At 41.4% G+C, this 57,671-nt stretch carries 49 protein-coding genes, 1 tRNA gene, 1 pseudogene and 1 CRISPR repeat array (2 of these 52 only partly in view); of the genes and pseudogenes, 26 read left to right on the top strand and 25 right to left on the bottom strand.

Annotated elements, in window-relative coordinates; all coding sequences use genetic code 11:
• From WKK05_RS10285 to WKK05_RS10245, 9 genes are all read left to right on the top strand, one after another.
• Nucleotides 1–1,443: the 3' end of a beta-ketoacyl synthase N-terminal-like domain-containing protein gene (locus WKK05_RS10285; protein WP_341529633.1), read on the top strand. Its footprint begins 3,324 nt before the window's first position; only the last 1,443 of its 4,767 coding nucleotides appear in the window; the start codon falls outside the window, past its left edge; its stop codon occupies nt 1,441–1,443.
• Nucleotides 1,444–1,596: 153 nt separating this feature from the next.
• Nucleotides 1,597–4,566: an amino acid adenylation domain-containing protein gene (locus WKK05_RS10280; protein ID WP_341529632.1), complete on the top strand. Its 2,970-nt coding sequence runs from the start codon at nt 1,597–1,599 to the stop codon at nt 4,564–4,566.
• 115 nt (nt 4,567–4,681) lie between these two features.
• Nucleotides 4,682–5,848 (top strand): MFS transporter, encoded by a 1,167-nt coding sequence (locus WKK05_RS10275; protein WP_341529631.1) that lies wholly within the window; start codon nt 4,682–4,684, stop codon nt 5,846–5,848.
• 57 nt (nt 5,849–5,905) lie between these two features.
• On the top strand, nt 5,906–6,397 hold the full coding sequence (locus WKK05_RS10270) for an SRPBCC domain-containing protein (RefSeq protein WP_341529630.1): 492 nt from the start codon (nt 5,906–5,908) through the stop codon (nt 6,395–6,397).
• 132 nt (nt 6,398–6,529) lie between these two features.
• Complete coding sequence (locus WKK05_RS10265; protein ID WP_341529629.1) at nt 6,530–7,891, top strand: cytochrome P450; 1,362 nt, start codon at nt 6,530–6,532, stop codon at nt 7,889–7,891.
• Nucleotides 7,892–7,977: 86 nt separating this feature from the next.
• Nucleotides 7,978–8,715 carry a DUF4386 domain-containing protein gene (locus tag WKK05_RS10260; RefSeq protein ID WP_341529628.1) on the top strand — a complete coding sequence of 246 codons (738 nt, stop codon included), beginning with the start codon at nt 7,978–7,980 and terminating at the stop codon, nt 8,713–8,715.
• A gap of 378 nt (nt 8,716–9,093) precedes the next feature.
• Nucleotides 9,094–9,840 (top strand): PEP-CTERM sorting domain-containing protein, encoded by a 747-nt coding sequence (locus WKK05_RS10255; RefSeq protein WP_341529627.1) that lies wholly within the window; start codon nt 9,094–9,096, stop codon nt 9,838–9,840.
• Nucleotides 9,841–10,137: 297 nt separating this feature from the next.
• Nucleotides 10,138–11,124, top strand: a complete 987-nt coding sequence (locus WKK05_RS10250) for a PEP-CTERM sorting domain-containing protein (protein ID WP_341529626.1) — start codon at nt 10,138–10,140, stop codon at nt 11,122–11,124.
• Nucleotides 11,125–11,269: 145 nt separating this feature from the next.
• The gene (locus WKK05_RS10245) at nt 11,270–12,253 is read left to right on the top strand and encodes a hypothetical protein (protein ID WP_341529625.1); all 984 of its coding nucleotides are present in this window, start codon (nt 11,270–11,272) and stop codon (nt 12,251–12,253) included.
• 124 nt (nt 12,254–12,377) lie between these two features.
• Here WKK05_RS10245 and WKK05_RS10240 read toward each other — a convergent pair whose 3' ends face one another.
• The 5 genes from WKK05_RS10240 to WKK05_RS10220 form a co-directional block, all read right to left on the bottom strand.
• On the bottom strand, nt 12,378–13,115 hold the full coding sequence (locus WKK05_RS10240) for an HAD family hydrolase (RefSeq protein ID WP_341529624.1): 738 nt from the start codon (nt 13,113–13,115) through the stop codon (nt 12,378–12,380).
• Between the two features lie 178 nt (nt 13,116–13,293).
• Nucleotides 13,294–14,442 (bottom strand): S1 RNA-binding domain-containing protein, encoded by a 1,149-nt coding sequence (locus WKK05_RS10235; RefSeq protein ID WP_341529623.1) that lies wholly within the window; start codon nt 14,440–14,442, stop codon nt 13,294–13,296.
• A 260-nt stretch (nt 14,443–14,702) separates the two neighbouring features.
• Complete coding sequence (locus WKK05_RS10230) at nt 14,703–14,807, bottom strand: photosystem II reaction center protein T (protein ID WP_341529622.1); 105 nt, start codon at nt 14,805–14,807, stop codon at nt 14,703–14,705.
• A gap of 131 nt (nt 14,808–14,938) precedes the next feature.
• On the bottom strand, nt 14,939–16,468 hold the full coding sequence (gene psbB, locus WKK05_RS10225; protein ID WP_341529621.1) for a photosystem II chlorophyll-binding protein CP47: 1,530 nt from the start codon (nt 16,466–16,468) through the stop codon (nt 14,939–14,941).
• A 593-nt stretch (nt 16,469–17,061) separates the two neighbouring features.
• Nucleotides 17,062–17,388, bottom strand: coding sequence for a hypothetical protein (locus WKK05_RS10220; protein ID WP_341529620.1), 327 nt, complete (start codon nt 17,386–17,388; stop codon nt 17,062–17,064).
• A gap of 606 nt (nt 17,389–17,994) precedes the next feature.
• Here WKK05_RS10220 and WKK05_RS10215 point away from each other — a divergent pair.
• Together WKK05_RS10215 and WKK05_RS10210 are read left to right on the top strand one after the other, a co-directional pair.
• Nucleotides 17,995–19,623 (top strand): ABC transporter substrate-binding protein, encoded by a 1,629-nt coding sequence (locus WKK05_RS10215; RefSeq protein ID WP_341529619.1) that lies wholly within the window; start codon nt 17,995–17,997, stop codon nt 19,621–19,623.
• A 213-nt stretch (nt 19,624–19,836) separates the two neighbouring features.
• Nucleotides 19,837–20,862 carry an ABC transporter permease gene (locus WKK05_RS10210; protein WP_341529618.1) on the top strand — a complete coding sequence of 342 codons (1,026 nt, stop codon included), beginning with the start codon at nt 19,837–19,839 and terminating at the stop codon, nt 20,860–20,862.
• Nucleotides 20,863–20,952: 90 nt separating this feature from the next.
• Here WKK05_RS10210 and rtcA read toward each other — a convergent pair whose 3' ends face one another.
• The 4 genes from rtcA to WKK05_RS10190 all read right to left on the bottom strand — a co-directional run bounded on the left by rtcA (nt 20,953) and on the right by WKK05_RS10190 (nt 24,155).
• On the bottom strand, nt 20,953–21,999 hold the full coding sequence (rtcA, locus tag WKK05_RS10205; RefSeq protein WP_341529617.1) for an RNA 3'-terminal phosphate cyclase: 1,047 nt from the start codon (nt 21,997–21,999) through the stop codon (nt 20,953–20,955).
• A 172-nt stretch (nt 22,000–22,171) separates the two neighbouring features.
• Entirely contained in the window at nt 22,172–23,521 is a 1,350-nt protein-coding gene (locus WKK05_RS10200; RefSeq protein ID WP_341529616.1) for an FAD-binding oxidoreductase, read from the bottom strand.
• 103 nt (nt 23,522–23,624) lie between these two features.
• Nucleotides 23,625–23,712: transfer RNA gene (locus tag WKK05_RS10195), tRNA-OTHER, on the bottom strand.
• Nucleotides 23,713–23,975: 263 nt separating this feature from the next.
• Nucleotides 23,976–24,155, bottom strand: coding sequence for a hypothetical protein (locus WKK05_RS10190; protein WP_341529615.1), 180 nt, complete (start codon nt 24,153–24,155; stop codon nt 23,976–23,978).
• Between the two features lie 213 nt (nt 24,156–24,368).
• On the opposite strand from WKK05_RS10190, the gene WKK05_RS10185 reads away from it, so the two are divergent.
• A complete protein-coding gene (locus WKK05_RS10185; RefSeq protein WP_341529614.1) occupies nt 24,369–26,048 on the top strand; it encodes an alpha/beta hydrolase in 1,680 nt (559 codons plus the stop codon).
• 254 nt (nt 26,049–26,302) lie between these two features.
• Here the strand turns inward: WKK05_RS10185 and WKK05_RS10180 are convergent, their stop codons facing one another.
• Entirely contained in the window at nt 26,303–26,491 is a 189-nt protein-coding gene (locus WKK05_RS10180; RefSeq protein ID WP_341529613.1) for a hypothetical protein, read from the bottom strand.
• Nucleotides 26,492–26,781: 290 nt separating this feature from the next.
• Nucleotides 26,782–27,252 carry a tetratricopeptide repeat protein gene (locus WKK05_RS10175; RefSeq protein ID WP_341529612.1) on the bottom strand — a complete coding sequence of 157 codons (471 nt, stop codon included), beginning with the start codon at nt 27,250–27,252 and terminating at the stop codon, nt 26,782–26,784.
• A 287-nt stretch (nt 27,253–27,539) separates the two neighbouring features.
• Between WKK05_RS10175 and WKK05_RS10170 the strand changes: the two genes are divergently transcribed.
• From WKK05_RS10170 to WKK05_RS10155, 4 genes are all read left to right on the top strand, one after another.
• Nucleotides 27,540–28,799 carry a GTP cyclohydrolase II gene (locus WKK05_RS10170; protein WP_341529611.1) on the top strand — a complete coding sequence of 420 codons (1,260 nt, stop codon included), beginning with the start codon at nt 27,540–27,542 and terminating at the stop codon, nt 28,797–28,799.
• An 81-nt stretch (nt 28,800–28,880) separates the two neighbouring features.
• Complete coding sequence (locus tag WKK05_RS10165) at nt 28,881–30,119, top strand: URC4/urg3 family protein (RefSeq protein WP_341529610.1); 1,239 nt, start codon at nt 28,881–28,883, stop codon at nt 30,117–30,119.
• 318 nt (nt 30,120–30,437) lie between these two features.
• Entirely contained in the window at nt 30,438–31,073 is a 636-nt protein-coding gene (gene upp / locus WKK05_RS10160; RefSeq protein ID WP_341529609.1) for a uracil phosphoribosyltransferase, read from the top strand.
• Between the two features lie 86 nt (nt 31,074–31,159).
• Nucleotides 31,160–31,579 carry a DUF2294 domain-containing protein gene (locus tag WKK05_RS10155; protein WP_341529608.1) on the top strand — a complete coding sequence of 140 codons (420 nt, stop codon included), beginning with the start codon at nt 31,160–31,162 and terminating at the stop codon, nt 31,577–31,579.
• Here the strand turns inward: WKK05_RS10155 and WKK05_RS10150 are convergent.
• The 3 genes from WKK05_RS10150 to WKK05_RS10140 all read right to left on the bottom strand — a co-directional run bounded on the left by WKK05_RS10150 (nt 31,527) and on the right by WKK05_RS10140 (nt 34,297).
• On the bottom strand, nt 31,527–31,928 hold the full coding sequence (locus WKK05_RS10150; RefSeq protein ID WP_341529607.1) for a response regulator: 402 nt from the start codon (nt 31,926–31,928) through the stop codon (nt 31,527–31,529). The two genes, WKK05_RS10155 and WKK05_RS10150, sit on opposite strands and share 53 nt — an antisense overlap.
• Nucleotides 31,929–32,195: 267 nt before the next feature.
• On the bottom strand, nt 32,196–33,134 hold the full coding sequence (locus WKK05_RS10145) for an ABC transporter permease (RefSeq protein ID WP_341529606.1): 939 nt from the start codon (nt 33,132–33,134) through the stop codon (nt 32,196–32,198).
• An 83-nt stretch (nt 33,135–33,217) separates the two neighbouring features.
• On the bottom strand, nt 33,218–34,297 hold the full coding sequence (locus WKK05_RS10140) for an ABC transporter permease (protein WP_341529605.1): 1,080 nt from the start codon (nt 34,295–34,297) through the stop codon (nt 33,218–33,220).
• A gap of 39 nt (nt 34,298–34,336) precedes the next feature.
• Here WKK05_RS10140 and WKK05_RS10135 point away from each other — a divergent pair.
• Nucleotides 34,337–34,886 (top strand): annotated as a pseudogene (locus WKK05_RS10135) (Uma2 family endonuclease).
• A gap of 159 nt (nt 34,887–35,045) precedes the next feature.
• Here the strand turns inward: WKK05_RS10135 and WKK05_RS10130 are convergent.
• From WKK05_RS10130 to WKK05_RS10080, 11 genes are all read right to left on the bottom strand, one after another.
• A complete protein-coding gene (locus tag WKK05_RS10130) occupies nt 35,046–35,216 on the bottom strand; it encodes a hypothetical protein (RefSeq protein WP_341529604.1) in 171 nt (56 codons plus the stop codon).
• A 1-nt stretch (nt 35,217) separates the two neighbouring features.
• The gene (locus WKK05_RS10125; protein ID WP_341529603.1) at nt 35,218–35,784 is read right to left on the bottom strand and encodes a zeta toxin family protein; all 567 of its coding nucleotides are present in this window, start codon (nt 35,782–35,784) and stop codon (nt 35,218–35,220) included.
• Nucleotides 35,785–35,840: 56 nt separating this feature from the next.
• Entirely contained in the window at nt 35,841–37,310 is a 1,470-nt protein-coding gene (locus tag WKK05_RS10120) for an ABC transporter ATP-binding protein (RefSeq protein WP_341529602.1), read from the bottom strand.
• A gap of 11 nt (nt 37,311–37,321) precedes the next feature.
• Complete coding sequence (locus WKK05_RS10115; RefSeq protein ID WP_341529601.1) at nt 37,322–38,368, bottom strand: BMP family protein; 1,047 nt, start codon at nt 38,366–38,368, stop codon at nt 37,322–37,324.
• A 122-nt stretch (nt 38,369–38,490) separates the two neighbouring features.
• Nucleotides 38,491–39,867, bottom strand: a complete 1,377-nt coding sequence (locus tag WKK05_RS10110) for a hypothetical protein (RefSeq protein ID WP_341529600.1) — start codon at nt 39,865–39,867, stop codon at nt 38,491–38,493.
• An 11-nt stretch (nt 39,868–39,878) separates the two neighbouring features.
• On the bottom strand, nt 39,879–40,631 hold the full coding sequence (locus WKK05_RS10105; RefSeq protein ID WP_341529599.1) for an FHA domain-containing protein: 753 nt from the start codon (nt 40,629–40,631) through the stop codon (nt 39,879–39,881).
• Between the two features lie 177 nt (nt 40,632–40,808).
• Nucleotides 40,809–42,083 (bottom strand): VWA domain-containing protein, encoded by a 1,275-nt coding sequence (locus WKK05_RS10100; protein ID WP_341529598.1) that lies wholly within the window; start codon nt 42,081–42,083, stop codon nt 40,809–40,811.
• Nucleotides 42,084–42,165: 82 nt separating this feature from the next.
• Nucleotides 42,166–43,149: a PP2C family serine/threonine-protein phosphatase gene (locus WKK05_RS10095; RefSeq protein WP_341529597.1), complete on the bottom strand. Its 984-nt coding sequence runs from the start codon at nt 43,147–43,149 to the stop codon at nt 42,166–42,168.
• A 30-nt stretch (nt 43,150–43,179) separates the two neighbouring features.
• Nucleotides 43,180–43,557 (bottom strand): four helix bundle protein, encoded by a 378-nt coding sequence (locus WKK05_RS10090; RefSeq protein WP_341529596.1) that lies wholly within the window; start codon nt 43,555–43,557, stop codon nt 43,180–43,182.
• A 103-nt stretch (nt 43,558–43,660) separates the two neighbouring features.
• Nucleotides 43,661–45,838 carry a tetratricopeptide repeat protein gene (locus WKK05_RS10085; protein WP_341529595.1) on the bottom strand — a complete coding sequence of 726 codons (2,178 nt, stop codon included), beginning with the start codon at nt 45,836–45,838 and terminating at the stop codon, nt 43,661–43,663.
• A gap of 111 nt (nt 45,839–45,949) precedes the next feature.
• Nucleotides 45,950–47,188, bottom strand: a complete 1,239-nt coding sequence (locus WKK05_RS10080; protein ID WP_341529594.1) for a hypothetical protein — start codon at nt 47,186–47,188, stop codon at nt 45,950–45,952.
• Between the two features lie 342 nt (nt 47,189–47,530).
• Here WKK05_RS10080 and WKK05_RS10075 point away from each other — a divergent pair, with 342 nt between their 5' ends.
• The 9 genes from WKK05_RS10075 to WKK05_RS10035 form a co-directional block, all read left to right on the top strand.
• Complete coding sequence (locus WKK05_RS10075) at nt 47,531–48,208, top strand: MotA/TolQ/ExbB proton channel family protein (protein WP_341529593.1); 678 nt, start codon at nt 47,531–47,533, stop codon at nt 48,206–48,208.
• Nucleotides 48,168–48,572, top strand: coding sequence for a biopolymer transporter ExbD (locus WKK05_RS10070; RefSeq protein WP_341529592.1), 405 nt, complete (start codon nt 48,168–48,170; stop codon nt 48,570–48,572). The genes WKK05_RS10075 and WKK05_RS10070 overlap by 41 nt, the downstream gene beginning before the upstream one ends.
• Before the next feature lie 122 nt (nt 48,573–48,694).
• Nucleotides 48,695–48,901, top strand: coding sequence for a glycogen debranching protein (locus tag WKK05_RS10065; RefSeq protein WP_341529591.1), 207 nt, complete (start codon nt 48,695–48,697; stop codon nt 48,899–48,901).
• A gap of 578 nt (nt 48,902–49,479) precedes the next feature.
• Nucleotides 49,480–50,037 carry a methylmalonic aciduria and homocystinuria type D protein gene (locus tag WKK05_RS10060; protein WP_341529590.1) on the top strand — a complete coding sequence of 186 codons (558 nt, stop codon included), beginning with the start codon at nt 49,480–49,482 and terminating at the stop codon, nt 50,035–50,037.
• Nucleotides 50,038–50,258: 221 nt separating this feature from the next.
• Nucleotides 50,259–50,684, top strand: coding sequence for a hypothetical protein (locus tag WKK05_RS10055; protein ID WP_341529589.1), 426 nt, complete (start codon nt 50,259–50,261; stop codon nt 50,682–50,684).
• Entirely contained in the window at nt 50,653–53,166 is a 2,514-nt protein-coding gene (locus WKK05_RS10050) for an ATP-binding protein (protein WP_341529588.1), read from the top strand. The genes WKK05_RS10055 and WKK05_RS10050 overlap by 32 nt, the downstream gene beginning before the upstream one ends.
• Complete coding sequence (locus tag WKK05_RS10045) at nt 53,147–53,992, top strand: response regulator (RefSeq protein ID WP_341529587.1); 846 nt, start codon at nt 53,147–53,149, stop codon at nt 53,990–53,992. Before WKK05_RS10050 ends, WKK05_RS10045 begins: the two co-directional genes overlap by 20 nt.
• 167 nt (nt 53,993–54,159) lie before the next feature.
• Nucleotides 54,160–54,837: direct repeats of the CRISPR family, unit length 37 nt; unit sequence GTTTCAATCCCTAATAGGGATTTTGATTAGTTGCAAC.
• 996 nt (nt 54,838–55,833) lie between these two features.
• Nucleotides 55,834–56,193, top strand: coding sequence for a carboxymuconolactone decarboxylase family protein (locus WKK05_RS10040; protein ID WP_341529586.1), 360 nt, complete (start codon nt 55,834–55,836; stop codon nt 56,191–56,193).
• 134 nt (nt 56,194–56,327) lie between these two features.
• Nucleotides 56,328–57,671 carry the 5' portion of an EthD domain-containing protein gene (locus WKK05_RS10035; protein ID WP_341529585.1) on the top strand. The gene runs 216 nt beyond the window's last position, so 1,344 of the gene's 1,560 nt are visible here — the first part of the coding sequence; the start codon lies at nt 56,328–56,330; the stop codon falls past the right edge of the window.

Below are 57,671 nucleotides of genomic sequence, written 5' to 3'. Positions count from 1 at the left end.
GTCCCAGCGGGTGCAACTCGCTTTAATGACTACTATATGGAAGTTCTCGAAGATTTAAATCCTCCAGAAATTCCAGTTACAGATATTAGACATCTTGACAGTGATGCTAAAGAACAAGCTGTACAAGCAGAAGTTCATCGCTGGTTAAATTACGAATGGCCGCTAACTCAATGGCCGCTGCATCGCTTTTCTGTATTGCGCCTAGAAGATTCGGTGTATCAGCTCTTTTTAGGCAACGAACACCTAATTTCTGATGCTCTGGGAAATCATCTTATATTGCGCGAATTTATGGAAATTTATCGCGCCCATATCTGCAACGAGCAGCCAGATTTACCGCCAGCCACAACTCTTCAAGAGTACCGAGAAATCGTGCAAACGATGAACGATTGGCATGATCCCGAAGAAGAGCGATCGCTTACAGCCTACACTAGTAGCCAAGGTAAGGATTCTTACTTCTGGAATCCTCAAGGCAAAGTTGTTGACTACCCACTGCCGCAATTCCGCACCCAGCGGTACATTTTAGCAAAGGATCTGACTGCCAAGCTGATTGAACGCACCCGTGACTGGCGAGTACCAGTAAATTCTCTCCTACTTGGAGCATTTTTGCGCTCAATTGTCAAGTTACAAGAGACTTCCCAATCAGTAATTGTTCAAGTCCCCACTGGCGGTAGAGTTTATCCTGGCGCTGATGCTTCTCATGTGGTTAGCAGTTTCGCGCAGAATTTAGCCTTGAGTTTTACACCACCGCAACCGAATGAAGACTGGCAAATTCTATTAAACCGCGTGCATCAAGAAGTCCAAAATGGCATTGCCAGCGGTATTGACCGCGCTCAAACTCGCCAGATGGGTATAATGTTCCGCGACAATATTCCGTTAGAAGATGGCAAACTACCAGAGCATAGTTTATCTATGTTCCGCAGCGTCTTGAAATCGAATTTGTACTTTCCCTACACAGGACATACCCAGATTCAAACTCAGTACGGTTCTGTAGAAATAATTGATTATCAAGCAGGCGGCATAAATGCTGCTGGAACCATTGATATATTACAGGAGATATTTGACGGCAAGTTGCATTTGTTTGCCAGTTATGACAGCAAATTCTTCGACTTGTCGGTTGTTGATGAACTGATGCGGGAATACATTACTCAGATAGAAGAATTATCTTCACTGACAATTCAACCCCAGCAGCCAAGCCAACAACTACCAGCATCACCAGCAGATGCCAAAATGGAGTCCACGATTCGACAGGTAGCAGAGGAGATTTGCCACTACCACATTAGTTCCGAAGAAATGGACAAAGATATCGAGGCAGACTTAGGTGTAGATTCTCTAGAACGCATCCGCATCATTACCCGCCTAGAAAAGCTAATTGGAAAAGTAGACCGCCAAGCCTTACTAAGTTGTAGAAGTTTGCAGGAAATGGCAAACACACTCAGTAAATGAGTCAGGAGTAGAGACGCGATTCATCGTGTCTGTACAGGAGTCAGGAGTAGAGACGCGATAAATCGCGTCTGTACAAGAGTCAATTTTCTTATCCTGCTCCCCTACTCCCTACTCCCTATTCCCCAATCCCCAATTAATAGGTAAATCATTGAGATGAGTAATATTAAAGAAATTCCTTACTTAAAAATTGTAGAACAAGTTCAGCAAACGCCAGATGCGATCGCAGTTCTACACCAAGACACTCAACTAACTTACGCACAGTTACATCGCCTTTCTAATCAGGTTGCTAATTATTTAGAGACTCAAGGCGTAGGGCCAAATACTCTTGTTGGCATTATGACCCAACGTGGCCCTTTGATGCTGGTCGGAATTTTAGGTATCCTCAAGGCTGGTGGTGCTTATGTTCCCCTCGACCCTTCTTACCCAGGGGAACGCATTCGTTACATTCTCGAACACGCCAAGATTGAGACTTTGCTGACTGAGTACCAAGTAACTAATAAACTCGAAGAGTGCTTGGATGCGGCATTACCATTGCAAACCTTGATGTTCTTGGACGATGGCGAAACCTTCCTACCTAGCAAAGAACTACAAATACTTAATAAAAATACTTGGTCTACTTTCCCAGACCAAGACCCGGAATATATTAATGATCCCAATGATTTGATGACGGTTTTGTATACTTCTGGCTCTACTGGACGCCCCAAAGGAGTTATGCTCAATCATCGGGGCTACATGAACCGCCTCCGCTGGATGCAAGATACATTCCAGTTAAAACCTGGGGATAGAGTTGCTCAAAAAACTTCTTTCTGTTTCGACATCTCGGTTTGGGAACTCTTTTGGACGCTGATGGAAGGAGCTACTATTTGTCCAATAGCTAGGGAAATAGTAATTAATCCTTGGGAACTTGCTCAGTGGCTCAAAGATACCCAAATTAATGTGATGCATTTCGTGCCTTCATTGTTTGGTGAATTTATCAGTGCTTTAGAAGATGAATCATGGGAATTCCCTGATTTGCGCTGGTTAATTTTTAGTGGTGAAGCTTTACCTTTACCTTTTATCCAACGTTGGATTGATAAGTATGGTACAGGTACTGGACTAGCAAATCTCTATGGCCCAACTGAAGCATCTATTGACGTGACTGCACATCTCATTGAGGAACGTCCTGATGAAAAAGTGACTAGTCAAATTCCTATCGGCAAAGCGATTGATAATGTTTACATCAAGATTTTAAATGACCAAATGCAGCCAGTTGTACCTGGGCAGTTGGGAGAACTTTGGATTGGAGGCGTCCAACTTGCCAAGGGTTACTTGAATGATTCGCAACGCACATCAGAAGCATTTCGCCCGAATCCGTTTCCCCAAATTCCTGGAGAGCATCTTTATCGGACTGGTGATTTAGCTAAGGAGTTGCCAGATGGTAGTTTTGAATATCACGGACGTATCGACCATCAGGTGAAAATTCGGGGTTTTCGTGTCGAACTGGGAGAAATCGAAAGTGTTCTCAATACTCACCCAAGTGTACGCGAGGCGGCAGTTTTAGCTGTGGATTATGGCGCTGGGCAGAAAAGATTGATAGCTTGGTTGTCTGGAAACAAGGTGGACAATCGCCAAATCAAGCAACATCTTTCTCAACTACTGCCTGATTACATGATTCCGCAACGTGTGGAATGGCTGCCGAGTCTACCAAAGAATCACAATGGTAAGCTGGATCGCAAAGCTTTACAAGCACTGTTGGATGAGAATCAGCCGAAAAAAAAACTGAGTGAGAAGGCTGAAGTTTCTGTTCAAGAATACCTACCACTGGGGCCGGCTCAACGTTGGTTAGTGACATACTTTGAGCCACCTTACCAGTGGACAGGATATACACGTTTTCGCTACCGCCAAGCTTTGAATCTGGACGTTTTTAACAAAGCTCTCAATTTGATGGTGGTGCGGCATTCTGGGTTGCGTAGTTTATTTGTTCAACGCAATGGACAATGGCAGCAGCAAATTCTGGGTACAGAAAAGCAATTGCCTGTAGATTTCTTTGATGGTAGTCAACTGACAGCGGCACAGCGCGATGAAGAAATCCGCTCAAGGATAGAGCAGAGCAGTCAAAAACTGCGTTTGGATCAATGGCCGTTATTGGCAACAATCGTAGTCAAAGTTGATGAATCATCTTATGACATCGCCATGATTGCCCACCATATCATCGCTGATATGCTGAGTACAACTGTGCTGTTCAAGGAACTCTGGTATGCCTATGACCAGATTTTGGCAGGTAGTGTACCAACCTTTGAAAACCCCTCCCCACCTTCCTACGCAGATTTGGTGCGTCTACTAGTGGCAGAAGACGAAAGTGGAGCCTTAGCCAGCCATGTTGATTATTGGAAAGCACAATTTCCTTCTCGACAATATACGCTTCATGTTCCCTTTGACCAGATTAAGGGGGCTAATGTTGAAGCTTCTGCTGCGATTCAACGATTCACTCTGACTAAAAGCCAGAGCGATACATTGTTACGCAAAGCTAAACAGCATTACGGTAGCAATTTGTATACACTTTTACTCGCTCCTTTATACCAATTAATGGCTGTTTGGTGTGGCAAGTCTTGGGTAGTAATCAGCCATCGCAGTCACGGCAGAGATTTGGGTGATAACCATATCTATTGGGAAAGCTTTGGTAACTTTGCAGTAAATTACCCCCTTGGAGTAATGGTAGAGTATGACGAAAAGTGGGAGAAAACCATCAAGCATATCAAAGAAGGGTTTGATGGACTACCGATGAATGGTGTTACTTTTGATTGGATTTGCGATCGCTTACCCAACTATATCTATCCCGATGCAAATCTCACATCGATTCGAGCCAATTATTTGGGAAATCGCACACAGCCTAAGTTTGACTTGTTTGAGTTCAGTGAAGAAGAACGCGATCGGCGTTTGTCTCCTCCTGAACAAAAACGCACAACTTTGTTAGAGTTTTTCTTTTCTATTGTTGATGGCAATTTCCAACTAGAAATTGAATACTCTCGCAATTTCCACCAGTCTGGAACTATCAAGTCTCTTGGCGAACAATACTTGGAGTTGATAGAGAAAATGCTTGCACCTATATCGTCAGTCAAAGAAAGCGTTGCACATGGTAAATAACTTTCAGCAATACTTGTGAAGCAAGCCAGCGTTGCTGTTATTCATCTTAATCATTCCTGAGTTCAGCAACGCCAATATTTTACTTTGACTGCAAATATATAACTTGATCAAAACAATGCAGGAAGTCTCTTCAACAACATCAACTTCTCCCTTTTCTACCGGATTACCAGCTTTGTATATTATCAGTTTTTTGTCTGGTATTTCTATGGGGCTGTTTACTCCCTTTATCTCGACACTGATGGCTCAACATCAAGTTGATGATGTTTGGATAGGGGCTAATTCTACAGTTTACTTTTTGACAATAACGCTAACAGCACCTTTTGTAGCCAAAATATTACGTCAATTAGGATTGCGTAAAACTATGATGCTTGGCTTGGCACTGATGGGTTTGAGTGCGCCGCTATTTCCTCTAACTACACAAATGCCTTTATGGTTTTTCATCCGCGCGGTGATGGGAATTGCTTCTTGCTTGTATTTAGTTTGTGGACAAACTGGATTACACAGCTTTTGCCATGACAGCAATCGAGCCAGAGCCAGCGGTTTTCATGCTCTTGCTTATAGTTTCGGGTTTGGTATTGGCCCAGTTATGGGTTCTGCCCTCTATAGTGTTTCGCCCAAAATTAGTTTTTTTCTCGGCAGTCTTTTAGTTCTCAGTGGTATTGTTGTTGTTTGGATAGGCTTGCCAGAAAAGGCGATCGCTTTTCAATCTTCGTCACGTACTAGTTTTAAAAAGCTCACACTCCCGCTTCAGGGTGCGTTTGCTTATGGTTTTACTGTAGCAACTTTAGTTTCACTATATCCAGTATATTTGCTGCGCCAAAACTACAGTGTGACGCAGATAGGTTATACCTTTACTGTCTTCGTAATTGGTGGTTTGCTTGCTACTATTCCAGTTACACATTTAGCTGATAAATTTAACAGATTAAAAATTCTTTTAATCTGTGTATGTATTGCATTAATTTCCATCCTGTCTCTTTCCTTAAGTAGTAACTTCATTACTACTCAGATTTTTACTTTTATTGCCGGAGCTAGTGTCAGTCCAATTTTTCCTTTAGCACTGGCACTCATTGGAGCAAAGCTTTCTCGCAATGAATTATCTGCTGGCAGCGCCATGTTCACAGCCATATATGGTTCTGGATGTGCTGCTGGGCCGATACTTTCCTCATTAGTTATGAAAGTTGCCAACGCGCAATATATCTTTAGCTTAATTTTAATTCTATTTGCCCTACTTGTAGTTCAGATTATCCGTAACTCTCAACAGAAGTATAGTCCAAACTACTAAATAAAATGCATATTTTGCAGATAGTTTCCCCACAGAAAACCAAACAGGAGAAAAAGCATGGCTCTTTCTACATTCCCGACAACAAATAAAACATCAAATTGGCAAACAAGCTTGGAAATTTATACAGAGGTTGAAATCGCAGCTAAAGCTGAAAAAGTCTGGAGTATTTTGACAAATTTTAATGATTACATCAACTGGAATCCTTTTATAGTCAAAGCTGAAGGAAAGATTCATCAAGGCGCTAAGATTACCATCCATGTACAACCCCCTGGTTTAAAGAGTATGGTTTTTAACCCGACAATTATCAAAACCGAAGAAAACCGGACATTGGTATGGGAAGGCAAATTTATATTGCCGGGTATGTTCGATGGGGAACACACTTATATTATTGAAGAATTGGGAAATCAAGGTGTTCGCCTAATTCAAAAAGAGACTTATACAGGTTTACTTATTCCTTTTCTAGCGAAAAAACTCAGCAAAAATACACGAGGTGGCTTTGAATTAATGAATCAAGCCATAAAAAATTTAGCAGAATCGCAACCCTCATAGGTTTGCACTCAATTGGGGGGTTTTGACACTTGCAATTCTCCTCAATCCCTACTAAATGAAGATAAATTATTTGATGCTTGCAAATAGTCTCAAAAACTGATAAAAACTTAGCAATCTCTAAGGAGACACTTGATGGCTACCGATGTAACTTCCACCCATAATACAACGCCAGGAAAGACCCAAGGCCCCAACTTATTAGGCTCACTTAGTGCTTTCAACAGACTGGCAAATGATCCTCTTCAACTTTTTTATGAACTTCATAGTCAATATGGAGATATCGTATGTTTAAATTTAGGATTTAAAAAAGTTTTTGTTATCAATAATCCCCTTTATATTAAGTATGCATTACAAGAAAATATTAAGAACTATAACAAGCTCAAGCGTTTAGAAATGCAAACTAAGCTGCTTTTTGGAGAAGGGTGGACTAATAAAATTAACCGTCAAATTATTCGACCCTTTTTCGAGCCTCAGCATTATGCCACTATGGATGCTGCGATCGCAGATGCTACTCAAAAGATGCTTGTCCGTTGGCAGAATTTTGCTGAAAACCGCCAACCAATTGATGTAGCAGCAGAAATGATGCGGTTGAGTCTGGCTTTTACGGGAAAGACTTTGATTGGGAATGATTTCAACTCAGGGCTGGATGATGTGGCTCTAGCGATGCAAGTGATTATAGAACACTTCAATGCTACGGCTGTATCGAACTTTAATGTACCAGAAAGTTTTCCCACCGCAGCCAATCGTAAGTATCTGGCAGCTGTACAAACACTCCAATCAGCAGTAGACCAAATCATTGCAGAACGCCAAAATCATGGTTCAGATAAGGAAGATTTACTTTCAGTGTTGCTGGCATGGCGTGATGAAACAGGTACAGGCTTGAGTGACAAACTGTTACGCGAAAGGCTGTTGTGGATTCTATTACCTGCCTTTGAACCGATTGGCAGAGCGCTATCTTGGGTCTGGCATTCGTTGTCACTCAATCCCAATGTTGAGCGTCAGATGCAAGCTGAACTCGTGAGAGTACTTGGCGATCGCCAACCAACTTTCGATGATTTGCCAAAGTTGAATTACACTAAGCTAATTGTGCAGGAAACACTGCGGATGTATCCGCCATTTTGGGTGATTGGTCGGGAAGCGATTGAAGATGACGTAGTTGGTGGTGTACACATCCCAGCTAAATCGATGCTTTTATTCAACATATATGGAGTACAGCACAACCCACAATATTGGGATAATCCAGAAGGTTTTGACCCGGAACGCTTTACGCCAGAACGTGCTAGAAATCGGGTTGGCGCTGCCTTTATTCCTTTCAGTATCGGCCCTCGTGCTTGTCTGGGATACAACCTATCAATTATGCAGATCCAGTTGGTGATCGCTTTGGTCGCACAAGCTTACCGTTTAGAATTAGTCCCAGGACATCCAGTTGAACCAGCTGCTATGGTTTCTCTGTTACCGCGTCATGGCATTCAGATGAATTTGTCCCAAAGAGCATAATGGGTTTTTCTTCGTGTCTTGGTGGTTTAAAAATAACGTATTTACCACCAAGACACAAAATAGAAGTTTGCAAATAAATCGCACACATGAACAATGCTACTAAGATGCACATTGGCCAGCAGCACCGAGTATCAGCAGTGTCTTTACCCAAAATAACTGCGCTGTTTTTGGTGTTGGAAGTTATTCTGTTTATGACTGCCTTTAGGGTTTTATCCAACGCAGTCAATTGGCCTGCTGGCTTGGATGAACCCGCCAGCGTGGTTCTACCCTTAATTGCCAAGCATCACAGTGCTGTCATCGCAGGCTATTACAGCTATATGCTGTCGTCAATTTTGCTGATTCCGCTCTCTCTCTTGCTCCACCGCATACTAGCTAGTGGGAAGGGGCTGTTGTTGACGACTGCTACCATGTTTGGGGTACTAAGTGGTGTGATGAAAAGTCTGGGGATATTGCGCTGGCTCTTTCTTATGCCATTTCTTGCAGATACTTATGTGAATCCAGGAACGAGCGCAACTACACGTGAAACTATTGGCTTAATCTACGACGCTTTTAACTTGTATGCAGGCAAGATTGGTGAGCATCTGGGAACGCAGTTGCTTACTGGCTTGTGGGTTGGGTTAATTGCGATCGCCCTGCTGCGGTCTCGGTTAATCTCACGCTGGATTGGCTGGCTTGGTATCATTGTTGCGATCGGATGGCTCGTGAGTTTGGTTAAAGACTTTGGTATATCTGTAGGCCCGGTAGTGTTCATCAGCATGACGCTGTTAAATATCTGGTATCTCACCCTTGCTGTGGGACTTTTCAAGTTAAAAAGTGTTAATTAACATGCATAGTCAGCAGTACTTTGTCAAATTTAATTCTCAAAAAGCAAAATTTTCTAACTTATCCTGAACTGCATTTTCTATTTTCTAGATTCATTTAATTAGTACATACACCAAGCTCAAAAATAGAGCTTTCTTTGAGAAATCAACAACTAAGTTAAGCGTTTCTTATAAGTTAGACAAAATACATTTTTTTTAGAGGATATACTGTAGACTAAACTTTATTATCTGCAAATTTTGCGAAAAACACATAATAAAATGTCAGGCTTTTCAAAGTTCCTGAGCAATTATTTAATCAAATCAAGAATAAAGTTAGCAAAGCAATTTTGCAGATTCTCTTAGAGCAAGATCCGTTCTTTCAAGCTTTTTTAAACTTAACCTATGCTTAACTACAACCCGCTAATAATTTTGGGACTGACTACCACCGTTTTAGTATCCGCACCTCTGGCTGTTCATGCTGAGGCCAAAGTCTACAGAGAAATAGGTGGTAAAGAGAGCATTAGGTTTGATCCTAATGCGCTTACTCTCCTGGAGTCTTTAGGTTTATCTTTGGGTGGGGGACAGAGTACAATTGACCCAGATCCTGGTTTTACTTATGGATTAGCCTTACTTCCTCCCAGTTCAGATCCTAATGTTCTAGGCACTGATTTTCAGTTCCGTTATGATCCAGAAACAGGCGTCTACATCCCTCTGGGTGACATAGAAAGATTTTCGGGAAGAGTATTTTTCAATGTAGATCCCAACAAGCTAACTTTGCCTTCTCAAAATGTTGATTTCAACGGTTTCGCGATCGACTCCGATCCCGCATTTAACTTTTATGTAGAATCTAATGGTTTACGTTTGTTTGATGTAAAATCATCAGGTTCTCCTACTTTTGATCTTAATACTAATACTTGGACTCTCCAAAATATAGATTTGATAGCAAGTCAAGAGTTTAGCGATTTGCTTGTAGCTGCTGGAGCTAGTCAGCCAATTGCAGGTTTGAAACTAGGCGAAGCTCAAGGAGAAAGAGCTTTTATAGATGTTGCCGCCACCCAAGTTCCTGAACCTGAAAGTACATTGGCAATCTTAACTGCTGCCAGTGCAGCGCTAGCTCTGCGTAAGCGGCGTAATCGTTCCGCACTATAAGTTTTTAAAGATTCAGGTTTCGTTAGTTTCTTCTCAGAGCTGCATTCAGAATTTATTTGAACTTTCTGGTTGGAAAAGCTAAATTCTCAATCAACAGCTAAAAAATTCCAATTTTTTACTTTTGTTGAAAACTAGCTTTTCACGCTTTTATTCTGAAAAAGTTTACTATAAAATGCACTTGAAAAAATCTGACATTACCTGAATACTTACTAAGTGTTGATTCCAGGACTTGCTATCGATTCAGTGTACGAAAAATCAAAACTATCCAAGCTTTGTTGAGAGGAGTTTGTTCAAATTATGGGTAATTCAGCCCTTTCTTTATTTCTAGGACTGATGTCTACTGCCTCAGTCTTGATGCCTATAACAGCTCAAGCGGCAACTTTTGACTATAGCAAAATCAAAAATTTTTCGACACGACCTATTGAGTCTGACTATGTACTCGACTTTTTTGGAGATATTACAGAGAATGAGGGATATGCGCTGATAAATAATCTCGATCCTAATGCTCCAGATGCAGGTCATGTAAGCATAGCCAAGAATGCGTTGCCAGGTAGTTCTGGTTATTACACTATGGGTCGTCCTGCCAGTCCGGCTCCAAATACTGCTACCCGTTCAGCAACTTTAAAGAGCATCAAGGGATTCCCCAATCTCTCTACTTATCTAAATAGCAACAATATTCCGCTTAGTAGTATTGGCTTTAGTTATGGTCAAAAGGCTGACCGGGATTTTACTAAAGCGTTAAATTTAGGTGAAGATAAGCTCGGACAAGATTGGTTCGCGAGTCCAGATTCAACTATTGAAGAAAGAATTTATCAAACTGGGCCAAATGATGAGGAAAACATTTTAATATATGGAACTACTAAGGTAGTTGATTTTGGCTCTTCACCTTTTTATTTTGCTACAGACAATGGGCCTACACCAGGCGTCAGCGATAATTTTAATGTTTTTTTGAATGACCCAGTTCCAGCAACCAAAGCAGCCAATTTAGATCCCATAGCTTCAGGTTTAGCTGATGCTTTTTTGGAAGATTTAGCTGCTGCTGGTGGGAGTATCCAGACTATTAGTGAAGACTCTACACTTAGAGCTGAATTTACCACTTATAACGGTTATGATGTCACTTATGTTAATTTCCCATTACAACTGAGAGGAGTAAGCAGCAGTAGAAATATACCTGAATCTTCATCAGGTTTAGGATTGTTAATATTTGGAGCTTTAGGAACAGCTGCTCTGATAAAACAACAGAAAAACAAGTTAAAAATGTATAATTTCATAACCAAAGAATGAATGTAAAGTAACATCTGCCTACTTCTTAAGGGGAACCACAGCGTTGGTAAGGCAATGCTGTGAGTTCAATCCTGACAGTCTTTAATAATTTAGCCAAAAGCATAAAGTTTCACATCACTCAAATACTTAAAAAGTGATTACAAATATGTCTAATTACAAACTTTCAATATTTATTGGGCTAACCACCGCTGTTGCAGCAGTTGTACCTTTACCTGCTCAAGCTGTAAGCTTCAACTACGACTCAGCCAAGAATATTTCAGCACGACCAATCGCATCCAATGACAAGCTATTCTTCTTTGGTACTCCCTCCGATAACCAAGGATATACAGCTTTTTTCAATCTAAATCCTAATGCCCCAGATCGTGGACACACCGAAAACGCTCTGAATTCACCAGGCAATATTGCCCCCTATTACACAACAGGTCGCGATAACAGTCCTGAACAGCCTCCAAGCGGTGCTACCAGATCAGCTACTTTGCAAAGCGTCACAGCGGGCTTCTCTAACTTTTACAATTACCTAAATAGTAATAATCTTCCCCTAAGTGATATTGGCTTTAGCTATGGGCAAAAAAGCGATCGCCCTTTTACCTCTACCTGGAATTTAGGAGAGGATAAGGAAGGAAAGAACTGGTTTGGCGGCAAGAAAACAACACTTGAGGAAAGAATTTATACAGCTAATCCAGATGATGTAGAGTTGTATCTAACTTATGGCAACACTAAAATACTTAATTTAGGATATACTCCTTTTTATTCACTCCTCGAATATGGTGCTACCCCTTTACCAGCAGATGATAGTGAAGCCATTCTAACTGACCCATTTAGTGTGAGTAAAGCTAATGGATTAGATTCATTAACAGCAGGTTTAGCTGATGCTTTTTTAAAAGATGTTGACAGTGCTGGTGGCGCCCTTCAGATAGTTTATGAAGACGCCCAAGTTGAGGATGTTGGCTTTACCACTGGTAATGGATTCGGTGTCATCCGTATCCGCTTTCCTTTATCTTTAAATGCCGTTCAGAAAGTACCGGAATCCTCTACAATTTTAGGTCTATTGATGTTTGGGGCTTTGATTACAGTTTCTCGTCTCAAGAAACAGAAAACCATTGTGGCTCGTCAATTTAAAGAGAATTAGGCACGAAAAACAGATTTTCATGCTGCGTTATCAACGGTAGTTCAATAATATAACTCGTCATTATTATCCCCTAGCTTTTTTCTAGGGGATTGATTAACAAACGATGAAAATCTTTTTTTTATTCCTATTCCCTTTCTAAAATCTGGATTTCATCAAGTTGATTAATTACGACATCTGCACCTTGAACATTCTCTGACTTATCTACCCAGGTGATACAAATACAACCGGCTGCTTTGGCATGACGTGCCATTTGCATATCACCAACAGAATCGCCAACCATTAATGTAGCGCTTGGTTCGACTCCCAAAGCTTGGCAAGCTTGTAAAAATAATATTGGGTCTGGTTTACTCGGGCCTTCATCCACTCCCATTTCCAGTTGAATATAATCACTCAACTGATGATTTGCCACAAAATTACGCACCTCTTGAGTTGTCGCAGCTGAAAGTATGCCAAGTTTTAGCCCTCCTTCATAGAGGTATTTCAACGCATCCAAACTCCCCACAAACAGCGGTGAAGGAGTTGTGCCAATATATTTTTCAGCGTCATCCAAGGCTTGACGAGCTATTTTTAAAGACTCAAACCATCCTCTACCAGTTTCAGCAACATATGCCGCAGCTGCAATTTCTGTTTCGCGGCGACTTGCTACCGAGACAATACCTGCGGGGTCAAGGGTACTACCATTAACGCCAAATGCCATTAATAGGGGTTCCCCAATACCGGGAATTTGAGCGTCTATTAACCTCGCTGCTCTTTGAGCGAGCGATCGCAAATATACTTCTGAGTCCTCCAGGGTACCATTTTTGTCAAACAAAATTGCTTGGATATTGGAAAACGTGATGTTTCTACATTTAATGGTTGCCAAAATATTTCACCCCACTGTATTAAGTTATGAGTTAGGAGTTATTATTCCTAACTTTTAACTCCTAATTCTTCACTAGCCTCAACTTTTCAGTTTTACCAATTCTCCACATAAAAAAAGAGGGAAAATCCCTCTTTTTACAATGTTTTGATACTCTTAATCACAGACAAGTAAAACTATATTACTCTTCAATAGCTACTGGAATCTCTTCTTCCGTTGCTGCTGGAATATCTTCTTCAATAGCTGCTGTAATATCTTCTTCTGTTGATGTTGTAATCTCTTCAGTTGCTGGCGAAATGTCTTCTTCTGCTGATGCTGAAATCTCTTCAGTTGCTGGCGGAATGTCTTCTTCTGTCGCTGACGGGATATCTTCTTCAGTTGCTGACGGAATATCTTCTTCAGCTACAGCAGGTGCAGCGGTAATACCTTGCTGTTTAGCTAGCAGTTGTTCTCGATATTTAGCAGCCATTTCTTCTGCTTTATCGTAGACCAAATCACGGTTTTTAATCATGTCACCGGGTTCGGGTTCTAGCTGCTTGGTAGAGAGGGAAATTCGACCTCTTTCAGCATCCAAGTCAATGATCATGACTTTCACTTCGTCATTAACATTGAACACACTATGAGGTGTATCAATATGCTCGTGTGAAATTTCCGAGATGTGCAGTAGACCACTGACGCCACCGATATCGATAAATGCACCGTAAGGCTTGATGCCGCGGACTGTACCAATTACTACTTCGCCGACTTCCAAGCGGTTCATCTTGCGCTCAACTAGCGCTCGACGATGGGATAGAACTAGGCGGTTACGTTCTTCATCTACCTCTAAGAATTTTAATGGCAGTTCTTCACCTACCAATTCTTCTTTGGGTTTACGGGTACTGATGTGAGAACCGGGAATAAACCCACGTAATCCTTCAATTCTGACTAATGCTCCACCACGATTAGTAGCAAATACGCCAGAACGGACAGTCGCATCTTCTGCTTGCAACTGTCGCACACGTTCCCAAGCCCGCATATATTCGATGCGGCGAATGGAAAGAGTTAATTGTCCATCTTCATTTTCATCTGTGAGGATGAAAAATTCTCGCGTTTCGTTCGACTGTAATACTTCTTCCGGGGCATCTACCCGGTTAATAGACATTTCCTGTATAGGTATATATGCTGCTGTTTTAGCACCAATGTCAATCAGAGCGCCGCGCGGCTCTATACTGAAAACTGTTCCCGGTACAACGTCACCGGGGCTAAAATGATAGTCGTATTTGTCTAGTAGAGCAGCGAAATCTTCGTGAGTAAATCCAATTTCTGTAGCGGTTAAGTTCTGATTGACCATGCTGATTTGTTCCTGGTTCTAGTCTCCGTAAAGTTTGTGCGAAAACTGGGGTGGCTGTGCAAGCGTATTTATGGCAGTTTACACTTACATCCTCAATTATCCTAGCGTAGAAAAGCTAGTATTAACACATATTAACTTCCAGATAGAAAATTATATCACATCACATAATGAATGGTCATTCACAATAATATCCGTCGCTACAATCCTTAGTAGCAACGGATATTACTTTTAGATGCGCTTAAAAGTCTGGTAATAGCGACTTACTCATCTTTTCTATCAAAGCGCGGGGGTTCACGAAATGCGATCGCAAAGAAGAGAACTCCTATTGCCAAGGTCAAAATCAAGATGTATGCAACGCTTTCCATATTAAAGGGATTGGGTATTGGGTATTGGGTACTGGGTACTGGGGATTGGGTAATGGGTACTGGGGATTAGGAAAACTCTCTCCTAATTCCTAATTCCTACTCCCTACTCCCCATTCCCCATTTGCCAAAAATTAAAGAGCTTCCTTCCGGCGGGTTGACTTGTCACCCACTTTCTGGAACAGACCCCACTCGACTTGTTCTTCGAGATCCGCATCAACACCAGCAAACACGTCTCGGTAGATTGTACGAGCGCCATGCCAGAGGTGACCGAAGAAGAACAATAGAGCGAATACGGCGTGTCCAAAGGTAAACCAACCTCTGGGACTGGTGCGGAATACACCATCAGAGTTCAAGGTTTCTCGGTCAAAATCAAAGATTTCACCACCTTGAGCCTTACGGGCGTATTTCTTCACATCAGCTGGTTCTGTAAAGGTTTTGCCATCCAAGTTGCCGCCATAGAAGCTGACGGTAACACCAGATTGCTCAAAACTGTACTTAGATTCTGCCCGACGGAAGGGAATATCAGCGCGGATAACTCCATCTGCGTCGGTCAAAATTACTGGGAAGGTTTCAAAGAAGTTAGGGAGACGACGTACAGTCAATTCCCTGCCTTCAGAATCCTTGAATACAGCGTGACCTTGCCAAGATTGGGCAATACCATCACCCTTGTCCATTGGCCCTGTACGGAATAGACCGCCTTTGGCAGGGCTATTACCTACATAGTCGTAGAAAGCAAGTTTTTCGGGTATCTGTGACCAAGCTTCCGACAGGCTAGCGCCTTGAGCAACATTATTTTGAACGCGGCGCTGAATTTCTTGACGGAAGTAGCCTTGATCCCACTGGTAGCGGGTCGGGCCAAACAGTTCAATGGGGGTAGCAGCGTTACCGTACCACATAGTTCCAGCAACAACAAAAGCGGCGAAGAAAACCGCTGCAATACTGCTAGAAAGTACGGTTTCAATGTTACCCATCCGCAGGGCTTTGTAGAGCCGTTCGGGGGGTCGGACTGTGAGATGGAATAAGCCAGCAATAATACCAACAACACCAGCAGCAATGTGGTGAGCCACAATCCCACCAGGGTTATATGGGTTAAACCCATCTGGCCCCCATTCTGGTGCTACTGCCTGCACGCTGCCAGTTACACCGTAAGGGTCAGAAACCCACAGTCCCGGCCCAAATAGTCCGGTGAGGTGAAAAGCACCGAAGGCGAAACAAAGTAGACCAGATAAGAACAGGTGAATGCCAAACATTTTTGGCAAGTCTAAAGCAGGTTCGCCAGTGCGGGGATCTCTAAAGAGTTCCAAATCCCAATAAACCCAGTGCCAAACAGCAGCTAGGAATAACAGACCGGAAAGAACGATATGAGCCGCAGCAACGCCTTCAAATGACCAAAAACCAGGATCAGTGGATGGCCCACCAGTCACGTTCCAGCCACCCCAAGATTGGGTAACACCCAAACGTGCCATGAAGGGTAGCACGAACATTCCTTGACGCCACATGGGGTTGAGAACGGGATCGCTGGGGTCAAAAACAGCTAGTTCGTATAATGCCATCGAACCAGCCCAGCCTGCCACTAAGGCAGTGTGCATCAGGTGTACAGAAATCAGCCGTCCTGGATCGTTCAGAACGACTGTATGTACTCGGTACCAGGGTAGTCCCATCGACTACGCTCCTCCTCGATGAGTTAGTTTACAAAGTAATTTTCTTACCGAGGCTCTGAGGGAAGTAAGCCCTTTAGGTATCTCCTTACAGAGACGCCTTCGGAGATCGCAGCCGCCGACGCGAGGGAAACCCTCTGACAGCGGTGTTTCATCGCCACTCAGAAAACTCTTTCTTGTTTTTTGTTATTGCCAGAGCCAGAGTTTCACCACAGCTTAGTCTTACAAGTCAGACAGCGTGGGAGGTTTGGCTATGCTTACTCGCTTCGGGAGATTCACCCCGTAGGGTAGACATCGCCAAGCAAAAATGAGAATGTTTTAAAAAGTGTAACTATTGATGGAATTCTTTGCAAGCGTGTAAATTGATGCGATCGCGTAGCATATCAAAGTTATTTCGCTACTAACGCTACCAATGCCTCTTAGAGATTTAATTTACGTATGTTTATGAAAAGGAGTCAGTGGACAGTGGACAGTAGACAGGAGTCGGGAGGCAGGAATTAATATTTCTTCTCCTTGTCCCCCCTGCTCCCTGCTCCCTGCCCCTCGGTCACTGAGCGTAGTCTAAGTGCTGCTCCCTGCCCCCTGCCCCTCTGCCCCTACTGGACTACCAATTGAATATTTTGCAACTGGCACTTTGTCTCGGCGCTACCTAAGCGTTCTATTACCTGTTCAGCACTCATGAGGCGCTTAAGTACTACTTGACCGATGGTTTTGCTGACTACTACTGGTGTCGTTGGCTTCACTTCTACGGTTAAAACGGCCTCTTCAACTCGATAAAGCCACAGTAATTCGTTTTGCTCTACTATACAAATATTCATTCGCTGAATATCTGGCTGGCGACGCCATGCGGTTATCTGCCAGAGTCCGTCAGATGCCCACACTCTGGCAACTGTCCATCCTTCAGAGAGAAAGAAATACTTCACGGTCTTAGTCTCACTATTAGACTTTCAATCTGCTGTTCAAAATATCGCGATCGCTTTAGTAGCTGATGCATTAACAAGAGATTTGTTAGTAAAGCCATCTGGATGCTCTCTACGATAAGCTGACCTCTAGACGTTTACACCCAATCCGCCACAAGTGCAGTCTTGAGGTCAAGTACTTGGGCTACGGTCAAAGCTTAACAAACCTAATTCCCTAATAACTATGAATTTACGACAAATTTAGTCAATGTTTAAAATTTTAATTAAATAAAAAGTTTTCAGTCTTAAACAAACATCAAACTCTGTATTTTTGTCAATGTTTTTGTAACAAAAAATATAGTGCGTAGGCGTAGCCCGTCGTAGACATCGCCCAATTTTAATAAACTAGATTGTAAAGTTTAGTATTTATTACTAATTTTTGATTGAGATGCCTATATTTTATAGAAAAAATCCTATCGAGTAAGTTCTCTTCCAACTTTCTCAAAGTTACATTTTCTTATTCTCATATACTTAAGCTACGAAATCTCCACAATTAATTATAAAAAATTACCCTAATGGTCACAAATATAATATAATTACTGACCGCTAATATAAAAAATATTAAATGATATGACTTGGTTTTCCTTTTCCGTGAAACGGTGGGGTCGGATGACAAAATTTTTATCTTTGTTCTGTCTATGTTTATTTTTAGTTACTAGCTGCACTCCTCGTCCTCAGACAAATAGCCCCACAGGTAATGGTCGCATTACTATAGGAACAACTTCCAAACCAAGAACCCTCGATCCGGCTGATGCTTATGAGTTAGCATCTTTGGGTTTGGTGTTTAATATGAGCGATCGCCTGTATACTTACGAACCAGGAAGTACCGCAATTAAGCCTCAATTAGCTACAGCATTACCTAAAGTTAGTGAAAATGGGGTAATTTACACTATTCCCCTACGCCAAGGAGTAGTTTTTCATGATGGAACTCCTTTCAATGCCCAAGCAATGGCGTTTAGTATCCAGCGCTTTATTCAAAATAAAGGAAAACCCTCTTTTTTACTAGCTGATATTGTGGAATCGGCAAAAGCCACAGGTGAAAATGAGTTAACAATTAAACTTAAAAAGCCTTTTGCGGCATTTCCCTCACTGTTGGCATTTTCTGGGGTATGTGCAGTTTCTCCTAAAGCATACGAAATTGGAGAAGGGAAATTTAAACCAAATATTTTTGTTGGAACTGGCCCTTACAAATTGACGAATTTAGGCCCGGCTTCGGTGCAATTTGATGTTTTTGATAAATATTGGGGAGAAAAGCCAGCTAATAATGGGATTAACGTACAAATCCTCAGCAGCGGAGTGAATTTGTATAATGCCTTCCGCAAAAAAGCTGTGGATGTGGCTTACTTATCTATGGATCCTGATCAAATTCGCAGTTTGGAAGAAAAAGCCAAAAAAGGAGATTGGCAGGCTATTCCAAATCAGGGTAGTGTAATGAGTTATATGGCTATCAATAGGAATCAGAAGCCTTTAGATAACCCAGCTGTTAGACAAGCGATCGCTTCAATGATTGACCGTCTACAAATTAAAGAGCGAGTTTGGTATGGTCAAGCTGATCCCGCTTACAGTATGATACCGACAACTTTAGATGTTTACAAGCCAGTGTTTCAAAAGGCATATGGCGATGGCAACACGGAAAAAGCAAAACAATTGCTAACCTCAGCTGGTTTCTCAAAAAGTAATCCAGCAAAAGTAGAAATTTGGTATCCTTCTAGTTCACCTACGCGTAGTTTGGCAGCAATTGTTCTGAAAGCGCTTGCGAAGAAAACAATGGATGGAATCTTGCAATTTGAAGTGATTGCTGTAGATTCTACGACATTTTTCCAACAAATTCCTAAAGGTTTATATCCAGCAATTTTGCTTGATTGGTATCCTGATTTTTTAGATGCAGATAATTACATTCAACCATTTCTATCTTGCGATAAAGGTTCAATAGAAAAAGGATGTCAAGACGGTGGAAGTCAGTCTCAGGGTTCGTTTTATTATAGCGATCGCATGAACAAATTGATTGACCAGCAGCGACAAGAGCAAAACCCGGAAGTTCGTAATAAAATATTTGCAGAAATTCAAAATTTGGTAGCAACAGACGTACCTTACGTTCCTTTATGGCAAAGCAAAGACTTTGTTTTTGCCCAAAAAGGTATGAGCGGAGTCCAATTAGACCCAACTCAGAATTTGGTATACAAAACAATCAGAATGTAGTCATTAGTAAAAACTCCTGACTCCTAAGAGGATTACTTGGAAAGTCTCAAAGTATACTAAAGACCCCTCTCCAAACCTCTCCCCGAAACGGAGAGAGGCTTTGCAACTCCCCATTCCCTTGTAGGGAAGGGGGTTAGGTTTCCGAGCTTTTGTCTTAGCAATAGTAGGTTTAAAACATCCTCTAACTCTTAACTTTTAACACCTAACTAAAAAATGTCCCGTTCCAAAGCCATAACATATTACATCAGTACTCGGTTACTGTTAGCTCCACTTCAATTGTTGACTATTATCACAATTGTGTTTCTCCTATTACGTGCAACGCCAGGAGATCCAGCTGATGCGATTCTTGGGGGACGTGCGCCAGAAAGTGCCAAAGCGGAATTACGACAACAATTAGGTTTAAATCTTCCTATTGGATTACAATACCTCAACTATGTGGGAAACTTGCTGCATTTTGATATGGGCAGTTCTCTAAGTAGCCGAGGACAGAAAGTTTGGGAGATAATTTGGCAATACTTCCCAGCAACAGCAGAGTTAGCAGTATTTGCTATTGCGATCGCTCTTATTGTAGGCATTACAATAGGTACAATTTCTGCTTCTCGTCCTGGCACACCTTTAGATGCAGCAGGACGATTATTTGGCATCATTACTTATTCACTCCCGATGTTTTGGGCGGGAATGATTTTACAATTAATTTTTGCTGTTCAACTTGATTGGTTACCTTTAGGAACACGTTTCCCCGCGACTATTCCAGCACCACAAAATTTAACTGGACTATACACCATAGATAGTTTATTACATGGGAATTTAACGCAATTTTTTACCGCTTTGTACTATCTAATTCTTCCTAGTTGCACGCTAGGAATTTTATTAAGTGGTATTTTTGAGCGGATTGTGCGAGTAAATTTAAAGCAAATCATGCGAGCGGATTATGTAGAAGCCGCTAGAGCCAGAGGTATTCCCGAAAATAAGATTTTAGTTTCTCACGCTTTAAAAAATGCTTTAATACCAGTAATTACAGTCTTAGGATTGACCTTTGCTTCCTTGTTAGGTGGGGCGATTTTGACTGAAGTAACCTTTTCTTGGCCTGGTTTAGCAAATAGACTATATCAAGCAATTACCGAACGCGATTATCCAACTGTACAGGGAATCATGGTATTTTTTGGTGCGATCGTCGTGACGGCAAGCATTTTGATCGATATTTTAAATGCTTATGTAGATCCGCGGATTCGTTACTGAAAAATTTACCTATACCATTTCACAAAAGTAGAGACGCGATTCATCGCGTCTTCACCCAAGGATGTGTTGCAATCATTAATTGAATTGGTATTAGTTAACCACAGGAATCACTGATACCGTTTTCTCAGCTTCATCCACTGTGGTTCGCGCCAAGCCAAACTGCTCAATCACCACTGCATTTGTAGTCAAGTGAGTACTCACATTAGCCACTCGGTAGTGGCTTTCTTTTGACGCTAAAGCAGCCGGTAACAATAACTGATCCCCTAAGTGTTCATCGATTGGTGCGCCTGTATGATGAAACTTAAATAGTTGCTTACAAGCAATTTCCGCAACTGTTTCTGCTGACAACCGCAAACGTCCAAACCCACCAAAACCCGCCAAGCTATTCTGATACTCAGCAGTTAGGAAAATACCTGCTCCGGGTGCTACACCTTTTTCTCGTAAAGCTTGTACAGCTACTTTTATATGTGCTTGACGCAACAAATTTTCTGCACGATTTGCCATCCGTTGGGGAATATGCGAAGGCAGTTCTGTTACCACCGCCAGCCCCCGTACCTGCTGCAAGTGTCCACGTTCTAGTAAGTTGATCCCAGCAAGTTTGCTACCACCACTCACCCGGATCTCTACCTCTCCGCCACCTTGAGGATACCATCCCCACGCCCCTAACTTAACTTCTGCTTTTATCCCCATGCGTTGCAGAATTGGTAGATAAACTTGCTCAATGTACGTCACCGTCGGGCTAAAAATCACGTGAGTTCCACCGCGTAGCGTGACTACAGAATCACCATCTGCTAGTGCCAAAGGTAAAAGGACAGTCTGTAAAACTAGAGCGATCGCCCCAGCAGAACCACCAATTTGTGCTTCACTAATATCAAAGGTATAATTTCCTGCTTGCACAGAACTACCAGGAATGAATTCCAGCAGCATTGAACCCAAAGCATCACCTTGTATTTGGGCATGACAAATTCTTGCCGCAGCCCGAACTGCTGTTAAATGTTGTGCTGCTAATCCTGGCCTTTTGCGTCCAGCACGAATACCTACAATGCGTATAGGTTCGCCAGTAATGGCGGCTAGACTTAGGGAAGTGCGAAGAACTTGTCCGCCTCCCTCTCCATAGGAACCGTCAATCTCAATCATGCGCGATTTTGGGGTGGTGGAGCCACTCGCGTGCGTTTTGTTCCCTTCGTTGTATCAACTAGCGTTGGACTGCATAGATTTGGTTTATCTTCGATGACAACACCCGGTAGTTAGATTTGCGAAGTTTACACAAATATACACAGAAAGTTCTAATCTGTGTATATGTAATTTTTTAATTTTGGATTTTTAATTGGAGAACTTTGCTTTTTCCAGGATTCATCAATCCATAAGGGTCAGCAATTTCCTTAAATTTTAACTGCTTAGGATCAATAACGTTTCTGCCACCGTCTTCAATAATATATGTGTGAGGATTAGCAATAAACACGCCCTGCTGTTCATGGTAGTGGATAATCTCGTTGAGGCGTTCTTCTGTGGTGTAGCGCACAAGTTGCAAAGCACCAGGAACTACCGCACTGTTAACCCGAAAAAATTCTAGATGCATCATCACTTCATCACCAAAATGCTCATACAGATGCTCTACCAGTTGCAAGCTTTGATTGGCAGGGAACATACTTTGCAAGTAGGTAATTGAAGAATCCACACTTCTGGCGTGTAAGGTGGTGTGGTTCCAGGTAAATTCTCCCAAATTTACACCTTTTCCTGCTTCCTCTGCTGGCTTTTGATAAGTAATCTTACCGCCGTGTTGTTGCACTAACTCCGGCAAGAATTCCAAACTCGGTTCAGCAAGCATTAACAATGCAGCGTGAGTCCCTTTAGGAATGTATTGTTGCAGGGCGTGAAAGTATTGTGGAATTGGGGACGCAAAAACAGAAATCGATTTCTTAATCATGCCATCGGCGTAGCCCAATGCCTGACCGAACTTTGCCGCTGCCATGAACTCATCAAATGTGACAATGACTTCTGCCCAAGGATAAGCTGGCCCTAACGGGATTTCCACTTCCGTGATGATGCCATTAATTCCCCAAGCATGATTCACCTTCTGCACATCGTCCCCTCGCAACTCAATCACACGGGGTTCATCTTCTACTGTCACAACTCGTAATGCTTGAATATTACCGCGATCGCCTAGTAAACCATATTGTACCGAACCAATGCCGCCACTTCCCCCAGCAATAAATCCGCCGATTGTTGCTGTGCGGTATGTGGAAGGAGCCATCCTGATTTCCCAACCGCTGTCTCTGGCTTTTTTATCTAAAGCTGCTAATTTCACCCCAGCTTCTACCCGCGCTAATCCTGGTTTTACCCAAAGAATGTTTTGCAACCGCGTCATATCTAAAATTACGCCACCGTGCAATGGTACGCATTGCCCATAATTTCCTGTACCTGCACCTCGTACTGTAACGGGTACACGGAATTTCGCGCAAATAGCTGCTACTTTTAAAACCTCTTCTTCATTGGCGGGACGAACCACAACATCTCCAACTTTACCCTCTAGTTTCGGTACTAGCACAGGGCTAAAGGAGTGATAATCTTGGGATAATTTTGCTATTTGGCTAGGGTCAGTAATGATTTCTAAGCCTTCTAGAGAATTTATCAGAGCATCCAAGTTGATTGTTTTCATAAGTATTTTTTTGACCTTTTAATCTCACCCACAGAGAATTTTAAAGGATGTGAAGCGTCATCAATTTCTCTGTCAAGTCACTTCGGTTAAAGTTCCTCCTTAGTGCGGGTGGCCGGAATTGAACCGACTCAACGCCTCTAATCTGGAGGACAGAGTTTATAAGACTCCGCTGACTACCAAGTCTCACCCGCGTGCATCCAGTCCTGCGGGAGAAAGTAGCTCTGCTCTATTGACTTTTGTTTTAGTAAAATTCTCAAAGTCTCAGCCTACAGCAACTCCCACTCATTTAGTGGAGTTACATATTCGTAGAGATAGTGGCTGAACACGTTTCATGGTTCTGTTTTTTGTATCGTTTGGTAATTTTATCTGGTTGAGGTTATAAAAGTCAAGTCTCTTATCAAATAACAACTATACATAGCGTAAACTAGGCGATCGCTTTTTTCCCAAACTATCCTCACAAACCCAAAAAAGCTTCTCTTGAGCCTGTTCCAATCATCGCATAAGACGCTGACAAAGGCGATCGCGCAATTTTGTAGAAAATTTTTCCTTTATTTTCCGGATACTCCCAAACTTGTGCTGTATCTAGTAATAACGAACTATATACCGAATTTTTTATCCTAAGCTGGGGCAGCACAACTATGAAGCCCCATACATAAACCTCCTCTTCGTGAATGCTGCTCTGGCCTGCCCCAGGGCAGTTTTTCGTTGTAGCGGTAGCGAGTATTCATGAAAAACCGTAGGATTCTTGTAACAGAAAGTCTATTTATACCAATTCTCTGTAAAGCTGCATAATAGAATAAAGATTCATAGAGAATTAGTACAACCTAAATTGTCAAGGTAAATCGACATGATGTACTCTCCTGATAAGAAGAATTTAGCAGACAATCAACCATATAAAATTTACGAATTTAAAAAACACAACCAGGATAAAATCCCTGGTTATTTAGTAGTGAGTACTGCCAAACTCAACGTAGAGACAGAAGAAAATAATTCTAATAGCTATTTATCAGAAGTTGCTCATCCAAACTTTTTTACTATCAATGATGAAAAAGCTGAACCTTCAGCCAAAGACATGATTGAGAAAATTGCTCAAAGTTTGCAATCAAGCCCAGAACCAGAAATTATTATAAATATTCATGGTTATAGTTCTACACCATCTGATACAGAGACAGGTTGCCAAAAGATTTATGAATATATTAATACACATATTCAGCAACCAAATAAGTATATTTTTATAGGATATAGATGGCCATCTGAAAATCCCCTAAAAACAGATGAGTCTGGTTCATTTAAGCAAAAGCTAATCAACGCTCTATATTCTTTACCGACTTTACTAACTATCAATTTAGTTTTGGGAATAACTATTAGTATTTGGTCTGCCATAGTTTTGCTATTTCTAGATATTTTAAGTAATAGTGCTGTCCACTTTTTTACAGCGCTGTTAATTTTATTTGGTTTTATATCTTCAATTATTTTTACATTAATTATTCTAAGATTAGTAACTTATTTCCGTGATGGTTATAGAGCGTCTAACTACGGAGTAACAGACTTAGTTGAATTGATCAGACAGCTTGATAGCACTGTGAAATTAGCATCTGCAAAGCGCATTAAATTATCATTTATTAGTCATAGCATGGGGTGTTTTGTAGTTACAAATGTAATTCGTATTCTCTCTGATGTTTTCGACGTTAAATCTATTAATAAAAACCCAAATTCAAATATTGGCAATGTATTTAGTTTAGGTAGACTTGTGCTAGTTGCACCTGATATTCCTGTAGAAACTATCTTGCCAGGACGAGCTAATTTTCTTCGTTCTTCTTTACGTCGCTGCGAAGAAGCTTATATTTTTTGTAATGAGGGAGACTTAGCGTTACGAATTACCTCCACTGCCGCAAACTACTTTAGTTTTCCAGCGCAAACTCGAATTAGTGGCTACAGGCTTGGTAATATAACAGTTAAGCATTTTAACAATAGAAATGATACAGTTGGTCACAAACCCAGATATGGAGTTGTTAATTTACACCAACAAAATTATGAGAAAGATTATACACTAGATAACCCTTATAAATATTTAGAAATTCGTTCTTCAAATAGCGAACATAGAAGGCTTGAAGAAATAACTAAAATTTCAGAAAACGAGGTACAACCCGCAGATTTATTTACATATTTTGACTGTACAGATTACAAAGATGATAGAAATGAACAGATAGGAATTGTTAGTTCTGCCATACAAAAGCCTGCAATAAATTTTGGCAATTATATTTTACTGACTTTAAAATTTATTCGGAAGGCTATTAATAATAGAGATCCTCAAGGTGTTGATACCCACACTGGCTATTTTGGAGGTAGTTTTACTCAAAAAGCTATTTACGAATTAGCTTTTTTAGGATTTCAGGGGTTTTTGAAATCTTTGTCAATTGAGGGAGAGGAAGAAGCTCAAATTCGCGCTTTCTCTCAAAAATGCCAAGAAAAGCAAATTCAAGTAATTCTTGCACCGCAAATTTATCAACAAAAGACTCAAGATTAGACTTGAGCATTGCTAAATCATTCGTGATAAATCAGAGCTTTTCAGTACTATAGGGTTCATATTTGATTTTTGAAATAAGTAAGTAGGGTGCGTTATGGACGTTAGTCCTAACGCACCGCCCAAAGGTTTTGGTGCGTTACGCTGTCGCTTTAACACACCCTACGAAATATGATCATTAGTTAGATATTTTTTTAATTGGAAGTCTCTAATCTGTAATTTTTTGATGATCTTTTTTAATTAGCTGATTGTCTGGATTAAAGTTCTAATTGCTGTGTTGGGATGGGCAATGAGACATTGGGGTCTTTGTGGAAAATTACCACCTGTATGATTTTGGTAATTCCAGTTGCTATGGTTTTCACGGCATCAATGCCGTAACCAATAAAGAAATCTACTATATCCCCAATCAATAATTGATTACCGCTAGGAACTTGAAACTGACCCATTTTGATGCTGACATCTAAACTGCGGTCTTTATAAACTCCAGTGGCAATATAGCCTGATAAAATCTGCCGTGTTCTGCTTGTAATATCCAGTTTGTACTAAATGTGGCTTTATCCAACCAATAATTTCTACTTAGCGATTAGTTGCCATTGCTACTTATAGCAATGATACTACTACTAATATAGATAAAACTGTATTTAAGAAATGGCAAAATCTCAGGCAATTAACTGTTATTGATGAGGGTGGGAACGGATTGATAAAACAATCTAATTGTTCTCTCCTATCTGCTGTTTTAGCTGATTCTAAATGTACATTCTAGAATTAACTTTTGATTCACTAACGAATAGGGTTGAATTTCCAGAGCGCGTTTAAAAGCATGAATAGCTTCACCATACTTTCCTAGTGCTGCATAACACAAGCCCATACCGTGTAGAGCGCCAAAATGAATTGGATTTAGCCGCACTACCTGCTGACAATCCAAGAGAGATTTTTGATAATCAGCAATACTGTAATAAAGAAAAGCACGCCGATTCCAGGCTTCGGCAAAATCCGGTTGTTCTCGGATTAACTCTGTGAGTACTGCTTCTGCATCTGTAAGTTCGCCAGCATCCAGTAACTTTTGACTATAGTCAATCCTTTCTAGCCCGTATACTCCTTTTTGCTGAAACCAAATCCGCCAAATTTTTCTAGTCGCTTGTTCGCGAACTATGGCATCAGGATTTTTCAACTCTTCAAGTAAGGAATTAATAGATAAAGAATCCATGAATTTGAGGTTAGTGATTGTACCTTAATATTAACTTTCTCACAAAATATATCTTATCAATCATTTTTAAACTCATCTTTAAATTTCGCCCCAATAATTGGTAATTATGAAATTTCTGTGTTATTTATTGTATGTAGCAATACTATTAATACTGAAATTAGTATGTAAAGTTAAAAGCAATTAGCTATGAGGATACCAAAGTTTTAAAAGTAAAAACTGACTGTAGGTAGTTGACACATACCTAATAACTAATACTTCATAAAAACATCACATAAAAACAAATGACTATGCCAAAGCAAAATAGCGTTTCCAGGCATATTGTTCTCACATCCCATCCTAGTAGCTTTGGGCCTAAACCAATCCCCATTCACTGGGGAGCGACTGAGCCTATGCAACGCGGCCCGATTATTGCCACACTGACTAAGCAGACACACCGCAACGTAATTGGCACTCACTCTGGTAGTTACGCTGTTTATCGTGCCTTGGCAGTGGCTAGCGGTGCGCTGCAATCGGATCATCGAGCGGATTTGACAAATACATCACCAATAGAGCATATCGGCCCGCACCCTAGCTGGGCTGATCCTGATAAGATAGTTTCTCTAGACCCATATGGCGCGATCGCATCGGAAGTATTTGCGCCATACTACGAAAAGGGATATGATATCCGCCCGACGATCGCTATTACCAAAGCTCACATTAATATGCCAGAACTGCAAGATGCAGTGGATAAAGGACGCTTGCAGGTAGATGGCAAGATTATGAAACTAGGCGGTGATTTGGTGGTTACAAAAGCCGCCATTGAGCCAGTTTGGTATTTACCAGGAATTGCAAAACGTTTTGGCATATCAGAAGCGGATTTACGTCGCGCTTTATTTGAACAAACTGGCGGGATGTTTCCAGAATTGGTGACGCGATCCGATTTAGAGGTGTTTTTGCCACCAATTGGCGGTGTAACAGTTTATATCATCGGTGATTTAGCTGCGATTACAGACCCCAAGAAACCTGTTGCTGTGCGCGTACATGATGAATGTAACGGTTCTGACGTATTTGGCTCGGATATTTGTACCTGTCGCCCTTATTTAGCACATGGAATTGAAGTGTGCGTTCAGACAGCGCAGGAGGGTGGTGTTGGTATAATTGTCTACTGTCGCAAGGAAGGACGCGCTTTAGGAGAAGTGACTAAATTCTTAGTTTACAATGCCCGGAAGCGTCAAGAAGGAGGCGATCGCGCTGATGCTTACTTTGCACGCACAGAATGCGTTGCAGGAGTAGAAGATATGCGATTCCAAGAATTGATGCCGGATGTCTTGCATTGGCTAGGCATTACTCGCATTGACCGCATGGTATCTATGAGTAACATGAAGTACAACGCCATAATTCAGGCGGGAATTGAGATTGTAGAAAGAATACCCATCCCAGATGATTTAATTCCCCAAGATGCAAGAGTAGAAATTGAAGCGAAAAAAGCAGCTGGATATTATACAACAGGAGATGTGTTAAATGCCGATGGTTTGGCTGAGGTGAAGGGACGAGGGTTGGTAGAGTAAATAAGGAGTGGTGGAGATGAGGAAGCAAGGAGAACAAACTAACAATTGTTCTTCCTCATCTTAATTAAAACGAGGTGAAGAGTGGAACGAACCGCAGAGGCGCAGAGGACACAGAGAAAAGAGGTGGTTGCATATCTTCGTTCTCCAGTTGCAATTCGGGAACGTTGTGGGCAACTATTTACATTGGTAAATGAGGGAAATTCAAATCATTTTACTTGCGATTTGACGCAGTTGGGACGGGTGGCAGATTATGTGATTGAAGTTATGCGCTGCGAGTACCCAAATTTACAAATTCCATTTCACAGTCGTTGGCGACATTTTGAAGTTAGAGGTATACCGCGATTAGGCCAGTTGGATAGTAGATTAACTGGACTAACACCTTTAGAAAAAGCCGCGGCTAAGTTTGATTTAGCAATTGTCAGTGTGTTGTTAGATGCGGGTGCGGGAAATAATTGGCGTTATGATGAACAGGATACTGGGTTAAGTTTAAGACGTTCTGAAGGGTTAGCTGTTGCTAGTTTCCAGATGTTTTCTCAAGGGGTTTTTGCTAGCAATAGTCTATTGCAAGTAGATGCTCAAAGATTGCAAGCATTGACAGAAACCGAACTCACGGCTGGATTTCAAGTAAATCCAGAAAATCCTTTAGTAGGAATTTCTGGACGGTTGAAGTTATTACAAAAATTAGGTGAAGTTTTAGTCGCTTCACCTGGTCTGTTTGGCAATGAAAATCCACGTCCAGGGAATTTGGTCAATTATCTCTTGAGCAAATCTCAAAATGGAAAGTTAGTAGCTGCAACTGTGTTAAGTGCAGTTTTAGAAGGATTAAGTGATATCTGGCCTAGCAGATTAGAAGTTGCTGGGGTGAATTTGGGAGATGTTTGGCAACATCCAGCTGTTAAAGATGATGGTTTAGTGCCTTTTCATAAACTGTCCCAGTGGCTAACATACTCTCTTCTAGAACCACTTCAAGAACTGGGTTTAGAAATTACTGGTCTAGACGCCCTCACCGGATTACCAGAATATCGTAATGGGGGATTATGTCTTGATTTAGGATTAATTAGTGCCAAAGACTCAGGTGTTTTGCGTTTATCTCACTCGGTAGCATCAGAATTTATAGTTGAATGGCGTGCTTTGACTGTAATTTTGTTGGATGAAATTGCTGCTACAGTACGCGAAAAGTTGGGTATGAGTCCTGAAGAACTGCCGTTAGTGAAAATTCTGCAAGGGGGAACCTGGACGGCTGGACGCAAAATTGCTGCTGAACTCAGAATGGGTGGTGTACCCCCTATTCAAATTGAAAGTGATGGGACAGTATTCTAATTGTCATTTGTCATTTGTCATTTGTCATTTGTCATTTGTCATTTGTAAATAACTAATGACTAATACTAATACCAATTCAATTAATGATTGCAACATATCGTTGGATGAAGACGCGATGAATCGCGTCTCTACAAATGGTCTATTTGTCACATTCTTTTTTCAAATTGGTATAATTTACCGTTCGCGCAACGTCTCTAATAGGAGAAGTTCTGATCTAAGGAAGCCTGAGCTTCTAACTTGTCTCTAAAATCTGGCAACATATTCAAACCGGAAACTCGGACTAAATGCGGTTTTATTAATTACGAATTAATATAAAATATGCAAAATCAAGTAACACTAATTGAACATCCGTTGATTCAGCACAAATTAACGCTGATGCGTAAAGCTGAAACTAGCACGACGAAATTTCGTAGCCTTCTTAAAGAAGTTAGCCTGCTGTTGGCTTATGAAGTAACGCGGGATTTACCGTTAAAATATGAGCCGATTAAAACACCACTAGCCCCAATGAATGCACCAATGCTTGCCCCTGATAAAAAGTTGGTGCTAGTTTCTGTGATGCGGGCAGGGCAAGGTATTTTGGATGGAATGCTAGAGTTGATACCATCAGCGCGGGTAGGACATATTGGTTTATACCGTGACCCAAAAACGTTAATTGCTGTTGAGTATTATTTCAAAGTTCCCCATGATGTTGACAAGCGAGATATGCTAGTTGTTGACCCAATGCTAGCCACCGGGAATTCAGCTGTCGCAGCGGTGGAAAGATTGAAATCAACTAATCCTTTGTCAATTAAGTTTGTCTGTTTACTCGCTGCACCAGAAGGTATCGAGCATTTCTGCGAGGCGCACCCTGATGTACCTCTGTATACAGCTGCAATTGATGATCATTTAGACGAACATGGGTACATTATCCCTGGATTGGGAGATGCAGGCGATCGCTTATTTGGCACAAAATAAACTGGTGAGAAGATACAGCAGTCCTAAGTAATACCTAAAAAGAGTATTTTACAAGCATCATAATAAACACTACGTAGTAATTTCATATGCTACAACCTACTATTGGACAACTAGAAAGAGATATATCACAGCGTATCGGAAGTTTATATAATGGAAGGCTGGGTAAGCGTCCTAGCCAAATCATTTGTCATTTTTTTGATACCGAAATTGTACTTTCTCTAGAAAACTCTGTTACACAAACTGAGCAAACTCTGCTAAAGGAAGGTTATGAAAGCTTGGCTGAACAGGTACGATTATATTTAGATAAAATAATTAAACCACAATTAAAAACTTTGATCGAGGAAATTCTTGGCATTCCTGTAATTGATTTGATGACAAATACAAATTTAGTAACAGGGCGTACTGGAATTATTGTGGTTTTAAAACAATTACCTGAAGTTCGCAATCCCGAATCTATTCCCAAATCGAATGTGAGACATTTAGCTGACGGAGATGGCGGCGAATAACAACTTCCAATTGATTAAAATTATAGGGTTTAGTAATATAATCGTCACAACCTGCGACCATGATACAAGGGGGCTTTTTTACAGTTATTAAAGGTGTGACGGCAATTATCGGGATACTAGAAGTTTTTGAGTTGTGTTTGAGATAATCAATAACTTGAGATGGGCTTAAATCAGATAGCATCATGTCTAACAAGATTAAATCTGGTTGATGAGTTTGTGCCAATATCACAGCCCTCACTCCTTGTTTAGTACAAATACATGAAAGATTTAATATCCTTAGATGAGAATTAAGTAATTCTAAATTATGCAGATTTTTTTCTACAACCAAAATTACAGGTTGTTCATTCATAAGCAATTAGTTGCTATTCAATAAAGGTTAAGCATGAAAAACATGATCATCAGAAAATATCTGATGTCTTTTTCTCTGGTAATTATTTAGGAGAATGCACAAGGCTTTTTCAGCCGAGTTACTTTGGCTGGAAACGAATAAGCTTATGTGTTACTTACTAGGTTGTCTGTCTACGCTGAACTTTTCAAGGAAGAACATAACAAGCTATCAGTACCATCAAGCAAATATTAACATATTAGATATATATTAGAAACCAATGAACATTTACTAATGATCGCGATTTTCGGGAAAGTAAGGAACACCCAGCGCCTTTGGAGTTGTGGATTTACCCACTAATCCCACCAGTGCCAAAAGAGCGATCGCATAGGGTAACATCACGAGAAATTGATAAGGGATATTTGCACCCAACGCTTGAATTCGCAGTTGTAAAGCTTCAGTAGCCCCAAACAGCAAACAAGCCAAGGTAGTAGCTACAGGATGCCATCTGCCAAAAATTAGGGCAGCGATCGCAATAAATCCTTTGCCTGCACTTATCCCCTCAACAAAGAATTTTACCTGAACTAGAGTCAGATCAGCTCCTCCCAAACTAGCAAGGCAGCCGCTGATTACGACTGCTAAGTAGCGTACCAATTGCACTGATACACCAGCTGTTTCAGCAGCCTGCGGGTATTCTCCCACTGCCCGCAAAGTTAGACCAAAGCTTGTATTAAATAATATATATGTAGTTATAAAAACTAAACTTAACAGCAAATATACCAAAATATCTTGCTGAAATAGTAGCGGCCCAATCAGCGGAATATTAGCAAGACCAGGAATCTTTATAGCCTCAATTCCTGGCAATCGTTGGGCATTACCACCGCTAAAAACTAGCCGTGCTAAAAATGATGTTAACCCAGATGCTACGAGATTAATTGCTAAACCTGAGACCAACTGGTCAACACGCAAAGTTACACACAAAAAAGCATGAAGTAGACCCACCAATCCCCCAGCTATCAATGCTGCAAAGATACCAAGCCAAACATTTCCCGTGTAAAAGGTGGCAGTAGCACTAGCAAAAGCACCTGTCAGCAACATTCCTTCCAGGGCAATATTTAGCACCCCCGACCGTTCCGAGTACAATCCTCCAAGGGCCGCAAATGCTAAAGGTACAGCTAGACGTAGACTAGCAACAAGGTAATCTGAGAAGAAGTTGAGGTTATCACTCATTATTATCAGTGTATATTTTAAAACATAAATAATACCAAGTTTTCTCTGCGTACCTTTGCGTTAAACCTTAGTGACGGCAGTCGCTACAACGGGGGGAACCCCCGCAACGCGCTGCCTCCCCTTTGCGTTTCTACTCTTATCTGCCTTTCTACAGCAAGACTGATAGCAATAAATAACACAGTCAATCCTTGAATTGCATAAACTACAGTTACTGGCACACCAGCGCTGCGTTGCATCACATTAGCACCACTACGAAGTGCGGCGAAAAATAGGGAAGTCAATATTACACCGAAAACACTCCCGCGACTTAAAAAAGCGATCGCGATCGCATCAAATCCATAACCCGGTGAAACTTGCTCAAATAGCCGATATTTCAACCCCATCACTTCAGTTGCACCCGCCAACCCAGCTAAACCACCGGCTAACGCCATCACCAGCATAATAGTGCGTTCAACAGAAATACCAGCATAACGGGCGGCAATTGGGTTAAATCCGACAGCGGCGATTTGGTAACCTAGAGGCGATCGCACTAATAATACCCACAAAATCCCTGCGGCAATTAACCCTAGCAAAATTCCCGCGTGGGCGAGGCTTCCTGGTAAAATAATCGGTAACTGAGCAGATTTGGCAATTAATGGCGAATAAGGGCTAGGTGCTGTTGGTGCTTTCAAAGGATTTTGCACTAGGTAACTAACTAAATTAATTGCAATGTAATTTAGCAGCAACGTAGTTATAACTTCATTCACACCCCGCACAGCTTTGAGATAACCAGGAATCCAACCCCAAACCGCACCAAAGAGAAATCCTGCTAACAGTGCCAATGGTACGTGAATTAATCCGGGTAATCCTTGCAGATATAACCCAATCAAAGCACTTCCCAAAGCACCTAAGTAAATTTGTCCCTCGCCACCGATATTAAATTGACCAGCACGTAATCCTACCAAAACCCCTAAACTGGTGAACAACAATGGCGTCATTTTGGTAAGGGTGTTACCAAATCCAAAGTAGGTAAAAAGGGATTCTTGAAATAAAGCTGTGTATGCTGCGATCGCATTTGCCCCAGCCAGTGAAATAAGAATTGCGCCGACGATGAGAGCAGAGGCGATCGCAATTAGCGGTGATAGGATTGGTAGCAAGAACCGAATGCGATTAGTTGTAGTCATGATGCGATGATTACCAACCCTTAACCTCAAAAAACGAGTATCGAATAATACCTAGATTGGGAACCGTTACAAGACTATCGCTATGAATACGTCAACGGCGAAGTCTTTGCAATGACTGGCGGTACAATTCCCCACAATCATATTGCCCTTAATCTCTACAGAGCATTGTATCCTCATCTGCGTCCTAGAGATTGTCGTGTAAACGTTGCAGATGTCAAACTGCAAATAAGTTTTAAGAGTTACTATTATTCCCCTGATGTAATAGTTAGTTGTGATTCACGCGATTTAAATGCTCGCAAATGTATTCAATATCCTACACTAATTTTCGAAGTTATCTCTCCTGGTACAGAAGCCAAAGATAGGGGAGAAAAATTTTCTTTTTATCGCACTATTCCTACTTTAAAAGAATATATTATTATCGAATCTGAAAAAATTGGAGTCGAATCTTACCGTCGTGGCGAAGGTAGAATGTGGCTCTATTATCCCTATAGTATTGGTGATACTCTTACTATAGAAAGTCTCGATTTTAGCTGTACTATTGATTTGTGATTTGTTTTATGAAGGTGTTAGTCATGAACATGAGGTATAAAAATACTTTTTCTCACGCCAAGACGCGAAGATGCAAAGAAGAGCGCAGAAAGATTGTATAATTATCCATTATGGAGTTAATTGAGATATAACTAGAAAATCATCTTTATACATTACGGTAATGTAATAACATCTATTAGCTTTTGTTTTCTATATTTTGTTAAATCTGAATATCTAATATTTCCTCAGCATTTAAAGTCACAACCTTGCCATCTCGCATAATACTGATTGCTTGATTAAGCTTACGATGCTTTTCAATTGCTTTTGCAATTGCTTCTTTTACGCCCTCATCAATTTTGCTATGCAGCTTTTTCATCTCTTCTTCTGTCATTTTACCCCTCTATAATTTTGCTCCAAATATCATTTATATAAATTATAGGCTGCTGATTAATAATCTGTTCAGCCAGTAAAACGGGAGATGCTCTAGAGTTATCATAGATCATCCAACCATCACATAAGGGTAGATACAAAGATATCAGATTTCTTCTTCCCTGTTGGTAGCGTCTGCGAATTACATCTTCTGGAATTGAGTGTCCACCGTTAGCAACCCGTCTTGCTACCCGTTCTACTGCCAAGTCAACACTTTGCAACCAGAAGTAAATTAAGTTAATTGTGTAGCCTTTTGCTCTACAGCTGCTTAGAAATGGTGCAAAACTTCTAGCGGCTAGTGTGGTTTCAAAAGCAAAATCACTACCTGAATTTGATAGCGATCGCAGCCGCCGAATCATCAAGCGTCCAGCCTCCAGAGCCATAGAATCTGGATTAAATGGAGAAAGTCCAACTGCAATAGCATCTGCATTTACATACTCGAAGCAATCTAGAAAATTAGGTAACAAACTCATTGAAACTGTCGTTTTCCCTGAACCGTTTGCACCACCAATAATATAAAGACTCGGCATACCTGTTAATATTACGCCAAAACTACAAATTTCTCCCTTTCCTCTTCCTTTTCAGTTTATTTCTTCCCCCCAGCCATCAACAAACCAATCTCTTCCACTGTTGCTGTCTGTGCATCCAAAATAGCTAGAAACTTACCTCTGTAGATTACGGCAATGCGATCGCTCATTGCCATCAACTCTTCTAACTCAGTAGAAATATACAATATTGCCGCACCGCGATCGCGTTCTGCTAACAACTGAGAATGTACTGCGGCTGTCGCCCCCACATCTAATCCCCGTGTTGGTTGCATCGCCACAATTAAATCTGGTTCCCCTGCAAGTTCCCGCGCCAAAACCACTTTTTGTTGATTTCCCCCCGACAAGTGACTTACTTGCACATCTTCCCCCGTCGCCCGGATATCAAACTCTTGCATTGCAGACTTAGCGTTATTTTTAATTGCTTCTCGTTGTAATAGAAAATTACGAGAAAACGGCAGCTTTTTAAAAGCTTTCAAAATCAAGTTTTGGGCAACACTAAATTGCAATACTAAACCCATTTTCTGCCTATCTTCCGGGATGTAACCAACAGCACTTTTGGGGGGATATCCAAACTTAATTTTTCCCTGTTTGATAGTTCGCAAACCTACTACTGCATCTGCTAATTCTCGCTGTCCATTGCCATCTACGCCAGCAATCCCTAAAATTTCTCCTGCCCGCAACTGAAATGATATATTATCTACAGCAGTTACATTCCGTTCGTCTACAACTTGCAAATCCTGCACTGACAATATCACCTTTCCTGGCGATGCTAAGGATTTACGCACCTGTAAAACAACTTCACGTCCTACCATTAATTCTGCTAACTGTTGAGATGTTGATTCTTTGGTTGTTGTCGTTGCTACTACTTTTCCTCGTCGCAACACTGTCACCGTGTCACAGAGGTTCATAACCTCTTCTAATTTGTGGCTGATAAAAATAATCGTGTTACCAACAGCTGCTAATTGGCGCAAGATAGCCATTAATGATTCGACTTCCGGCGGTGTCAACACTGCTGTTGGTTCATCGAGAATCAATAATTTGGCTTGACGGTAGAGAACTTTGAGAATTTCTATCCGCTGTTGTGTCCCTACTGGTAAGTTTTCCACCTTAACAGAAGGGTCAATTTCTAATCCGTAACTTTGGGCTAATACAGCAATTTCTTGTTGTTTTTGATGCAGATTTAAACGCCAGCGATTCTCTGTTCCTAATATGATATTTTCTGTAACAGTCAATTCTGGTATGAGCATGAAGTGTTGATGAATCATACCAATTCCCAAATTAATTGCTGTGTTAGGTGATGGAATTTTTACTGGTTGCTCTTGCAGATAAATTTGACCTTTATCAGGTTGATAAAGACCACTAATAATATTCATTAAAGTGGTTTTGCCTGCTCCATTTTCGCCTAAAATAGCATGGATTTTGCCATTAGCAATACTAAAGCTGATATTATCGTTGGCAACAAATGAGCCAAAGCATTTAGTAATATTGTCTAGACGTAAATATGACATTTTTGAGGTAGTTAAACAGTAGCTTTTTTGACGCAACGTGTATCTTTACCACCATCTTTACAATTTTCAAAAGTAATTTTTTTACCAACAATCTCCTGTTTCGTATTCAACGCTTTTTGTTTAACCTGTTCTGGTACTTTTGTCCCAAATTTACCTAAAAATAATATATCTGGTCTTTCTAGCCCTAACGTATATATCTGCCCTTTTAATTGTTTTTGTTTGGCTAATTCTGCTAAATAAGCTATTGCTATATCCAGCCGCTTAACAGCACTTGTTAAAACTGCATTGGGAGCAATATCTAATTGATCCTTAGTATTGCCAAAAGCATACACACCTTTATCACTTGCAGTTTGCAAAACCGCAGATGAGGCATTATCTAACCATTGATAAATCACATCTGCACCAGATGAAATTAATGCAAGTGTGGCTTCCTTACCTTTAGCAGCATCATTCCAATCACCTGTAAAAGTAGAAGTAATTTTAATATCCGGTTTAACCGACTTTGCCCCTAATTCAAACCCGCGTAATTCTTGCTGAGTAGCCTCAAATTCTTGCCCGGCAATATAAGCTAATTTATTAGATTTAGTCACAGAAGCGCCGATAATTCCACATAAATAGCTGGCTTGGAGGTGATCTATTCGCAAAGCGGCAATATTTTCGCCTTTGATAGAACCGTTAACAGCTATAAAAAACGTATTGGGAAACTGATTAGCTACTTGTTCCACTGCTGCATCAAATTGTCCGCCGTGGGCAATCACCACATTGTAGCCTTTACGTGCGAAATCTGTTAGCGCTTCTGTTTGATCTGCTTGTGCTACTTGTTCTACGTAAGCAGTTTCTGCACTCAGCTTTTGTTTTGCTAAGTTTACTCCTTCGTAACCAGATTGATTCCAAGCTTTATCAGTGATTACTCCAGGAAGAGCGATCGCTATTTTAAACCCTTCACCACCCGCAGCCGTTGGTGTTGTCGTTTGGTTACTGCAAGCTTTTACGAGTAGGCTAGTACCTAAGCCAGCTGAACCATAGATAAATTTACGCCGACTAAAGTTTACTGCCATAACGTAGCCTTCAAATGGATAGTAATACTGAATTCCTATTAAAGATAGTAACTGAGGCGGGAGGCAGCTGCCCCCTTGCTCCTCTGCTAACTGACTCTTGGGTAAAAAATATAATACAGGTTTTAACCAGAATACTCCTTCAGACGTGGCAATATTCCCAGTAAACTCAAAAGAGCGATCGCACTCATTGCCAGCGGAGTAGTAATCTCGAAGCCGTCTACATCCTTAAAGCCTTGTTTAATTGCTTTGTCAAAAGCTTCTTGGTTGATATCGAAAACTTTTTGATTAGCGTTTTTAAATTCCTCAAACGCCCAGTTTAACTGTCCTGGGTTGTTACCGATAGCTAGTGCGATCGCTTCTTGATGTTTGCCACTGCGCTCAAGCTGGCGGATTTGTTTATCGATAGCAACATAAGTACCCAAAGTAGAAAGGTTGGCGATCGCAGCTTCTCGTTCACCTGCAAAGGTAATATTATTGAATTCGTCAGCTAGATAACCTGTGAAGCCGTCTATCTTTGTTTGCTGTATTAATGCTGTAGCCACCGTATCGAAAGTTTGACCGTTGGGTAATTCGGCAAGTTTAGTTATGTTGCTGAGAAAAGCTTGTTCGTAAGTAGCAGAAAAAGCTGTATCAAGTAAGTAACGACTTTCGGTAGCATTAGTGATGTAGCCTAAAGCACGGGCTTCTCGTAAGACGTGCATCGACATGAACGCATCTTCTTTGGCAACCCTGAGATGTTGGGAAGCAGAAAAAAGCGCTCCTAAAGTGTAATTTAAAAAAGCAATAGCGATCGCACTCGCCACTAACAGACAAGGATTAAAACTGCGGCGCATCCGCTGACTAAGAAATACTTGCAATGTCACCAGTATGCTGATGAGTGCCACAGCCGAAATAACAATAAACAATAAAAATTTTCTAGAAGTTAACTTTTCTTGAGAGTAAGTGTTTTCTATAGCTTGTAAGTTCACCTCATCAAGGGTATCGGCTGCTGGTATCAGCGTTTTGTCCATAATTTCGGCTGCTCCACGATAGGCAGCTAGAACTGCATTGGCATCACCCCGTGTGTGCGCGTCTCGCGCCTGTTGAATTTTGCTCAGGTACTTACCAAATCCCAGTTGCATAGTCTCAATAGGTTTTCGCTCTCTATCCCCAAAGGAAATATTTTCAGCAGCAGCAACTAACCTTTCGGTGGCTTTCTGGTATCGTTCCTCGGAACCCTTGACAGCATCTTGGCTTTGTCCCGGTGGAACTAGTAGTTCTTTAACAACGTAGGCATCCATACCTGCAAACGCATCCTTGAGACGTTGAGCAGTTACAATACTTGGTGTTGAGTCTTTACCAACTGTTTTGATGGCATTCCGTTGCCCTTGAATGCCGGAAATAGTGGCAATTAGCATCAATACACTTGCTGCCCAAGTGAGGTATAAGCCACCTTTGAGGAGTTGCGGAGTCGTGAGTTTGCTAATTGCCTTACTGGAGAGTGCGATTATTTTACTCATATTTTTACTACTTATGATTGTCGAACAGCTTTGACTATGATTCGAGTCCAGTGTCCCAGGGTGAATTCATCTTTGTCTTGTAGTGGTGCATCCACCATTGGCTGTAATTCCACCCCATTAAGTTTTGTGCCGTTAGCAGAATCGATATCGCGCAGAGTAAAACTACCGTCCGGCTGACGGTTGAGCAAAGCATGGCGACGCGACACAGCATCATCAAAATCTAGTGGAACTTCTGGATGGATACCCCGGATTTCACTGGAACGACCAATTAAGTTACTGTCCTTTTCTAACCGGAAAGTAAGAGGTGCTTGGTTTATAGGTGCTTCTGGGCTTTCAGATTCGCGTAGCGATGGATCAACTGTAACAATAAGTTCCCATTCAGCCACTGGAGATGAGAAAGTAATTTCTCCCCCTGCTTCCCCTGCTCCCCTGCCCTCCTGCTCCCCTGCTTCCTTGGCAATAGGTACTTCGCCATGTACTCCGGTAACAAAGTTGTAACCGCAAATCTCACAAAAGACCCCACTGTCTGCTTCGTGCGGGGCGCTGCAAGCTGGACAAGTTTCAACGCCTATGGATTGCGTCAGTTTTGAGGGAATAGTATTTGTATCTAACGCTTGTTCAGTTACACCAAGAATTTTGCTTCCGCAGTCTGAACAAAAATCTGATTCAGTTGAATCGTGTCCTTTTGGACATTTATAAGTAGACATACTTGCTTCGGCACTTACTTTGTTTGACTCTTGACCGAATGGCACTAATTTAAGCACAAACCCTTGATATAACTGGCTTTTGGGTGTGGGGTGTGGGGAATTAAGAAGATGTTAAACTCCGCCGCGCAACTAAAATTTAATTGTCTTAAACACGAACCTGCAACCCTACCCCCAACAAAGAGCCCTGACGAGGTTTTACATGAGTCTTAGTGCCATTCGACTCTTGACCCTTGACTAATTTTTAGGAATACGAGTAGTCTTCGTAGAACGAGTTTCCAATGCCATTGCATCTTCCTTTGCTACTTCTCGCTTCAGTCGTACTGTCCCTGTAGATGCATCCTGCACATCAACTACAGTTTTCAACAGTTTGGCCGTTGCTTCGTTACCAGATTCATGAGCAAGTTTTACAGCTTTGCCCAACTTAGCAGTAGCAACCTCAATATCACCCTTAGCGCGTGCTTCCAATCCTTCTTGAATAGATTGAGCTAGTTCAGCCTGTCCGGTGTAGTGGGCAACCCGCCTATCAATTTTGGTGGATTTGGCTTCATCATCCGTCCAAGTTGCCAGTATGCGGGCTTCTGCAATTTTAGTTTCGATGCCGTTGAGTGTGTAGATCAAACTTGCCCTACCCGCCAGCATTTCATCACCGACGTTACCCGGATTAACTTCAATACAGAAGTGGTAATCACGGGATTCGTTACTGCCCCAAGCACCAGTCGGGTAATCTACAATCAAGTTTTTTACAGGTTTGGCGCGGTGGGTAAGGTCAACAATATCAGGACTCACCTGTTTAAAAAAAAGTACTTTTGCTCCTTGGGGAGTCCACAGCCGCATAGCAACGTCGGTGACATCTTTACTCATAGCTTTTTCGAGAATTGCCCGAAAGTCAGCTTCAATCATTGAGGCGTTGGGGATAATGTCAGTTGTGCCTAAGAGTTTGCCCGCAATCAGTTGGAGTTGGGAAACTCGCCAATCTGTACCAACGCCCCGACAATCGCATTGAAAGATTCCCTCACATTGTTGTAAAACTGTTTTCAGCTTTTGCTCATCGCTGTCGTCGTTCTGTCCATCTGTAAGTAGTAATGCCTGACGGACTGCGTTGGGCATCTTTTGGAACTGCTTCAGGGCTTCAGCTAGCCAGGTAGACATGAGTGTGCCACCTGTCGCAGTGATATTTTTGATAGATGCGATCGCTTGCTGTTTTTTCTCTGCTGTGGCTTGAGATACTGGAAAAACTACACTAGCTTTACCAGCACCAGTCACGATAAAGAAGTGGGCATCTTCTGGCAGCAAATTCACGACTTTAGCGATCGCATCTTTGGCTGCGTGAATTTTACCACCTCCCATTGAGCCGGAGGTATCACAAATAACTCCAAATAGTCTTTCGCGGCTGGATGTTACAGCTACGCCTTCACCTCCTGCGACGCTGATGGTCATGATGGCATGGACTTCTCTAGCTCCTTGGGGAAGGAATTGATTTTGAAATACTTCGGCTTTAAAGTTAGACATTATACTTCTCAGTAATAGACAGTTTAAATAATGAACCGCAGAGGCGCGGAGGACGCAGAGAAAGAAGGAGGAGGAGTTGGGGTTATAAGCACAGAACAGCAACGGTGATGTTGTCGTGTCCGCCGCTGTTACGGGCAAACTCTACTAGGGAACGAGAGATGGCGATGGCTGCGCCAACGCCTGCCGTAGGATGCCCGAAGGGCTGTAGGGCGAACACATCTGTATTGGATGTCTGCTGTATAATATTTGTCAACTGTAAGGCTTCAGGCGCATAGTTCCAAAGTCCATCGGTACAGAGCAGTAAGTATCCTGAACCAGGAATGGTAAAGTTGACAATCGAGGGATCTGCATTGTCTGCATCGGCTCCCAGCCAGCGCGTAATTCCGTGAGCATTAGGCGATCGCTTGGCTTCTATTTCGGTCATTTCCCCGGCTGCTACCACTTCAGTCAGCCAAGAATCGTCTTTAGTCAATTGTCGGGAACCACTGGGAGATATCCAATAAGCACGGCTGTCACCAAGCCAACCGATGGTAGCAGTATCGTGGTGTACAAGGGCGGCAACAATGGTAGTTGATGGTGGGTCAGTATTTTGATTATTGGCATAAAAAATATTAGATACAGATTTTAGGGCAGTATTAAAAGCTAATTTCATTGCTAACTCTGGATTTTCCCAAGCAGTAGCTAGCGTCAGACACGCACTTTCAGCAGCAGTTTGGGCGGCTAAATCGGATTGATCGGAACTGGAAACTCCATCGCAAACCACGAGGATATTTGTTTGAGCGTTATTTACTTGTTTGAGAGCAAAAAAGTCTTCATTATGATGATGTCTGAGTCCGCGATCGCTCACACCTGCCAAATGCGATCCAATGGTTATTTCTAACCAATCCCGTTCTCGTGGTTCTCTACGAAATCCACAATTAGAACAGAATCCTTGCTCATCAATTTCCTCAATGCCAGCACCGCATTTTTCACAACTGCCAGCTATTAATAATGTCCCGCATTCCTCACAAAATCTATCATTAGGTAAAACGGAAGCACCACATTTTGAACATTGCATAATTGTCATTTGTCATTTGTTATTTGTCATTTGCTACGGTTATTCCTTGTTAGGTTGTCGGATGTTACCGATAGATTTGAGGTATGCATTAGGTTTTGGTGCTAATTCGTTGATGATTGGTTTAAGTGCATCTACCTGTGCATTTGTCAAAAGTTTGCGGTTGTAAGCTCGTCTGAGCCAGTGTTGAGTTTCATTCAAAGAGCCTCTCGCTATACGGATAAAACGTCGGTTTTCTGGGAAAGTACCTCGTCCTGAACCTTCTGCCAAGTTTGCTCCAATGCTATCAGCCGACCGCACAATCTGTTTACCCACAGTATCCTTAGCAAACGACTCCCAACAATCCACAATTTTCCAAATTTCATCAGCTAATCGTTCTGCTAATTGATAAACCTGCAAATCTTGAAACCTTGGACTCAATTTTCCTCTCTCCTAAAACTAATGACCAATACTTTGGCTTATATACGAGACTAAGGCAAACGCTCAGTACAAATGACAAATGACCAATGACCAATGACAATTCTCAAAACCACGTTCTAGGACGTACTCGATTTGCTTGATCAACTAAGCGGATTTTCTCTTTTCCGTTTGTTAGATGTGCCATATCGCGCAAAGTTTTTTCCAGTCCTTTTCTCAGATGTACTTCCTGAAGTGGCTGTCCCAAAATTGTTAAATCGGGAGTTGCTGGCAAATTCCGCGAGGTTAGCAAGCTGAGTGCTGTTTCTAAAACTTGTTTGTTTAGCCGATAGCGATCCATACCTTCTAAGGCAAGTACTTCAATTGCCTTAGAAGCTGCCTTGAGTTCTTGGGTACTGGGGATAGAACGATCGCTATTAATTAAGGTGCGGGCAATTTCTACCCGCGATCGCGTAAACAAATTTGAGCTTTGAGGTATACGTTCTAACGCTGCTACAGCACCGTTACGGTCTCCAACAGCACGCAAGCAACGCGCCAAGCCAAATGCCGCGGATACATAACTCGGATCTGTACGAGATACTAAGTCATACATTTTACTAGCTAGTAAGTAATTGTGCGTTTGCTCCGCCGCTAGCCCCAGCGCTAATTTAGGAGCTAGTTCCCCAGGTAAGTCAAAGTAAACTTGGTCAAATGCTGCCTGGGCTTCTTGGGGTTTATGCTTTCGCATTAAGCTCCGACCCCGATACCAAAAAACTCGCCAGTCCCAAGGGTCTTTTGCCTCGACTCTTGTCAATGTTTCTTCTGCTTTATCGTACTCAAACGCATCAATTAAAGCATTTGCCAATCGCAGCAATGCTTCAATGGAATTGGGAAATTGATGGACTACAAGTTCTAAATTGAAACTTCGTTTGACTGGATCAGTGATGGCGCTGACGTTCACGACTGCATTGAAGCCGGGATCTGTTGTGTCTAATATTGGTATAGGTAATTGCTGGTAATCAGCGGTAATTGGTTCAAAGTCACTACTAATGCTGAGAGCTAGCATATCTCCACTAAACAGACTACTTGCAGATGGACGGGGAATATTCGTGGCGATCGCCACAACTTCCCGCAGTACACCCAGCAATTGATCAGCCATTTCATCAGCCGACTGAAAACGGTCATCGGGATTTTCAGCGGTTGCTTTAATTAAAAAGCGATAAAGTGACTCTTGCTCAGCAAATAGAGGTTCTTCTTGGGGACTAGGCAGTTTATAAAGGTGTTCTTTGTTAAAACCCTTAATGTCAGTCAGCAGCACTGCTAAAGTTCTACCTACGGTAAATAGATCCGATACTGCTGTCGGCCCCTCCCCGGCTTCTGGGGCGCTATAGCCGACTGTACCGTAGATATCACCATCAAGGTCATCAATACGGCGGACACCACCTAAATCAATTAACTTTACATCGCCGCCCTCGACCATAATGTTATCGGGCTTGAAGTCGCAATATACCAATCCCAAGGAATGTAAATAAGCAAATGCGCTGAGGATGCGGTGAATATAAGCGATCGCTTCTGCTACAGGTAACGGGCCTCGACTCTTGCGAATTTCTCTAAGGGTTTTACCACCCACATATTCCATCACAATAAAACCTTCGCTACCGTGGTTAACAAAGTTGTAAATTCCAACGATATTGGGGTGTTTTACGGCTGCGAGAAATTGCCTTTCTGCAACTGCAACTGCTGCACTGGATGCATCTTCAGTGTTGAGTAGTCCCTTGAGAACAACGTAACGAGACAGAGTTTTATCAAAACCCAAGTAAATCCAACCTAAACCACCATAGGCGATCGCTCCTTTAACTTCATACTGCCCCACAACTAAATCACCAGGGTTGAGGCTAGGAATAAACGAAAACTTCTGTCCGCACTTACTACAAAATCCCTTTTCTCGCCGTAGTTGGTTATTGCAATTCGAGCAAAAACGTTTATTCTCCGGCACATTTGGGTTAAGGAGAATCGCTTTTTCTGGCTCAGTTGAAGGCAAATCGGGAACAGACACGAGTCCTGCACCCAATTGCTTACGGCTACTGCGAGCAGAAGTGCTACTGGTACGCCGCGAACCCTTGGAACGGTTGGTTAGTGGTGAGGAACCTGTACCTGTGGTAACAGGTGAACTTCTACTTGTGACAGTCGCGCTTGGCTTTTGACTAAATGACGGAGTTTTCACCGCCGCCAATCCGCAGACATTACAATAATCATCTTCGATAATACCAGTGCATCTATTTCTTGAGCAACTCAAACCTTCCATTAAGGCACTCCTACAATTATTGAATATTGGGCATTGGGAGTGCTGAGTCCTGAGTGCTGAGTAAGTTATTTCTCCCCCTGCTCCCCTGCTCCCCTGCCCCCCTGCCCCCCCTCACCACTGACCATTCAATCGTTTTTCATACCTGGATACTAATTCACCAGCTTTATCTAGAGGAGTCGGTCGCGTGTAGAGCAGTTGCTTTGCCTGTTCAGCTAGTTCAGCTAAGGTAGTATCTTCTATCAATCCTCTTGCCAATGCCTTGGCTTTGAGAGCATCAAGGCGTCCGCGCAATTCGCGACGAGTTTCTAGGGGATTGCTATTGGCTTTATATGCTCGCTCCTCCGATTCTATGTACTCTCTGGCTTTGATAGTCCAATTTTCTAAACCAACCATAACCGGATTCACCCAACCCTCCGCCAGCTTAGTTTCTAGCCTTGTCAACCATTGACTGAGCGCATCAATTTGCGTCTGAGCCAATGGAGTTTCCAGCATTGAGTGATCCAAGACTTTTTCTGGAGTTTCCGCAAAAGCTGCGAGAGATTTTGAGTGGAGTTCCCTTAATTGCTGCAAGAGATTTTGGGCGATCGCAAATTTCTTTCGTACCAAAGCCTGTTGTTTAGCTTCTTGCTCTAAGGCTGTTTTTACCTGGGCCAACAACGGTTTAATCTGCTGTTTTATATCTCCGCTCACTCCCAAAGGATCTTGCTCTATACGTTCCCGCAAAGAAGCGATCGTCACATTCGCTTGAACAAGTTCACTCAGGGAATCTTTACCTAGAGATGCAGCTAATTGTTGCAACGAGCGAATTTGAGCTTCTGTATTAATCAGCATCAAATCCAGATTTGCCCAAGCGGTATCAACGTCCAGAACTGCGTCCCTAGCTACAGAGAAGGCATTTGTCATGATTTCTAGGAGCTGTGCAGGCGCGATCGCACTCGCCTTCTCAACTCCAGTTAGTAGTCCTCTTTGTGCCAGTGGCTTCTGCACAACAGGTAACTCAATTGAGGCTCCTGTTAACAGTTGTCTAATCTCCTCAATTTTCTGCTCTCCCACTACTAAAAAGCCAATTCTCTGGTCTCTTGGTAGAAAGCGTGGCAATTGTTGTCGCAGCTTAGTTGCTTTATCCACTGTTTGCACCAACAGGTCGAAGTATTGAAACAGATTGTTCATTGCCTCTAAAGCTGGAGTCACCCGCGCCGCAGTAATTCCCGTCAAATGTGTCCCAGGAAAACCAGGACTACCAGAGAGGCGCTGATATGTTGGCAGTTCTTGCAGTTCGAGGAGATTTTGATTAGCAATTTTGATTTTGTTTTTCCAGTCGGCTAAAAGTTGATCGATTTCAACTGTCATTGCGATCGCTCCTGTACAAAAGAGGCTTTCCCGAACAACGGGAAGTATTATCTAGCTACAACGCAACTATATATATTTCTCATAAATTCCTAAATATGCATAAAATTAAGTCAAGCCAGGCTCTGTATAAATAATTTTTTAGTAGTTAACCACAGCAACTTTGAAGGTTTCAACGAACTCGGTTTTTGATAACAAAAAAGCATCATCTGTATTGAAAGTTATTTTTTTAACATTGATTTCTTGCTAAATATTGACTCAGTAATCTTTTTTGAAAAAGGAGATTACCCTAATCAAAATATTCATCTGTTAACCTAGCGTTGGTGAAGAGTTTAAAAATAGTAGATGGAAATTAATAATCTGTTTACGGCTGGTGGCGTGGTCATGTGGCCTCTGCTGGGATTTTCGGTGTTAGCAGCAGCGCTGATTATCGAACGTATCATCTTTTGGGGAAGGATAAATAATCGGCAAAATAAGGTAGTGCGCGAGGTACTACAGCTTTATCGCCTCAATAATGTGGTTGGCGCTTTGGATAAATTGCAGAAAAATGATGATTTACCCATTGCCCGGATTTTTTTAGCAGCTTTAGAATTGGAGGAGCCAACTCCAGAAGAATTTCGATTGGCATTAGAGAGCGAGGCGCAAGCCGAAATACCCTTGCTCAAGCGCTTCCAAAACATTTTTGAGACAATCATTGGTCTTGCGCCGCTATTAGGCCTTCTCGGTACAGTTTTAGGATTAATTGCTTCTTTTGCTTCATTAAATATTGGAGACGTGGGAGGAAGTAAAACAACAGGTGTGACAGCTGGAATTAGTGAAGCTTTGGTATCTACAGCATCAGGATTAGTGGTGGCAATTTTTACACTTCTATTTGCTAACACCTTTCGGGGACTCTACCAGCGCCAGATTGCCAGAATTCAGGAATATGGAGGACAGTTAGAATTACTTTATCGCCGTCGCTATGAAAGAGGAGATCAATCTTATGCGCCTACCAGAAGAACAGGAATTCCCACTTCAGATTAACGTCGTGCCGATGATTGATGTCATCTTTGCGATTTTGACATTTTTTATTATGTCAACTTTGTTTTTAACCCGTTCGGAAGGGTTACCAGTCAATTTACCGAAAGCGGCGACAGCACAACAACAAGCATCTGCGACACCAATTACTGTAACGGTAGACGCAACAGGTAAAATTAGCTTGAACCGTAAACCAGTTACTTTAAATGCTTTGACAAACCAAGTCAGTAGATTAATAAATCCCAACACAGAGGCATTGGTAATTTTGAACGCCGATGAACGTGGTAATTACGGTAAAGTAGTAGCGGTAATGGATAGATTGCGCGAAGTGCCAGGAGTAAAGTTAGCGATCGCTACTCAAAAACGCTAACCTAGATAGTTGGAAATTAATCCTCGGTCACTAAAGCTAATTATCGATGATTAATTTTCAATGGTAATAATTTTTAAAACGACAAATCACTTTTTTAGCTAAAGTTCTTGAGGGAATACTCCATGACTATTTGGGTAAATGAGCAAATTGATCCATCTGGAATAATTCATGCCTGTATTGCTTGTTGCAATGAATCTCAAGCCAAAGATTGTTATGATTCCTTTCAGAATAATTTGACCGAGTTCCAAAAAGCAGCCGGTTGGGTAGCGCGATTGCGGACGGTCGATTCTTGGGATGAAGTTCCAGTAAATTCTTTAAAACTCAATTAGTTGGGTGCGATCGCTAGTAGGCAAAGAGCTAATAAAATACAAAATTAATCCTGCCTTTTATGCGCCAACACAGTTGACATAAGATAATTTGCACAGTAGAGACGTTGCAATACAACGTCTCTACACCCATGAAATTTGTATAAACAATCCTTAACTGAACTTTACTTTATTCGATTATGTGTTTATTTTGAGACGCTTCACTTTATTAGACTTCTTGTAAAAGTAATTCTTTACGCCTACCCTGCGGGAAGCCGCTTCTCTTCTCCTTCGGAGACGCTACCGCGAACGAGAGGCTACGCCAACGCGTCTATGCATAAGATAAAAATATTTATGCAAGAATTCACAACAAGGGCATGAAAATCTCTTCCTTTATACCCTTACACCCTTACCCCCCTACACCCCGATTTTTGCAACTGGTTAATAAATCATAAAAATCAGATTAAAAAACACAAATAATTTACAACTACTCCCCTGTAAATAAATTTATTATAGAAATCTGATGATTTTTCTGAACTTTTAAGAGATATCATCTATACCAGGAATTAGATTAAAAAACTTGGAACAACCGAACAAATGTAGTGAACTATCCCAAAGTTTACACTTCGGAGCAAGGCTGTCCTATTAATTTAGTTGGCGAAACGGGACAAGCGGTGCAGATTTCAATTCATGCTCCCAGTCAATATATCTGTGCCAACTGCGAACGGATATTACCAGATTGGAAACGGCAGCCTTTTTTATGGGTAGTGATTGTCTTACAGCAATCGCGATATCAACTAGTGGAAAGTACAGCGGAAATAGAAAAAGAAAAAGAACGCTTGCGAGAAAAGTTTATGAGATTTGGCTGTGATTTAGCATTTAATTTGCGCGATCGCGGCTATTTAACAGACCTAATCGATCCTCGTACTGGTTATCCTTTGCTATCACATCCTGGAGCAATTCCCCATGATGACACAGCAGTTGTTAAAGCTTTACTCAACTATCCAATAATTAAAAATCAATGCCGTGTGCTGGTACATCCTAACTGGGGTGCAGCAGTTTATCCTAGCGTTCTAATATCAGAAGCTCCCCCCATAACTATCGAATTGCTTAGCAAAGGTATAGCACCTATGCATGGATGGCAAGAAATTAATCAATAGTAGAGACGTTGCAATGCAACGTCTCTGAGTGAGGTTATTAAGCGTTCGAATAATCTTAATTTTTAAAAGTGATGTAATTAACATCACACTAAATACTTGCTTAATGAAAAAGCTTGTAAAGCACTGGTATTACTGAAGTTTTAGGCTTTATGAAAAAAGTCTTTTTTTAATTAAATAACCGATAAAAGGTATAAAATCAGGTATATCTACTCAGGCAAAATATGAGTTCTACGAGTGCGGAACCCAGAAAAAAAGCCAGTCAAATTGCTCAAGACTTGAAGAATCAGCAAAGAACCAAACAAAATTCTGCAAGACGAACCAACTTTCGTCAAAGATTCAGCCGTCCCTTTCTACCAGTTATACAGACACTTTGTAAAGGCCCCTTTTGGACAAATCCAGCAGATCCTCATATCTATACTGCGGCTAAGACACTCATTAATGGTCAAACTCGCCCATTTTTTATTGTCCAAAACCCTTCTTATACACTTATCTTGGAAGAAAATGTTTGGAGAAAGCTCTCAATGGCACAGTTGTCAACAGCATATCTCCAGAACAAGCAGATGATGAATCAATTAAGCGGATCAAGCAAATTTTTGATGAATGGCAGTGAGCCAAATGCAATTCTGGAATCAGGATCTAACCACTAAAGTTGCAGCTTCCTTCTTATTTTTATCCTTGGTAAGTGTGGGAGTTGTAGGAGGAGTTGCCTTCTTGAAAGCGAGGGAAGCTTTAAAACAAGAGGCCTTCAATCGGCTTGAGGTGACAGCAACTCTCAAGGAGGAAGAAATTACTCGTTGGTTTGAAGAACAACAGCGAGATTTTCTATTAACGACTCAGTTTCCTGATGTACAAGTAAACCTGAAGTTACTCCTGAGTCGCGAAAAATCTGATGCCAATCGTGCCGCTTACATAGTTTTATCTAAATACTTTTTAGAGGTAACCAAACTTAAACCTAACCTTAAAGAGATTTTCATTCTTGATCGCACTAATCGAGTCATATTATCCAGTCACCAGCGGCAAAAAGGTCAGTATGAAACTTTAGCCAACATTACTTATATTAACCAAGTTAAGCCAGGAAACTCGTTTGCTCCGATTTTCTATAGTTCACCTGTGACTGGCAAACCCTCAGTTACTCTAGCGGCTCCTTTGCGAGACGTAGCTGGGGTACGCCAAGGGATAATCTTAGCTCACTTAAACTTAGACCAAATTGATATTATCGTTCGAGAACGCACAGGTCTGGGTAAAAGTGGCGAAACCTACTTAGTTAGCTCTTTAATTACTAAAAACACTTTTATTTCTAAAGCGCAAGTCAATACCCGAAACTTCCCTGGAGGAATTAGCAGTCCAGGCATTGATGCGGCAATGAGTGGAGTTAGAGGCTTTGGGCTTTATCGCAACTATGCCGGAGTGCCAGTAATTGGTGTGTATCGCTGGCTCAATGATCAAGACCTTGCCTTATTGGTGGAGATGCATCAAGAAGAAGCCTTCGCCCCTGCTCGCCAACTGTCAGGAATAATTGTATTGGTGGGACTCGTATCAGCAGTACTACTACTAATTGGAGTATCTTGGTTGACAAAAGAATTGACAATTTCTCAGGAGCAGTTAAAGAATTATAGCCACCAATTGGAGGTGAAAGCCCAAGAAGCCGAAGCTGCCAACCGCGCCAAAAGCGAATTCCTAGCAAACATCAGCCACGAACTCCGCACCCCCCTCAATAGTATAATTGGCTTCACTCAACTGATGACACGCGATCGCTTCATCACTCCTTCCCAATTGGAATATCTGGAAATTATTAATCGCAGTGGCGAACATTTACTGACTTTAATTAATGACGTGTTGTCAATGTCGAAAATTGAGGCAGGTAGAACAACACTAAATGAGAATAGCTTTGACTTGTACAGTCTGCTTGACTCAATCGAAGAAATGTTCAAATTCAAAGCAGAATCTAACGGCTTACAGCTGATATTTGAGCATAGCCCTGAAGTTCCCAAATATGTGCGTACAGATGAAAGCAAATTGCGCCAAGTCTTAATAAATATCCTTGGTAACGCCATCAAATTTACTCAAGAAGGCGGGGTGACCTTGCGCGTAAGGCTAGGGACTGGGGAAAGGGGGCTAGGAAACAGTTTTTCCAATACTCAATACCCCATGCCCTATGCTCAATCCCTAATCCCCAACTACCTGCATTTTGAAGTAGAAGATACTGGTCTTGGTATTGCACAAAATGAGTTGGAAAACTTGTTTAAACCTTTTATGCAAACAGAAGCTGGACGTAAATCTCAACAAGGAACTGGTCTAGGTTTAACTATTAGCCAACAATTTGTCCACCTAATGGGTGGGAATATTAGTGTTAATAGTGTTTTGGATCAAGGAACGATTTTTACTTTTGAAATCCAGATTAGTCCAGCAGAAGTTACTGAAATTGAAACTCGACAGCTAAAACGACGAGTCATTGGTATAGAACCCAACCAACCAAGATACAGAATTTTAGTAGTTGAAGATAAATGGGAGAATCGCCTACTTCTAGTCAAGATGCTGACATCCCTCGGCTTCCAGGTGCGTGAAGTTGCAAATGGTCAACAAGGGGTACTCGTCTGGGAAACCTGGGAACCGCATTTGATTTGGATGGATATGCGAATGCCTGTGATGGATGGTTATGAAGCCACCAAACAGATTAAATCCCATTTGAAGGGTCAGGCTACCGTTATCATTGCTCTGACAGCTAGTGCCTTTGACGAGGAACGAACTATAGTTTTATCTGCCGGTTGTAACGATTTTGTGCGTAAGCCCTTCCGAGAAGAAGTAATTTTGAATAAAATGGCTAAATATTTGGGGGTACGCTACATTTACGAGCAACAAGAGCTTCAAACAGACCAATCAGCAGAAAATTCAGATTTTAAACTTTTATCTTTAGAAGAGGCGCTGACCCGGATGCCCTCTGAGTGGGTGGCACAGCTACACCATGCAGCATTGTGTACCGATGAAAAGCTGATTTTCAGCTTGCTTGAGCAAATTCCTGAAGAATCTGCTCATCTAGCAAACACCCTGACTGATTGGGTCAATAACTTTCGTATTGATAAAGTCATTGATTTAACACAACCAGAACAAAATGGAAAAGAATCAAGTTGAGCCGCCGAAAGCAAATATTTTAGTTGTTGATGATACACCAGACAATTTGCGGCTTTTATCCACCATGTTAACTCAGATGGGGTATGAAATCCGCCGAGTGATTAATGGGCAAACAGCTGTAAAGACTGCACAAGCTGCCCCACCCGATTTAATTTTGCTCGATATTATGATGCCTGATATGAATGGATATGAAGTTTGTCAGCGCCTGAAAGCTTCAGAAAAAACCCGTGATATTCCGGTAATATTTATTAGTGCCTTAAACGAGGTACTCGATAAAGTCAAAGCCTTTGCTGTTGGAGGAGTTGACTATATTACTAAACCGTTTAGTGAAGAAGAAGTTTTTGCCCGTGTAGAGAATAACTTAACTATTCGCAGATTACAAAAGCAACTCACTGAGCAAAATATTCTTTTGCAACAGGAAATTCGCGTTAGCGAAGCTGCCCAAAGGGGTCGCCAACGAGCAGAGTCAGTACTGCGGCTGTCACAATTTTATCTAGACAGATTTCGAGAATCTATCTTTTTTATTGATTCGGAATCCCGATTTATCTATGTAAACGAAGCCGCTTGTAGTAATCTAGGTTACTCAAGAGAACAACTGCTGAATATGGGTATTCACGATATAGACCCAAATTTTCCGGAGACTAATTGGCGATCGCATTGGCAAGATGTTAGCAATAGAGGCGGTTTCACTCTTCAATCTAGTCACCTAACTCAAGACGGTCGTAATGTAGATGTGGAAGTAACTATCAATTATCTCAATTTCAAAGACCAGGAATACCTCTGTGCTAATGTCCGCTATATTACTAATGCTGAACGAAAAAAGTAATTATTACTCAGCACGTTTGTAGCAAGCTTCTGTATTTATTAGACCTCTCGCATAAATATTTTTTACCTCACGCATACTGCTAAGACGGAACCCGCAGGGTAGGCGCAAAATCGCAGAGAAAGATTTTATAATTAGCATTTTTGTAAGAAATATATTGAAACAGGGGAATTTTAATTTTTAATAGGAATTTTGATTATTTGCCACAGTGCTTTTCGCACCAGGGATGCACTGGCGGCTAGGTTTCAATCCCTAATAGGGATTTTGATTAGTTGCAACGAAGGACAATGAATTTAGCATTACTTGAGCGATGTTTCAATCCCTAATAGGGATTTTGATTAGTTGCAACTTTCTCGGTGATGTCGTGCCAACAATAAAAGGGCAAGTTTCAATCCCTAATAGGGATTTTGATTAGTTGCAACTAATTCCGTATAGTTCTTGACCTCCTAAAGTGTTTCAATCCCTAATAGGGATTTTGATTAGTTGCAACATATCTTCACCAAAATGCACTCCTTCCGCGAAGCGTTTCAATCCCTAATAGGGATTTTGATTAGTTGCAACAATGTTGACAACCGACACTCCCACAAACAGCAGGGTTTCAATCCCTAATAGGGATTTTGATTAGTTGCAACTCAATGAACTGAACATTTTCACAAACAAGTGTAGAGTTTCAATCCCTAATAGGGATTTTGATTAGTTGCAACCCAAGAGTTTAGATGTTGTTGAGATGTTTGCTGCGTTTCAATCCCTAATAGGGATTTTGATTAGTTGCAACAACTTCATCGTCATTTTTGTATGCTTCGTAAACGCCGTTTCAATCCCTAATAGGGATTTTGATTAGTTGCAACAGCTCGGAGCCGAAAGCATTGACATATTTGGTTTTCAAGGTGCAGTTGTGTCAACCTCAAATCAAAATAGCTTTTCAGCCATTGGTTGTCAAGAGTCATACCTGATAAAATTAGCTCAAAAGCAGAGATAGTAAGGTTTTGGTACGTTGCGTCAACCTCAATATTGACGTAAAGGGGTACAAAAGCAGAGTTGATAAGCTTTTGGGACGTAAAATTTAGGAAGTTTTGTAAAACACCTACTGGTTGACACTTGGCTCACGCAAAAACATATTAGTATTAAATATAACCTTAGTACTGCGTAATCAGATTTTCCCTAATTAGGACAATCCGTTTAGGATAAGATAATTGTGGCGTTGATGAATCAGAATATGAAATGCCAAAATTAGTCTTTGTACCTTTGCGCCTACCCTGCGGGTTCTGCCTTAGCGGTATGCGTGAGACAATTTATATTTTCAATCAGCAACACCATAATTTGTACGGACGAAAAACTTTGTAGAAACTTTGCAATGCAAAGTTTCCATACCATTTTAATTTAAAATTGTCGTCGCATTATTATTTCCCCTTCTTCTTTTTGAAATTTAGACGGATTTGCTCATCTGTGTTTTAACTCTGAAATTAAAACTTCGCTTTACCCTTCATTGTTTGCAGAGATACTTTTTCAGACATTTAATGACATTGTTTACGAAAATTAATATAAAGTTAACTTAAATATTCCTGACTCCGTATGACTTTTTCATGCTGTGAGAAATAAGTAATTACCCTACAATTAAGTGCAAGGTTAAATTAAGCAATACCTAGCTTTATTAAAATTTAAGAGTTGATTATATGAATAAATTCATCGATAGGTGCTTACTTAAATAAATTTTGTAGTCGCTATCTACTAAAAGTTTTGTAGCAAGTTGAGCTAAAAAATTAGATTGAATCAGACAGGTTATAAAACGGCACTGCGTTTTGTAGCCGTGCTGTTATTGCTTTGGTTATTTAATGGAAATTGACATGACATACAAAAATGCTGTTTTGGATGATTTGGACGTTCAAGAAGGTTTAAAAACTATCAACGAGAAGTTTGGCGATTTTTGCACTCGTGTGGCAGGCGAAGCGTGGGGACTGCCTTTAATTGATCAAAAAACAAAGGCTTTAATTACGATCGCAGTTGATATTGTGAATCAAGACCAAGTAGGGCCAGGTAGCCCTTTTGCTGCACACGTGCATATGGCTCTCAAGCAAGGAGCCACTGTTGCAGAGATAGAAGAACTCCTTTTATTCATGTGCGTTTATGGAGGTTTTAATAAAGTCGCTGGTTGTTTTGGGGCCCTCAATGAAATTCTCAGTTCCCAAACTCAAGCTAATTCGTAATTCATAACGATGCTCCGCCCCGCTACGCTAACGTAATTCGTAATTAACAGGCATCAGATTTCATCTGGCTTTCCTGAATTAAATCTGTTGCCACATTTTAAATAATTAGTAGACACGAACAAAAAAGAGCAACAATGATAGCAACAATCAGAAAAGCCGACTACTCAATCCGGGATCAAAAAGGCAAAGTAGCTTTCTACGTTCTGTTGTGGAAACGTAAAGGTATTTCTCTAGAACTTTTCGATGATTATTGGAGAGATGTTCACGGCCCAGTCTGCGCTAGGCTACCGAGTCAATACCAATATTGGCAGTTTCATTTAGCTCAAAATGAAGGTGGACTATGGCCGAGTGTTAACGGTATTGAGTATGTCTGTCCCCAAGAAAGTCAGTTCAATGGGATTGCTGAATTAACCTTTGAATCAGAAGCTGAACGCGATATCTGGTTCAAATCTGCCGCCATTCTGATGGATGACGAGCATAATATATTCAGCAAAGCAATTGGTTACAATACCAGCCCTGGCAATTCTAAAACATATATTGATAGCATCCCCACAGGAGACCCTAACGGTAAACAGGGTATTATTAAGTTCCACGTCATGGTGAGAAAAGCTCATGGCGTGAGTGTAGAAGCTTTTCGCGATTATCTGACAAATAGTTTTGCACCTGCTGTTGTTCAGAGCAATTCTGTGCTGAAATTCCGACTGCATTTGTTTGAGGAAGTAGATAATTCACGCCCAGATGCTGCTGGTGTATCTCATTTTGAACCCGCAGAACAGCAATATCAAGCTGCATTTGAAATTGCTTTTTCCAATCCTTTGGAAATGGAAACTTTCTTTGCTTCTAGAGAGTACGCTGCTGCTGTTCAAAACCAAGCTAAGTATATTCAGCGGCTTTTATCATTCCCTGAACGCACTGCTTACACCTTTGTTTATGACGGCAAAATGACTCTAGCAGGTCAGCGGAGTTCTACTGTCGCAGAACTGATTGCAAACATTGGCGCAACTAATCAACTTAAGGAGGACGTAGTTAGTCTCATGCTGGAACAAAAACTCATCTCCACCTCTAATGGTAATGGCCACTCGAATGGTTCTGGCAACGGTTCCCAGAACAGTACAAGTACATTTACTAATAAAAGAACTAATTACTACAAAGATTTAGCAGCAGATTATTCTCGCCCAGGGCTGGTAACTCCCTATGTAGCGAAAAAACTCATAGAGGATGCTGAGAAATTTGTCGCTTTAAAAGAAAGGACGTTGCCAGAAATTACCTCTTATTATACTGCCGAACAAATTGAACGAGAAAACAAAGAATGGTGGCCGACTCATTGTGAAGCTTTGAGACAAGGAAGAGGCGATATATTAACTGGTGAATATCGTGATGAGTTGGTTTATTTCTGTCAAGATGGCCCCTATCAAGGCTTAGAACAACAAAAAGAGCGCGAACAACATTGGTGGGCGTTAATTGCTCAACCAGGTGTA

Origin of the sequence: Nostoc sp. UHCC 0302 (assembly GCF_038096175.1) — a bacterium.
Taxonomy (GTDB): domain Bacteria; phylum Cyanobacteriota; class Cyanobacteriia; order Cyanobacteriales; family Nostocaceae; genus UHCC-0302.
Note: the sequence above shows the minus strand (reverse complement) of the source record. Positions and strands in the feature narration are given on the sequence as shown.

Coding starts and splice junctions, on each gene's coding strand:
- WKK05_RS10280 (WP_341529632.1), top strand. CDS start 1,597: ATGAGTAATATTAAAGAAATTCCTTACTTAAAAATTGTAGAACAAGTT.
- WKK05_RS10275 (WP_341529631.1), top strand. CDS start 4,682: ATGCAGGAAGTCTCTTCAACAACATCAACTTCTCCCTTTTCTACCGGA.
- WKK05_RS10270 (WP_341529630.1), top strand. CDS start 5,906: ATGGCTCTTTCTACATTCCCGACAACAAATAAAACATCAAATTGGCAA.
- WKK05_RS10265 (WP_341529629.1), top strand. CDS start 6,530: ATGGCTACCGATGTAACTTCCACCCATAATACAACGCCAGGAAAGACC.
- WKK05_RS10260 (WP_341529628.1), top strand. CDS start 7,978: ATGAACAATGCTACTAAGATGCACATTGGCCAGCAGCACCGAGTATCA.
- WKK05_RS10255 (WP_341529627.1), top strand. CDS start 9,094: ATGCTTAACTACAACCCGCTAATAATTTTGGGACTGACTACCACCGTT.
- WKK05_RS10250 (WP_341529626.1), top strand. CDS start 10,138: ATGGGTAATTCAGCCCTTTCTTTATTTCTAGGACTGATGTCTACTGCC.
- WKK05_RS10245 (WP_341529625.1), top strand. CDS start 11,270: ATGTCTAATTACAAACTTTCAATATTTATTGGGCTAACCACCGCTGTT.
- WKK05_RS10235 (WP_341529623.1), bottom strand. CDS start 14,442: ATGGTCAATCAGAACTTAACCGCTACAGAAATTGGATTTACTCACGAA.
- WKK05_RS10230 (WP_341529622.1), bottom strand. CDS start 14,807: ATGGAAAGCGTTGCATACATCTTGATTTTGACCTTGGCAATAGGAGTT.
- psbB (WP_341529621.1), bottom strand. CDS start 16,468: ATGGGACTACCCTGGTACCGAGTACATACAGTCGTTCTGAACGATCCA.
- WKK05_RS10215 (WP_341529619.1), top strand. CDS start 17,995: ATGACTTGGTTTTCCTTTTCCGTGAAACGGTGGGGTCGGATGACAAAA.
- WKK05_RS10210 (WP_341529618.1), top strand. CDS start 19,837: ATGTCCCGTTCCAAAGCCATAACATATTACATCAGTACTCGGTTACTG.
- rtcA (WP_341529617.1), bottom strand. CDS start 21,999: ATGATTGAGATTGACGGTTCCTATGGAGAGGGAGGCGGACAAGTTCTT.
- WKK05_RS10200 (WP_341529616.1), bottom strand. CDS start 23,521: ATGAAAACAATCAACTTGGATGCTCTGATAAATTCTCTAGAAGGCTTA.
- WKK05_RS10185 (WP_341529614.1), top strand. CDS start 24,369: ATGATGTACTCTCCTGATAAGAAGAATTTAGCAGACAATCAACCATAT.
- WKK05_RS10180 (WP_341529613.1), bottom strand. CDS start 26,491: ATGGGTCAGTTTCAAGTTCCTAGCGGTAATCAATTATTGATTGGGGAT.
- WKK05_RS10175 (WP_341529612.1), bottom strand. CDS start 27,252: ATGGATTCTTTATCTATTAATTCCTTACTTGAAGAGTTGAAAAATCCT.
- WKK05_RS10170 (WP_341529611.1), top strand. CDS start 27,540: ATGCCAAAGCAAAATAGCGTTTCCAGGCATATTGTTCTCACATCCCAT.
- upp (WP_341529609.1), top strand. CDS start 30,438: ATGCAAAATCAAGTAACACTAATTGAACATCCGTTGATTCAGCACAAA.
- WKK05_RS10155 (WP_341529608.1), top strand. CDS start 31,160: ATGCTACAACCTACTATTGGACAACTAGAAAGAGATATATCACAGCGT.
- WKK05_RS10150 (WP_341529607.1), bottom strand. CDS start 31,928: ATGAATGAACAACCTGTAATTTTGGTTGTAGAAAAAAATCTGCATAAT.
- WKK05_RS10145 (WP_341529606.1), bottom strand. CDS start 33,134: ATGAGTGATAACCTCAACTTCTTCTCAGATTACCTTGTTGCTAGTCTA.
- WKK05_RS10140 (WP_341529605.1), bottom strand. CDS start 34,297: ATGACTACAACTAATCGCATTCGGTTCTTGCTACCAATCCTATCACCG.
- WKK05_RS10130 (WP_341529604.1), bottom strand. CDS start 35,216: ATGACAGAAGAAGAGATGAAAAAGCTGCATAGCAAAATTGATGAGGGC.
- WKK05_RS10125 (WP_341529603.1), bottom strand. CDS start 35,784: ATGCCGAGTCTTTATATTATTGGTGGTGCAAACGGTTCAGGGAAAACG.
- WKK05_RS10120 (WP_341529602.1), bottom strand. CDS start 37,310: ATGTCATATTTACGTCTAGACAATATTACTAAATGCTTTGGCTCATTT.
- WKK05_RS10115 (WP_341529601.1), bottom strand. CDS start 38,368: ATGGCAGTAAACTTTAGTCGGCGTAAATTTATCTATGGTTCAGCTGGC.
- WKK05_RS10110 (WP_341529600.1), bottom strand. CDS start 39,867: ATGAGTAAAATAATCGCACTCTCCAGTAAGGCAATTAGCAAACTCACG.
- WKK05_RS10100 (WP_341529598.1), bottom strand. CDS start 42,083: ATGTCTAACTTTAAAGCCGAAGTATTTCAAAATCAATTCCTTCCCCAA.
- WKK05_RS10095 (WP_341529597.1), bottom strand. CDS start 43,149: ATGACAATTATGCAATGTTCAAAATGTGGTGCTTCCGTTTTACCTAAT.
- WKK05_RS10085 (WP_341529595.1), bottom strand. CDS start 45,838: ATGGAAGGTTTGAGTTGCTCAAGAAATAGATGCACTGGTATTATCGAA.
- WKK05_RS10080 (WP_341529594.1), bottom strand. CDS start 47,188: ATGACAGTTGAAATCGATCAACTTTTAGCCGACTGGAAAAACAAAATC.
- WKK05_RS10075 (WP_341529593.1), top strand. CDS start 47,531: ATGGAAATTAATAATCTGTTTACGGCTGGTGGCGTGGTCATGTGGCCT.
- WKK05_RS10070 (WP_341529592.1), top strand. CDS start 48,168: ATGCGCCTACCAGAAGAACAGGAATTCCCACTTCAGATTAACGTCGTG.
- WKK05_RS10065 (WP_341529591.1), top strand. CDS start 48,695: ATGACTATTTGGGTAAATGAGCAAATTGATCCATCTGGAATAATTCAT.
- WKK05_RS10055 (WP_341529589.1), top strand. CDS start 50,259: ATGAGTTCTACGAGTGCGGAACCCAGAAAAAAAGCCAGTCAAATTGCT.
- WKK05_RS10050 (WP_341529588.1), top strand. CDS start 50,653: ATGCAATTCTGGAATCAGGATCTAACCACTAAAGTTGCAGCTTCCTTC.
- WKK05_RS10045 (WP_341529587.1), top strand. CDS start 53,147: ATGGAAAAGAATCAAGTTGAGCCGCCGAAAGCAAATATTTTAGTTGTT.
- WKK05_RS10040 (WP_341529586.1), top strand. CDS start 55,834: ATGACATACAAAAATGCTGTTTTGGATGATTTGGACGTTCAAGAAGGT.